This is a genomic window from Streptomyces sp. NPDC000151 (genome assembly GCF_040301705.1).
Classification (GTDB): Bacteria; Actinomycetota; Actinomycetes; order Streptomycetales; family Streptomycetaceae; genus Streptomyces.
On sequence record NZ_JBEPFC010000002.1, the window covers coordinates 115343 to 172650 of the forward strand.

Consider the following 57308-nt stretch of genomic DNA (forward strand, 5'->3'; position numbering starts at 1 on the left):
TGGAGGCCGAACTTCCCTCCCTGCAGCCCGCGGTGCTTCGTTCGCGCTTCCACTTCCGCGAGACCGGCCCCGTCCCCGAACTGGTCGCGACCCTGGACAAGATCGCCAAGCGTGGTTCGCAAGGAGTACTCCTCAAGGCCCCCGACCTGCCGGAGGTCGGGGCCGCCGTCGGCCGCCTGGTCGCGGCCGGCATCCCCGTCGTCACCCTGGTGAGCGACCTGCCCAGCAGCGCGCGCATGGCCTACGTCGGCATCGACAACCGCGCCGCCGGTACCACCGCCGCGTATCTCATCGGCCAGTGGCTCGGCGACCGCCCCGGCAACGTGCTCACCACCGTCAGCCGCGGCTTCTTCCGCGGCGAGGAGGAGCGCGAGATGGGCTTCCGCAGTGCCGTACGCAACACCCAGGCGCACCGCACCCTCGTCGAGGTCACCGACAGCGACGGCCTGGACGCGACCCAGTACGACCTCGTACTCGGCGCGCTCGACCGGGACCCGGCCATCAACGCGGTCTACTCCATGGGCGGCGGCAACGCCGCAACCGTGGCGGCCTTCGCCGACCTCGGGCGGGAGTGCGCGGTGTTCATCGCCCACGACCTCGACCAGGACAACACCCGCCTGCTGCGCGGGCGCCGCATCTCCGCCGTCCTCCACCACGACCTGCGCCAGGACATGCGCCGCGCCTGCCAGACCATCATGCGCGCCCACAAGGCACTGTCCGACGCAGGGCCCGCGCTGCCCTCGGCGATCCAGGTGGTCACGCCGTACAACATGCCGCCCGGAGGTCCGGTCACGTGACAGCAGCGGCCCCGGTCGGGTGTTCCATCGTTAGTCGAACTGGCCGACCTGGTAGTCGCCGGCGGGCTGCTGGGTGATGACGTTCCCGCGGTTGAAGGCGTTGATGAGGGCGATGGTGCACACCAGGTCGGCGAGTTGGTCCTCGTCGTAGTACTTGGCGGCGTTCGCCCATACTTCGTCCGGGACGCCACCGGCCGCGTCGGCGATGCGGGTGGCCTGCTCCGTCAGCTCCAGGGCGGCGCGCTCGGCATCGGTGAATACCGTGGCCTCCCGCCAGGCCGCGACCAGGTTGAGGCGCACCGCGGTCTCCCCGGCCGCGGCGGCGTCCTTGGTGTGCATGTCGATGCAGCCGGCGCAGCCGTTGATCTGGCTGGCGCGGAGCTTCACCAGTTCCTGCGTCGCGAACGGCAGCGTCGATTCCGCGAGCGCCTTGCCGGCAGCGATGATGTGCTTCATGACCTTGGCCGCGACCGGGCTGGCCATGAGATTCAACCGAGCGTTCATGGTGCACTCCTGTGTCGTTGTTGCTGGACACCCCCTTGGACGGAACAGCTCGGCGAGATGTGACATGGGCGAATGTGACGCGCGTCTCCTTGAGGGGGCGGCCCTGCGCCCGGGGGAGGACGCCAGAGTTCCGCGTACGAAATCTGTTCAGTGGAATTCCCGGGAAATTGAGCTGTGTTCAGAATTCCGCTTGAAGCGGTGTCGACGTGCGTCGAAGTGCGTCGGAGTGCGTCGAAGTGTGTCGAGGGAGGCTGGCAACCGGGGGTCCTGGGGCGCCGGCGGCCCCTTCCGCGGCGGCCTCGCCGCACCATCGGCCGGTCGGCAGGCCGCGCCCGCCGCGCCGTCGCCCAGCGGGCACCCCGAACCCCCGCGACACCACCGCTACCAGGCCATATGCCTCGCTAAACGGGATAGTGGCATTAAGGCGGGCCCGGAAACTATGAAACGGCTTGAGAGAGCCTTGAGTCGCTCAGTAGTCCAAGAGGGTGGCAGCGCGACGCAATGGTTGAATTTTCTTGTAAATCGCGACCGCTGGAGACACTGCAGGTCGAAACCGTTGCCCTGATACGCGAGCAGCCCTCGCGGCAGCGGCAGGATATGCGGAGAAAGTTTTGCAGTTCTTTACCGAACCGGTGGGCCGGGGGTCGGGCTTACAGTGCGGTGATTGACAAACCGCGCGTACCGAAATTTACTCGATCCGGCGCCTGCCGGCTGACCATGGCAAGACCTTTGCGCGCCACGAGGATTCATGTACGTACGAATGGGGGAGACGGCATGGACATCGAAGTGCTGGGCGTGTTGAAGGTCAGAGAGAACGGGGTCTCGGTCACGCCGACCGCGCCGAAGGCCCGTCAGGTGCTGGCCATGCTCGCACTCCGCGCCGACCACCTGGTCCCTGTCAGCGAGTTGATCGGGGAGCTCTGGGGCGAGCAAGCGCCGCGCAGCGCCCGCACCACCCTCCAGACCTACATACTCCAGCTGCGCGAGAGGATTTCGGCGGCGATCGAGGACGACCCGGAGGGGTCCGCGCCGCGCACTGCCAAGGACGTGCTGGTCACCTCGCCCGGCGGCTACCTCCTGAACACTTCGGGCGGCCGCAGCGACGTCCGCGAGTTCGAGCGGCTGGCCGGCATGGGCTACCGGTCCATCGATGCCGGCGACTACGTGGGCGCCGCGCGACGGCTGCGCGAAGCGCTCGCACTGTGGACCAACTCCGCCCTCGCCGACGTGCAGGCGGGTGGGTTGCTCGAACGGGAGATCAAGCGGCTGGAGGAGACGCGGCTCTGCGCTCTCGACCAGCGCATCGAAGCCGACCTTCGCCTCGGACGCCACCGCGAACTCCTCGGCGAGCTCACCGCGTTGGCGAGCCGCTACCGCACTCATGAGACCCTGCACGGCCAGCTCATGCTGGCCTTTCACCGGTCGGGCAGGCGCAGCGAGGCGCTCGACGTGTACCAGCGGCTGCGCAACACCCTGGTACGGGAACTCGGTCTCGAGCCGTCCCCGAGACTGCGCCGGGTGCAGCAGTCGATCCTAATGGCCGGACCGGAGCCCGCCCTGGACACGGTGGCCCCGGCGAGAGGCGAACGTCTCAGCCGCGTCGGCTAGGGCTTGACTGCCGTCGCGCCGCGCGGTCCTGGGTGCGTAACAACTGAACGAACCTGCGGTGAAGAGTGAAGAGGACGGTGACCCGGTAATGGGTCGCCGTCCTTCTTCGTTGAGGAATTGAGTTTTTCTGCTTCGGTGAGGGCTGGTCAGCCGGTCTGCGCGGACCCGCATCCAGGAACGCCGCTGGGAAGCAAGTGGAGAGGTGCTTGACGCGTGCTCAAGGAAATCGGGCCGGGCGCGCTGGGCCGCTACGGTTTCCGAAGTCATACCGCTTCTCCGGAGAAGGAATTCGACGAGAAATCAACAGCAAAAAGAGGGGACCAGTACATGAGGATACGAATTCTGGGCCCGCTGAGGGCCGAGCTCGACGGTGTTTCCATCGTGCCGACGGCGGGAAAGCCGCGTCAGATCCTGTCACTGCTCGCAGTGTGTCCCAGCCGCGTGCTGCCGGTGTCCACGCTGATGGAAGAAATCTGGGACGCCGACCCTCCGTGCAGCGCGGTCACCACATTGCAGACCTACATACTGCAGCTGAGGCGCAGGCTGGGCGCCGCCATGGGGCCCGATGCCCCGCGCACCGCGAAGGACGTGCTCGCGACCTCGCACGGCGGATACGTGCTGCAGATACCGCCGGAGAGTACGGACGTGCACGAGTACGAGCGGCTGGCGTCGGCGGGCTTCGCGGCATTCGAGGCCGGCGACAACGAGCGCGCGGCGGAAACGCTGCGCCGGGCGCTGGATCTGTGGCAGGGGAAGGCGCTGGTCGATGTGCGCGTCGGCCCTGTGCTGGCGATCGAGGCGGTGCGTCTGGAGGAGAGCAGGCTGGTCACCCTGGAACGACGCATCGATGCCGATCTGCGGCTGGGGCGGCACACCGAACTGATCGCGGAACTGCGGGAGTTGATAGCTCGGCAGCCGCAGCACGAAGGGCTGCATTCACAGGCGATGGTGGCGCTGTACCGCTCGGGTCGGCAGGCCGCTGCCCTCGACGTGTACCGCAGGCTGCGCATGAGGCTGATAGAGGAACTGGGCGTCGAACCGTCGCCGCCGCTGCAGCGTCTGCATCAGGCGATGCTCACCGTGGACCCCGCCCTGGACATGGCCGCCGGCCCCCGACGCAGCTCGACCTTCGATTTCTACGCCGCCTGAGCACGCCCGTCCGCCCGTCCGCCCGACCGCCCGTCGGTCCGTCCACCTGTCCGCCCGTCCGCCCGACCGCTTCGAGCCTGCCTCTAGGACCATCGGCGAGCCTGGTGAGGCCCAGGAATTGCCATAGGCCGAGGAGTGGCAGAGATGGCGGACACCGCACCACCGGTACGGCTGTACTGCTTCGCCCACGCGGGGGCCGGCGGTTCCGCCTTCCGGGGCTGGGCGCGCGGCGTGGGACCAGGCGTCGAGCCGGTCCCCGTCCTCCTGCCGGGTCGCGAGGGCAGGCGCCGTGAACCACGGCTGACGGATCCCGACGCACTGGTGGCCGACCTGCTGGACCGGGTCCGCGCCGAGCCCGGCCGGCCGTTCGTCCTGTACGGGCACAGCCTGGGCGCGCTGGTGGTCCACTGCCTCGCGCGGGCCCTGCAGGAGAGGGGGATGCGACTCCCCGCGCTCGTCGCTGTCGGCGCCTGCCCACCGCCCGACGCGGCCAACGAGCTCCCCGACGCCTGCGAAAGCTACGACGAGGATCTGATGGACCGGCTCCGGAAGCTGGGGCTGCTGCCGGACGGAACGGAACACAACGCGTACTGGCGCCGGGCGGTGATGCCCGTGCTCCGGGACGATCTGCGCCTGGCACGTGCCCTGCGGGCCGCCGCCTGCGGAACCGCGGCAGTACAGGGACCACTGCGGGTGCCGCTGCTCGCGGTCTCCGCGGGCGGTGACCTGCTGGCGCCGCCGGGGGTGGTCGCGGGCTGGAGCCGGTGGAGCGCGGTATCCGTGACGACCCGCACCGTAGCCGGTGACCACTTCTTCGTACGGGGCGGGGTGCTGCCGCGTCTGCTGGGCCGTGCCTGCCGCGTGGTGCAGCGGCTGGACGCAGCGGCGACAACCCTTTGACGTCCACCGACCCCACCGACCCGACCGATGCACTCGGTCCGAAAGCACCGGCACCAGAGAAGACCTGAATGTGCCGGCACGAGGAGAGAGGCAATACCACCATGCAGCAGTTCGACATCACCGCTCTGATCACCTTGTTGCGTGACAGCGCGGACGACGGCGAAACCAACGATCCGGACGGTGACATGCTGGACGTACCGTTCGCCGAACTCGGCTACGACTCACTGGCGTTGCTCCAGGTCACCGGAATCATCGAGCGCGACGCCGGCATCACGCTCGATGACGAGGCGCTGGGCGAGGCGGAGACCCCGCGCCAGTACCTCGAGGCCGTCAACCGCGTACTGTCCGCGCGCACTGTGGCCTGAACTCGGGCATCCCCGCGAGGATGCCGATAGCGGCAGGGGCCCTTACGGCCCCTGCCGCTTTGCAATTCTTTCCGTACTTCGCGATGGCGTTCATGGCTTCATGACGTCCATGACGTCCATGACGTTCCAACCGCGTTCCACCGTGTCACGAGCGGCATGTCCGAAGGTCGTCACAGGTGGTCGGAGAGCCACAGGGCCGGGAGAAGGGGGTGAACCGTCGTGGACGACCGGACCACCGCGCTGCACCGAGCCGCTCTCCTCGACGCGCTGCTCGGTGACCCGTACGACCCGGTGAACGCACACGGTTTCCGCGCGTTCCTCGCGGCCGACAGGGAGCGCCGCCCGCCGGAGGCCGCTGAGCTGCTGCTCGCGGCGGCGGGGCTGGCGGCCGAATTCGTCCCCGCCCGGTGCGGTGGCGCGCTGACCCGCGCCGATTCGCTGGTCCGGGTGTTGCGTCCCGTCTTCCGACGCGATGTCTCCCTCGGCTTCGGGTGCGGCCTCACGTCGCTGTTCGCCGCCTCCGCGGTGTGGGCCGCCGGCACCGACGTGCAACGGCGCTCCACCGCCCGGCTTCTGCTGGGCGGCGGGCGGCTCACCGTCGCGCACCCCGGGCTCGCGCCGGCCGGGGGAGTGCTGCGCGACGCGTTCACCGTGCGGGGGCCGGCCGACGGGGGGCTGTCCCTCGGCGGCCGCAGGCACGTCATCATCGATGCAGCGCGGGCGGACGTCTATGTCGTCCATGCCCGCACCACCGGCGCCCCCGAGGCGCGCGACCACTCCGTGTTCCTCCTCGACCCGGCGCGGCTCCCGGACGACCGGCTGCACCGGCTGCCGCGGGTCGCGACAGCGGGGATGCGCGCCGCGGTCTTCTCCGGGCTGCGGTTCGCCGACTGCCCGGTACCCGAGGGCGCGTTGGTGGGCTGCATCGGCGAGGGGGCCACCCTGGCCCTGCGTACGAATCACGTCAACCGGTGCGTCGTCGCCGGAGCCGTGATCGCGGCTGTCGACCCGGTACTGCGCTGCGCTGTACGAGCCGCCACCGAAGGGCGCGCCGGACGGCCCGCCCGGCGTTGGCACCGCCCGCTCGCAGGGGTCTTCAGTGACCTGCTCGCTTGCGACGCCATGGTGACGGTGTGTCTGCGGGCGGCGAGCGTGTTGCCCGACCGGGCTCACGTCCCGACCGTGGCAGCCGCCTATGTGGTCCCCCTCCTGCTCCAGGACGCTCTGGAGGAACTCTGTGCCGTCCTCCGCCCGGACGGCCGGCGGGACGGCGGCCTCGTCCACAAAATCCTCGCCAAGCTGGTGCGGGACCTGCCGGCCGTCGGCATCGGACGTGCCGGAGCCGCCTCCTGCCAGGCGGTGATCGTTCCGCAGCTGAGCACGCTGGCGACCGGATCCTGGCTGGTGGAGGAGGAACCACCACCCGATGTGTTCCGCGGCCGGGCGGACCTGCCACCGTTGGACCACCGGCTGCTGACCTTCGCGGGAGGCAAGGACTTCCTGGCCGCGTCCCTCGTCGGCGCCGCCGACCGGCTCTCCCGCGTCCGGTCGGCCGGCGGCCGGAACGCCCTGCTCGGGCGACTGGCCGAAGCGTTCCTCGGTGAACTGCGCCTCCTGCGCGAGCAGTGTGCCGCCCTGTCCGATGTCGCCTTGTCGGGCCCGGCTGCGGGTGCGTTGAGCGACCGGTACGGGCTGGTCGCCACAGCGGCCGCCGTCCTCGGGGTCTGGGAGGGCCAGGAAGGGGACGACCCGTTTCTCGCCGACCCCGGCTGGGCGGTGGTCGCACTGTCCCGGCTCGGACGGCGGCTGGGCCGCACGGTGCCGGACGTGCCGGACGACTGCGTCACCGAGGTACTCGACGAACTGCTGCGGCGCCACCGGGCCGGCCGCGGCCTCGACCTCGACGGCATGGAACTCGCGCTGTGACGCACCCCGGGAGGGACGCCACCCTGATGACGGAAGCGCCGCGCCTCGCGGCCCCCGTGCACGTGCGCGGGCCGGACGGCCCATGGCACGAGGTCCGCGAAAGCCTTCAGCGACGCGGTAACGCGGTCGTCCACACCAACTCGGGGGAGTGGCCGACCGCGGTCACGGCCGAGCCCCGGCTGCGCCACCTGCTCGGCCGTGACTGGCAGCACTACCGGCGTACCGCCGATCCCGCCGCGCGTCATCGGTTCGCCGCCGCCCGGCTCGTCCTCAAGTACACGGCGGCGGCCGCGCTGGGCACCAAAGCCGCGGAACTCGACCTCGCGTACAAGATCGGTGGGCGTCCGTACCTGCGGGGCCTGCGCGGCGTCGACGTGGGCCTCACCCACACCGGTGACCTCATCGCGGTGGGCATCAGCCGCGTCGGAAGGATCGGCATCGACGCGGAACCACTGTCGCGCGCGCTCTTCTACGACGTGTTGCTCGACCGCGTGTGCACGCCCGCCGAACAGGCCGTACTGCAGTACCTCGACGGGCCCGAGCGGACGGCCGCCATGTTGCGCCTGTGGACCCTGAAGGAGGCGTACACCAAGGCACTTGGACAGGGACTGCGTTTGCGGTTCGGCGAATTCGACCTCGCGCCCGGCATCCGGGGAGACGTGCCGGCGGGCCATGACGGAGGGCTGCTCGCGCCGGACGGCACGCCGGCCTGCCGCGGTGCGTGGGCCTTCGGCACCTACCGGGTCCTGGGCCGGTGGCTGCTCAGCGTGGCCGCTCACGGCCACGGTTCCGTATCGGGAATTCCGGCCCGCGGCATCGTGGACGAGCGGTCCATGACGTTGGTGACCCGGCTGCTGTCCGAAGAAGCCGCACCGCCGCGCGGCCGCATCGGCCCCGCTCAACGAGGGAGCGCATGACCAGCGGCCGTTCCGCGGCGGCTTCGATGACCGTGGTCGCGGCGGGGCCGGTCCTCGAACTCCACGGCGCCCTGGACCCGGCCGTGCTGGAGAGGGCCCTCGCCTGCGTCGTCGCACGCCATCCGGAACTGCACGCCTGGTGCATCGGCACCAACGGGGCCGCACATGTCGATGAGGGCGGCGTGCTCCACGCTCACCTGGAACGACACGGCACCGCCCACCACACCGTGCGCCTCGCCGGGTACCGGGGCCGGTGGCCCGCACAGCCGATCCGGGACCTCCCCGTGGGGATGCTCGCCGATCTGCTGACCACGGCGGCCGGTTCCGTGGCGCTGAGTCCTGGCCAACGCGATCTTCTGCGTTCCGCACACGGCGGGCCGTCCCGTGCGCACCACAGTGTCCTGCTCCGGCTGTCCCACCGCGTCGAGGAGGATGTACTGCGACGCGCACTGCGTGCCGTCATCGCCGCCCACCCGATGCTGACCGCGCGCACTCCGCCGAATCCCGAGGGCCGGCTGCCGCTGACCACCGGCATGTATGACGGGACCGGCTGCGAGGACCCGCTGCGGACGATCGAGTGCACCGATCGCCCGGCAGTCGAGCAGGCGGTCGCCGCGACCCGCCGCGGCCTCGCCCCGCACACCGGCGTACTGCTGCGGGCTCTGCACGTCAGGGGCCGCGGCGAAGGGGCTCCGGCCGACGGCGACCGGCTGTTCATCGCCGTGCACGACCTCGCCGCCGACCTGGCGTCCTGGCGGATCCTGCTGGAGGACCTGGACGCGGCGCTGACCGCGCTCGGAGCCGGCACGCTGCCCCGCCCGGAGAGCGACGCGGGCCGGTTCGAGGAGTGGGCCGACCGGATGCGCGAGCTGACCGCTGCCGGCGGGGGTGTGACCCGCGGCCGCGCGGGCGTCGATGACCGGTCCGCCGTTGCGCGGCCGGCCGCCTCCGGGGCGCAGCGGCCACCAATGTGCCGCAGCGACTTCGTACTGCCGACGGAAGCGACCAGGGCGCTCACCGAGGTCCTTCCGGCCCGCTACGGGCTCTTGGCCGCCGAACTGCTCGCGGGGGCGTTCGGCCAGGCCCTGGCCCGCTGGGACCAGACCCACGACGTCACCTTCGACCTGCGCACCGACGGGCGCGACGGCCTCCCCGGGTATGCGCGCGCTATCGGGCCGTACTCCCGCATACGGTCCGTACGGTTCGACAGCGACCGGCACTTGTCGCCCGGCCACTATCTTGCCGCCGTCGCACCCGCGCTCACGCCCGACACCGACCCGTGCGGCTCCATCGGCGCCACCCCACTCCCGCTCGGCGCACCGCGCCCGACATCGGCCTGCTTCACTCACCACCCGCCGGAACAACTGCTCCCGTACTGCGAGAACTTCGTGCTCGATGACCCCGCGCCGAACCGGCGGCCCCAGCCTGCCCACAGTGCTTCCGTCTACGGGATCGAAGTCTCCAGCCATGTCGAACGCGACAGACTTCGCGTCCGGACCGAGTGGTACTCCCGTACCGCTGACGGCGGCGACGAGACCGCAATCGACGCCCTGAGCGGCCTCCTGCGCACCGTACTGGAGGCATTGGCGGACGCCGGGAAGGACGGGGCGCCCATGCCTGCCGCCGGACCGGCCATCGCCGCCACGCCCCGCCAGCGTGAACTGCTCGCCGCGTGCCTGGACCGTCCCGGTGCGGGGCATCACATCGAGCAGCTTCATTGGGCCTGGCAGGGACCGCTGGACAGCGAGCGGTTCATCGCTGCATGGCAATCCGTGTTCGACAACGAGGCGCTTTTGCGCGCAGCCTTCGACCGCAGCCACTCCCGTGTCGTGTTGCACGGCAGGGCCACTGCCCAGGTCGTACGTCTGTCGCGCACCGACGTCAGCTGGGCCCGGTTGCTGGAACGCGACCGCAGCCGCGGGATCGACCCGCACCGTCCCGGAGCGTTGCGGATCACCCTGTTCGACGACCATGCGGGCAACGGCGGAGCGGTGGACACGACGCTCGTCCTGCTCACCTACCACCACGCGCTCGTCGACAGCTGGAGCGTCCGACTTCTGCTGCGCGAGTTCTACCGCGCATACCTGCGGGACGGCCGCGCGGGCGGCGGTGAGCGCCGCCCCGACCTGCGCGACTACGCGCGCTGGCTCAGTGAACAGGACCTCGGCCCGGCGCGCGAGTTCTGGTCAGGAGTGGTCTGGCGGCCCGGTACGGCACTGCACCCGGCACGTGCCGGGGCACCCACCGGTCTCACCGGTTTCGGACGTACCTCACACCGTCTGCCCCGGCCCGACGCGGTACGGCTCGGTCATTGGGCCGCCTCCTGGGGCGGCACCCAGTTCACCGCGCTGCAGGCCGCCTGGGCCCTGCTGCTGTACCGTGCCGCCGGCGCCACGGGTCCGGCCACGGTGAGCTTCGGAGTCTCGGTCGGCGGCCGTGGTATTTCTCTGGAGGGCGCCGAGCAACTGCCCGGGCCGCTGCGGAACATCCTGCCGATGACCGTCGGTGTCGATCCCACGGCCGGCGTGGGCCAACTGCTGACGGCCCTGCGGGACAGGGCCCTCGACATCTCCGCGTACGAATGGGTGAGCACGGAGCACATACGTCATTGGACCGGCTGCCCGGCCGCCGACGGTCTCTTCGGCACGGCCCTCGTCTTCGATTCGCCCCAGCGCCCGCCGGACGGTCTCCTGGCGGAACTCGCCGACCACGGCATCCGGGTCGGGCCGCCCCGCAGCACCGGCGTCACCAGCACGCCGGCGATCGCACTCATCACCTCCTTCGACCACCTCGGAGACCTGGTGGTGACGGCCGTCTACGACCGCAGCCGCTTCGACGACACCGAGGCGGCGAAGGCCCTCGCCCAGAGCATGCGGTTACTGCGGGAGTTCACGGACCGCACCGACGGCACCGGGTCCATCGCCGCGGCGCTGGAGGCGCTGCGTGACACCGACGTTCCCCGGATGGCGGCGCGGGGTGTGCGGCGCGACCACGGCGTGCTCACCGAGTTGCGCGAGGGCCGGGGGCCCGACGCCGGGACCGTGTGTCTCGTCCCGCCGCCGGGCGCGGAACACACCTGCTACAGCGCGGTACTGGCGAGCCACACCGGGCCCGAGCGGCTGCTCGCCCTGCGCTCTGGTACCGAAGCGCCCGACGCGGCGGCGGAGGCACTGCGCACCGTACTGCTCCCGGGCCGCCGTCTCCTGCTGGCCGGCTGGTCGGGCAGCGGACACCCCGCGCACGAGATCGCCCGGCGCGTCACCGGTGGGGGAGCGGCCGGTCCACTCGTGGTGACGTACGGCGGAGGCCCGGCCGACGCGGAGGGCCTGGCACGCACGCTCATGCGCCTGGCCCTCGAGCGGGTCTCCAAGTGCTCTTGAGCCCCATGGCCGACCGTTGACCGAGTGCGACATCGCGTACCACAAGTATGAGGAGGCCGGTCCATGCCCATATGGACGACCAGGTCCTCGGTAAGGGGCAGGCCCGTGGGCTTCGGCTCCAGATCCGTCACTTTCCTGCGGTGCATCGGCCGGATGCTGGCCACGGCCGGTGCCATGTGGTCCCCCGTTCACCTGCCCGATGACCCGGAAGAGGACTGGACGCTGTCCCCGCCTCCGCCGGGCCATCCGGAGCGGCTCCGCCCGGACGTGCCGCTCGACGCGGTGGAACGGGACCTGGCACGCCGGATGTCGAACCCGAAGGAGAGCGCGTGATCATTGAGACCGAGGGCTTCGTACAGGACCGATTGGCCGAACTCGCCGAGCTGAAGGAAAGTGCCGCTCGGGGCCCCGACGAGCAGGCCACCGAGCGGCAGCACGCCAAGGGCAAGCTGACGGCCCGCGAGCGCATCGAACTGCTGCTGGACGAGGGGTCGTTCCACGAGATCGAGGCCCTGCGCAGGCACCGCGCGACCGGCTTCGGCCTGGAGGACAAGCGCCCCCACACCGACGGTGTGATCACCGGATGGGGCACCGTCCACGGCAGTACCGTCTTCGTCTACGCCCACGACTTCCGGATCTTCGGTGGTGCGCTCGGCGAGGCCCACGCCCAGAAGATCCACAAGGTGATGGACCTGGCGCTGGCCGCCGGAGCGCCCCTGGTCTCCCTCAACGACGGTGCCGGCGCCCGTATCCAGGAGGGTGTCACCGCGCTCGCCGGATACGGCGGCATCTTCCAGCGCAACACCCGCGCCTCCGGCGTGATCCCGCAGATCTCCGTGATGCTCGGTCCCTGCGCGGGCGGCGCCGCCTACTCGCCCGCCCTCACCGACTTCGTGTTCATGGTCCGCGAGACCTCGCAGATGTTCATCACCGGACCGGATGTCGTCAGGGCCGTCACCGGCGAGGAGATCACCCAGAACGGCCTGGGCGGGGCCGACGTCCACGCGTCCGTCTCCGGCGTCGCGGCCTTCGCCTACGACGATGAGGCCGGCTGCCTGGAGGACGTGCGCTTTCTGCTCACCCTGCTGCCGCCCAACAACCGCGAGACGGCGCCCCGCGCGCCCTCGGCCGACCCGGCCGACCGGCTCACCGAGGCGCTGCGGGACATCGTCCCCGCCAACGCCCACCAGGCGTACGACATGCGCGCGGTCATCGAGGAGATCGTCGACGACGGCGAGTACTTCGAGATCCAGCCGGACTGGGCGCACAACATCGTCTGCGCGCTGGTCCGCCTCGACGGTCATGTCACGGGCGTCGTCGCCAACCAGCCCGCCGCCTTCGCCGGCGTCCTCGACATCCACGCGAGCGAAAAGGCCGCACGCTTCGTGCAGTTCTGCGACGCCTTCTCCATCCCCCTGGTGACCCTCGTCGACGTACCCGGGTTTCTGCCGGGCGTGGACCAGGAGCACGGCGGCATCATCCGGCACGGCGCCAAGCTGCTGTACGCGTACTGCAACGCGACCGTCCCGCGGGTCCAGCTGATCCTGCGCAAGGCATACGGCGGTGCGTACATCGTCATGGACTCGCGCTCCATCGGTGCGGACATCTCGCTCGCCTGGCCGACCAACGAGATCGCGGTCATGGGTGCCGAGGGAGCCGCCAACGTGATCTTCCGTCGGGAGATCGCCGCGGCCGACGACCCTGACGCCGTACGGGCACAGAAGGTCAAGGAGTACCGGACCGAGCTGATGCACCCCTACTACGCCGCAGAGCGCGGCCTGGTGGACGAGGTGATCGACCCCGCCGAGACGCGCTCCGCGCTCATCGGCGCGCTCGACATGCTGCGGTCGAAGCACGCGGACATCCCGTCGCGCAAGCACGGCAACCCGCCGGTATGACGGGGGAGAAGGGAAACGGTGATCCCCTCTGGCGGATCACCGGAGGCAGCCCCGGCGTGGAGGAGACCGCCGCACTCACGGTGGTACTGACGGCCCTGCTGGCCGCGCGGGCCGCCGCTGCGGCGGTCACCGGGGAGCGGCGCGCGGCCGCCGGCTGGCACCGCCCGCACCGCAATCCGCACCGGCCCGCCGGGACGTGGCGCAGTGGCTGACTCCTGCCGCCCGCTGTGTGCTGCAGAGCCGTTCGAGTACCACTCCAGCACGCGGTGACACCGTATCGACGGCACACGACGCAACCCGAGACCCACGGCAGGAGCATCGACATGAACGACGCGAGGCTGGTCGGCACCTGGACCACCGAGCTGGAGGACGACGGCAAGTCCGTGTTCGGACTGGCGTCCTTCACGGGTGACGGCGGCGTCACCTGCTACCAGGCCAACGCCAAGAACATCGGTCTGGGCAACTGGGAGGCCACCGGCAAGGACTCCTTCCAGTACAACTTCCACATCATCGCCGTCAGCCCGGAGGGCGAGCACGTCGGCGAGGCCCATGTCTTCGTCAGCGGCGAGTTCGTCTCCGAGGACCGCTGGGAGGGCACCGGGGGCGCCAACTTCTACTCGCCCACGGGTGCGCTGCTGCGCGGCCACGAGGGCTCCAAGGTCGCCGCGCGCAAGTTCGGCATCGACAAGTAGGCCCAACGGCGCACCGCCTCGTACCCCGGACCGAGACGTTACGGAGGAAAACCCCATGCTGCGGGACCGACTCAAGGGCGAACTCGTTCTCCCGTCCGATCCGGGTTACCAGCTCGCCAAGCAGTTGCAGAACACCGAATACGACAGCGTCACGCCGCAGGGCATCGCCTACTGCGAGTCGCCGGAGGACGTCGTCGCCTGTGTGCGCCACGCCCAGGAGACCGGCGTTCCGGCACACGTCCGCGGCGGCGGTCACAGTTACAACGGCTGGTCCACCGGTGCGGGCCTGGTCATCGATGTGTCCCGGATGAACCACGCCGTCGCGGACGGACCCACCGTGCGCATCGGCGGCGGCGTCCAGTCCCTCGATGCGCTCGACGCCCTGGCGCCGCAGGGCCGTCAGATCATCAGCGGCACCTTTCCCACCGTCGGCCAGGGCGGCTTCCTGACCGGCGGTGGGCTGGGCTGGCAGACCCGCAAGTTCGGCGTCGGCTGCGACCGGATCGTCTCCGCGCAGGTCGCCCTCGCCGACGGCCGGCTCGTCCGGGCATCCGCGAACGAGCACGCGGACCTGTACTGGGCACTGCGCGGCGGTGGCGGCGGAAACTTCGGCATCGTCACCGAGTTCGAGCTGCGCCCCGTCGACGCCCCGCAGCTGACCGGCTTCGAGACCCTGTGGTCGTACGAGGACGCGGCCGACGTGCTGGTCGCCTGGCAGGCCTGGGCCGTGGAGGGCTCCGACGACCTCGGCACCTCCCTGGTGGTGCTGCCCGGCATGTTCGGGCCGGGCGGCAGGCCGGTCGTCAAGATCTGGGGCGTGCACCACGGGATGCCCGAGGACCTGGAGCGTGCCCTCGACGAGCTCACCGAGCGTGCCCGCACCAAGCCGCTGCACCGCGAGGTCGGTGCACCGGGCGTGTACGCGGACGTGATGCACGAGGCGTTGTGCGGCTCCAAGACCGTCCAGCAGTGCCATCGCGTCGGCACCCACCCCGACGCGATCGGCCACCGCCACCCGTACACCCGCCAGGCCTACCGGCTCACCGGACGCGCGGCCGACCACGACGAGGCCAACGCCCTGCTGCAGGCGTGGAACCCGGACCTGGACGGTGAGCGCTACCTGCTGTGCATGGCGCTGGGCGGCGCCGCCAACCGCGTCGACCGCACCAGCACCGCATACGTGCACCGCGACGCACACTTCCTGACCGGCTTTCAGATCGCCACTCGTGACGAGGAAGAGGCCGCTCGGGGCCCGGCCCGGTACGACGAGTGGGCCGACCGGTGCGGCGCGGCCCTCGCCCCGCTGGCGACCGGCTCGTACCTCAACTTCCCCGACTCGCGCATACCGGAGAACTGGGAGAGCGAGACGTACGCGGAGAACGCCCCCCGCCTGCGTGACATCAAGCGCGCCTACGACCCCGACGGCTTCTTCCGGCACGCGCAGAGCATCACGCCCTGAGAGCCGGGTTCGGGCCCGGGGGCCGTGCGGTGCCCCCGGGCTCGAGTCCCGCTCCACGCCCGTACCACCGCCACCGAGAACCATGACCGTATGGAAATCCGCAGCCTTGACGGCGACGATCCGACCACGGTCCCCCTTCTCCTCCCGGGCTTCCAGGAGACGATGAGCCTCGAACTGCCCGGCGACCCCCCGGTTTCGGCGGCGCTGCTGGCCCGGCTGCTGCAGCGGCGGCACGGCGCCGACCGGATCATCCTGGCCGCCTTCGACGGCGACCGGCCCGTCGGCTGCACCAAGCTCGGCCTCGACCTCGGCGACCCGACGGGGCCGGGGCACGGGTCGCTGTGGGTCTTCCCCTCCTTCCGCCGCCGTGGCGCCGGCACCGCCTTGGTGGACGCCGCCCGCGCCGAACTGCGCGTCCGCGGCCGAAGCCACCTCGTCATCGACGCCCCCGACACACCCGCCGCCGCGGCCTTCGTCTCCGTCTGCGGCGCGGAACTCCGGGGCACCAACCTGCGCAACCGTCTCTTCCTGCGCGGCCCGGCCGGCGCGGGGCTCGACGACCTCGCCGCCCGCGCGGTCGCCGGCCACCGCCTGGTGCAGTGGACCGACCGCTGTCCGGACGAGCTCGTCGACTCCTACGCCCGCGCCTGGGGCACCCTGGACGCCCCCGTCAACGGACAGGCGCGGGTCCGTACCCCCACCGCCGAGGACGTCCGCGCGCGCGAGGCCGAGGGCGAGCGGGCCGGACACCGGCAGTATGCGAGCGCCGCTGTCGACGCCGAGACCGGCGAGGTCGCCGGGTACGCCACCCTCTTCGTCCGGGACAGCCCGATGGCCGATGCGGGGGAGACCCTCGTGCTCGGCAATCGGCGGCGCCGGGGCCTGGGCACCTGGCTCAAGGCGAACCTGCTGGTCCGGGCCGCCGGTGAGAACGAGAACCTGGCCCTGGTGCAGGCATGGAACGACGTCCGCAACGACGCCGTCGTCGCGCTCAACCGCCGGCTCGGCTTCCAGGCGGACAGCGCCTGGTCGACGTATGCCGTCAAGGCATGACCGTCCGAGCAGGCTTCGAGTCCAGGTCCACCGGCCACTGCCACGATCGGCCCGACAGCTCAGCGCGAGAGGGGTTCTTGGTGACTGACAACGGCAGACGTGTACTGATCATCGGTGGCAGCCTGGTCGGCCTGTCCACGGCGGTGTTCCTCGCCCATCACCACGTGCCCTGCACCGTGGTCGAGCGGCACCCCAGTACCTCCATCCACCCCCGCGCGGTCGGGTACTACCCGCGCACCGCCGAGCTCCTGCGCACCGTCGGAGTGGAGGAGGCCGCGAAGGCGGCCGCGGCCGGGTTCGAGAAACACAGGACCCGGGCCGGCGTGGTGTCGCTCGCCGGCGAGGTCCTCTTCAGCAAGGAGGAGCTGGCGGGCGGCGACGAGCTCGCGGACCTCACCCCGTCCGAGCTGCTCCTGCTGCCCCAGGACCGGCTGGAGCCCCTCCTGCGCGCACGCGCCGAGGAGCTCGGCGCCGACCTGCGGTTCAGTACCGAGTTGGTCTCCTTCACCCAGGACGACGACGGCGTCACCGCGGTCGTCAAGGACGAGCACGGCGTCGAGAGCACCCTGCGCGCCGACTACCTGGTGGCCGCCGACGGGCCGCGGAGCACCGTACGGGAGTCCCTCGGCCTCGCGCGTGCCGGCCGCGGGGTCCTTTCCCAGCACGTCAGCATCGCGTTCGGCGCCGACTTCGGCGCGGCCCTCGGGGACCGCCGCTACAGCGTCGTACACGTCAAGAACGACACGGTCACCGGCATCCTCGTGCACGATGACACCCTCACCGAGGGCACCCTGATCGTCGGCTACGACCCCGAGAAGGGGGAGAGCCTCGACGACTTCACCGACGCCCGGTGCAGCGCACTCGTCTCCGCCGCGATCGGGTCGGACGCGGTCGAGGTCACCATCCGCTCCCGCTTTCCCTGGGACATGGCCGAGCTGGTCACCGAGAAATTCGTCCAGGGCCGGGTGCTGATCGCAGGCGACGCCGCCCATCAGATCCCGCCCACCGGCGGTTACGGCGCCAACACCGGCATCGCCGACGCGTGCAACCTGGCCTGGAAGCTGGCCCTCGTCCTCAAGGGCGTCGCGGGCACCGCCCTGCTCGACACCTACGAGGAGGAGCGCCGGCCGGTCGGGGTCCACACGGCCCGTCAGGGCTCGCTCCAGCTCGCCGTGCGCTCGGGCACCGCGACGCGGGAACAGAAGGCCGCCACCGATGACGCGATGAAGGTGACGATGGGTCAGGCATACGGTTCCGGCGCCTTCGTCCATGACGCCGGCGCGGAGCCGTTGCCCCTGACCAACGACCCACGCGCGCTGCGTGGCGAGCCCGGCACTCGTGCCCCGTACGTGATGCTGGAGCGGGACGGCGCGCCGGTGGCCACGCTGGACCTGTTCGGTGCGGGCTTCGTCCTGCTGGCTGCGCGGGACAAAGACTCCTGGGGGAAGGCGGCCGCGGCGGCCGGCTCCGCGCTCGGTGTGGACATCGCCTTCCACCGCATCGCGCCGACCGTCGAGGACGGAGGGCTGGTCGACCGGCAGGGCCGCTGGGGCGAGGCCTACGGCGTGCGCGCCGAGGGGGCCGTCCTGGTCCGTCCGGACGGCATCGTCGCCTGGCGTGCCCCGGCCTCCGTCCCCGCCGCCGAACAAGGCGCGGCGCTCGAATCGGTACTGCGCCGGATACTGGGACGCTGAGCGGTCATCCCGACGGGGACTGCCCCTCTCCTCACCAACTCATCGACAACAAGCATGTCTTGCATCGACCTCTCTCCGGAAGGACTGCAATGCCGGACACCCAGGACTTTGATTTCGATGTCCTCATCGTCGGCGGAGGTCCGGTGGGCATGCTGCTCGCCTCCGAACTCCGCCTCGGCCGCGTCACCACGGCCGTACTGGAACGCCTCCCCGAACGCACCCCGCACTCCAAGGCGTTCGGCCTGCACGCGCGTTCGCTGGAGTCGCTGGACCGCCGCGGCCTCGTCGAGGGCTTCCGTGACGGCGCCCGTTCGTGGAACAACGGCCACTTCGCCGGCCTCGACGTCTGGGTCGACTTCGCGCTGCTCGACAGCGCCCACAACTATGCGCTGCTCTCCGAGCAGACCCGCACCGAGCGGCTGCTGGAGGAGCGCGCTTTGGAGCTCGGTGCCGACATCCGCCGCGGCCACGAGGTGACCGCCGTCCGCCGGCACGAGAACGGTGCGGAGGTCGACGTCACCGGGCCCGACGGCACGTACACACTGCGCGCCCAGTACGTCGTCGGCAGCGACGGCGGCCGCAGCCTGGTGCGCAGGTCCTCGGGCATCGGATTCCCGGGCACTGGCGGCCGCGTCACCGCGCGCTTGGCCGACGTCGTCCTCGCCGACCGGGAGAAGGCGCCGATGGGCATGGAGCGCACGGAGCGCGGCCTGCTCTTCTGCGTACCGCTGGACGAGAAGTACCACCGCGTCGCCACCTTCGACTTCGAGCAGGGCAAGGAGGCGGGCTCCGAGCTGACGCTGGAGGAGTTCACCGAGAGCCTGCGCGAGATCTGGGGCGATGACCTCGGGGCGAGCGAGCCGCGCTGGCTGTCCTGGTTCACCGACTCCGCCTGCCAGGCCGAGCGCTACCGCGAGGGCCGCGTCTTCCTGGCCGGCGACGCCGCGCACACCCACTTCCCCGTGGGCGGGCAGGGCGTCAACCTCGGACTGCAGGACGCCTTCAACCTCGGCTGGAAGCTCGCCGCCGCGGTCAACGGCTGGGCTCCCGAGGGGCTGCTCGACACGTACGACGGAGAGCGACAGGAGCCGGCTCGCCAGGTCCTGTCCAACACCCGGGCCCAGATCGCGCTGATGAACCCCGACCCGTACGTCACCCCACTGCGCGAGCTCTTCCAGGACCTGATGGTCAAGGACCCGGTCAACCGCCATGTCGCCGAGATGCTCAGCGGCGTCCGGGTCCGCTACGACCTCGCGGGGGCTCCGCACCGCCTGCTCGGCGACTTCGCGCGTGATCTGAGGCTGGAGACCGAGGAGGGCGGCGAGACCCTTCCGAAGTTCCTGCACGAAGGCCGGTTCGTGCTGCTCGACCTGGCCGGCGGCCCGGCGGTCGCCGAGGTCTTCGAGGAGTGGGCCGCAGGGCAGGAAGGGGCCGACCGGGTCAGGCGCGTCGTGGCCACGTGCGAAGAGGAGCCGGACCTGGCAGGTGTCCTCGTCCGGCCCGACGGCTATGTCGCCTGGGCCGCTGACAGGACCACCCCCGCCGACGAGATCGCCGAGGGCCTGCGCGCTGCCCTGGCCGCCTGGGCCGGTACCACCGGGCCCACCCGGCACGTCGCCGAGTAACCGGGCCACTCCTGGGCGAGCCGCGCCCGCCTGATCGTGGCGCGTGGTCGAAGGACCGCCTCCCGCACGGCGAACTGCCGTGGGAGAGGCGGTCCTTCGCCTTGTAACGCTGCAGGCCGCTTCGAGCGGTACTCCACGCGAACCGGCCATCGTCGGAGGAAGACCTGTGTCCCTGAGCTCGCCAGGAGGCTTGCGTGACAACGACCGATGTCCGTACGACGGCCGCTGCGGTTGATCCCGGTCCGCTGATCAAGCTGACCATCGCGGACTGTGCGGCCAAGGTGCTGCACAGCGCCGTGACGCTCGGTGTCTTCGGTGTCCTCGCCGAGGGGCCGGCCGACGCGGACCACGTCGCCGCCGCGACCGGCCTGCACCCGCGCATGGCCGCCGACTTCCTGGACGCGCTGGCGGGCCTCGGCCTGCTGGAGCGCACCGAGGACCGCTACGGCAACGCCCCGCTGGCCCAGGCGTACCTGGTGCCCGGCGCCTCCACCTACCTGGGCGGGTTCGTGGAGCTGACCAACGAGACCCTCTACAGCACGTGGGGCCGGCTCACCGAGGCGCTGACCACCGGTGCCCCGCAGTACCTCGACCCCGACAAGGGCGGCTTCGTCGGGGACAAGCACAAGGACCCGGAGAAGATGAAGCGCTTCTTCGCCGGCCTCGACGCGTACAGCGACCGGATGGGCATCGAGCTGGCCGGCCGGATCGACTGGAGCCGGCACTCCTCCGTCCTCGACCTCGGCGGCGCGCGCGGCAACCTCGCCTCCGTACTGGTCACGGAACACCCGCATCTGCAGGGCGGCGTGTTCGACCTCGAGCGCACCCGTCCGCTGTTCACCGAGCACACCGGCCGGCTGGGCCTCGGCGGCCGGATCCAGTTCACCGGCGGCGACTTCTTCACGGACGACATCCCGAAGGCCGACGTCATCGTGCTCGGCCACATCCTGCACGGCTTCGACACCGACCGGCGCCGGGAGCTGCTCCGCCGCGTCCACGACTCCGTCAACCCCGGCGGGCAGGTCCTCGTCTACGACCGGATGATCGACGACGAGCGCCGCGACGCCGAGCGCCTGCTGTCCAGCCTCCACATGCGTCTGGTCAGCCCCGACGGTTCCGAGTACCGCGTCGCGGACCTCCGTACCTGGCTGAGTGCGGCCGGCTTCACCGACGGCGCCGCGCAGCCGCTGCTCGGCACCCACACGCTGGTGACCGCGGACCGATGACCGCCCGGGCGTGAGCCGCCCACCCCGACCACCCAAGGAATCACCATGAGCCAGCAGCAGGTGCCCGTACTCATCGTCGGCGGCGGCCTCGCGGGCCTGTCCGCTGCCGTGTTCCTCGCCCACCACGGAGTGCGGGCGACATTGGTGGAGCGCCACCCCGGTACCTCCACGCATCCCAAGGCCCGGGCCATCAACCCGCGCACGATGGAGCTCTACCGTGCCGTGGGCATGGCGGAGCGGGTCAAGGCCGGACGTTCGCCGATCTCCGGCAACACCGATCTGGTGCACGTCGAGACCCTCGCCGGCAAGGAGCGGGTCCGGATGCCCAACGCCTCCATCGAGGACATCAGCCGGATCAGCCCCGCCCAGTGGACCCTGATCGACCAGAACCAACTGGAGCCCATCCTGCGCGAGCGGGCCGAGGAGGTCGGCGTCGACCTGCGCTTCCACACCCGGCTCGACGCGGCCACCCAGGACGCGGACGGTGTGACCGCCACCCTCACCGACCTCGGCACCGGCGTGCGCTCCGAGCTGCGCGCCGGGTACGTGGTCGCGGCGGACGGCAGCCGCAGCCCGGTCCGCGAACTCCTCGGCATCGGCGCCCACGGCCGCGGCACCCTCACCAACCTGGTGAGTTTCTTCTTCGACGCCGATCTGGAGGAGGCACTGCGCGGCCGCCGGATCATCGCCGCGTACGTCAACAATTCCGAGGTGCGCGGCACGATCATCCCGATCGACAACGACCGCAAGTGGGTCATCAACGTCTCCTTCTTCCCCGACAAGGGACAGAGCGCCGACGACTTCACCCCGGAGCGCTGTGCCGAACTGGTGCGGGCGGCGGTCGGCGTCCCCGGCCTGCCGCTGACGATCGAGTCCGTCGACATGCCCGCCTGGGACATCTCGGCGCGGGTCGCCGACACCTTCACCGCGGGGCGTTTCCTCATCGCCGGGGACGCCGCGCACGTCATGCCGCCCACCGGCGCCTTCGGTGCCAGCACCGGCATCCAGGACGCCTACAACCTGGCCTGGAAACTGGGCCTGGTGCTGGCCGGCAAGGCCGGCGCCGCCCTGCTCGACTCCTACGACGCTGAGCGCCGTCCGGTGGCCGAGGAGACGGTGCGTCAGGCGATGCTGCGGTTCGCCGTCCGCGAGGGCAAGCAGTTCCAGGACGTCGCCGCCGACCTGGTCGACGAGACCACCATGACCTTCGGGTACGCCTATCCGGCGGGCGCCTTCGCCGCCGAGGACCCGGCGCTGTGGACGGTCACCGAGGACCCGGACAAGCCCAGTGGCCGGCCCGGCACCCGTGCCCCGCACGTGGTCGTCGAGGGGGAGCACGGCCCGTTCTCCACCGTCGACCTCTTTCCCGTCGGCTTCACCCTGCTGACCGCCGGACCCGCCGCCCCGTGGGCCGCCGCCGCTGCGGCCGCACGCGACCTCGGCGTGGTGCTGAGGGTCCACGGCATCGGAGAGGGCGGCGACTACGCCGACACCAAGGGCGTCTTCACCCGGCAGTACGGCATCTCCGACGGCGGCGCGGTCCTGGTCCGCCCCGACGGCTTCGTCGCCTGGCGCTCGCCGAACGGCCCCGAAGGCGACATCGGGCAGACCATGACCGGCCTGCTGCGGCAGATCCTCGCCCTGGACTGAGCCCTGGACTGAGCCCTGGACCGACCGGCACCGCAGCCCGGCGGAACGACTCGGCGCGCTTCCCGTCATCGGGAGGCGCGCCGAGTCGTTGCGGACGGGGAAGAGCGGGCGGCCCGGGCGGCCGGCCGGGGTCAGACGGTACGTGACAGCACGGGGTCAGACCGTACGTGCCAGCAGGCGGTGGACGACCGCCGACAGCTCGGCCGGCGCGTCCGCGGGCCGGTGGGTCGCGCGCCAGGCCAGGAATCCGTCCGGGCGGACCAGCGCGGCGCCGGATGCGGTGATCCCGTACTTCTTGAGGAATTTCTCGACCGCGTCGGGCGGCTCCTGGCCGCCCACCTCGTGGAAGGCGATGCCGATGCCGGTGAGCCGGGAGACGTCGGCTGCCGCGCGCTCCCACTGGCCGCTGTCCGGTCCGGCCAGCAGCCACCAGCCGCCCGTCAGCAGGTCGTGCAGCGGGGTGTCCGTGCCGTCGACGCGCACATCGATGTGCGGGGCCCGGGTGCCCGGCCGGCCGGAGGGCTGGGTGGGGTCCTCCACCGGGGCGCCGTCGTCCGCGCCCGGCTCGGCCGCCACCGCGCCCGAGCGGTAGACATGGCCGAAGAGCACGGTGGTCTCCGGACGGTGCCGGGCCGCGACCTCCTCGTCCAGGCCACTGCGCTGCAGATACCGGATCACGCCCTGCTCGACGGTGAACTCGGCGACCGGGGCACGCTCCTGCTCGTACGTGTCCAGCAGCTCGGCCCCGGCCTGCCCGCGCAGCACCAGCGCCAGCTTCCACGCCAGGTTGTGCGCGTCCTGTACGCCCATGTTGCCGCCGAAGCCACCGGTGGGCGGCATGACATGGGCCGCGTCACCGGCCAGCAGCACCCGGCCGGAGCGGAACCGGTCCGCGACCCGCGCGGCGATCTCCCAGCTGGTGCTCGTCTCCACCGCGACGTCCAGGTCCGGCACGCCGACCGCGGCCCGCACCATCTCGACGCAGTCCTCCTCGGAGTACTCGGCGTGGGTCTCCTGCGGCGGCAGGCTCGGCGCCAGCACCCAGCGGTCGGCGTTGTCGAGCCGGCCGAGCACGCCCTTGACCTTGTCGTTGCTGACGAAGCAGAGGAAGAACTCGCGGTCGGCGACGTACTCGTCGAGCGCGGCGTGGAAGATGACGTTCATCTGGCGGCCGAAGACGCCCTGCCCGTGCATGCCGATGCCCAGCCCGTCGCGGACCGGGCTGCGGGACCCGTCAGCGGCGATCAGGTACTGGGCACGGACGGTGGTCTCCGTGTCGTGCCGCACATCCCGCAGGACCGCGGTCACCCCGTCGGCGTCCTGCTCGTAGCCGACCAGCTCGGTGCCGAAACGGATGTCCGCCCCCAGCTCCTCGGCCTTCGCGCGCAGCACCGGCTCGAAGCGGTCCTGGCCGATCAGCGTCCAGCCGGTGCTGCTGACCTCGTCCGGGTCGTGCCGGAACGGCCCGTCGAACCGGCCGAGTTCGGCGCCCGCGAGCGACTCCACCTGCATGATGTCGCCGTACTGCGCGTGCGGGTTCTCCTGCGCGCGCACCGCCCGCTCCAGGCCCAGCGCGCGCATCAACTCCATCGTGCGGGGGCTGGCCGCCTGCGCCCGCGGGTGCGCCGAGATGTGCGGGTGCCGTTCGACGAGCACCGGCCGGATGCCCTGCTGGGCGAGGAACAGCGCCTGGGCCAGGCCCACCATGCTGCCGCCCACAATCAACACGTCGGTTCGCTCCGCCACCGGATGTGCTCCCTCGTCTCGTTGCCGTTCCGTCTCGATACGGCGATGGACACTCCCGGCCAGCCAACACGGACCGGCTAGAGGGCCGCTCGGGCTCCGAACGGGCGCCCGTTGCGCGGCGGGGCCGCGGGGCCGGCCTGTCCAGACCGCTTCGAGCGGCACGCGAGGGACGGCTGGAATCTTCGGAGCGCATCGGACGAGCAATGCTGGACGGGAGGCCCCGGGCCGTGGTGGAAACCCTGAGTGTGCTGGTGCTGTTGGGCACCGGGATGGTGGCGGGCGTGCTGTTCGCCGTGGCGATCAGCGTGATGCCGGCGCTGATCGCGATGACCCCCGACCGCTATGTCGACACCCACAAGCTGCTCGGCAAGCGGTACGACCGGATCATGCCGTTCATCGTGAGCGGCTCCGTCGTCGTCGACGCCGCCTTCGCCGTGCGCGCCGGGGAAACCGGGCCGCGGGTCCTGTTCATCGCCGGCGCGCTGGCCATGGTGGGCGTCGCGGTGGTCTCGCAGACCCGCAACGTACCCATCAACACCCGGGTCAAGAAGACCCGGCCGGAGGACATCGGTCCCGGGTGGGACGACCCCCGCGCCCAGTGGCGCGACTGGCACCTGCTGCGTACCTGCTTCGCCGTCGCGGGCTGCGCCCTCACCGCCGCCGCCGTGGTCCTGTCATGACCGCCGGGGACGAGCGGACCGCCGTGACACGCCCGCGCATCGCCCGGGCCCTGCCCGGCGACGAGGACCGGGCCGCCGCCAACGCGCGCATGACCGCGCTCCTCACCCGGCCCGACCCCGGCCCGGTCGCGGCGCACCTCGCGCTGCTGCACTTCACCGGACGGCGCAGCGGCCGCGGCTACACCGTCCCCGCGGGCGTCCACCGCATCGGCGACGCCCTGTACATAGCCTCCGGCAGCGCTTGGCGCCACAACTTCAGCGGCGGCGCCGACGGTGAACTCACCTGGCGCGGCAAACGCACCGCCGCCCGCTTCGAGCTGGTCACCGACCCGGAGCCGACCGCCAGGGGATACCTGGAGCTGTACGAGCGTTACGGCGCGGAGGCCGCCCGGCGTCGCCTCGGCATCACCGTCGACGACAGCCGGTCCGCGCCCACCCTGGAAGACTTCCGCGCCGCCGTCACCGGCATCCCGCTCGCCCTCGTCACCGTCACGCTCGCCGATGACACCGGGGACACCGGCGGCACCGGCGAACTCGCCAAGAATGAGAGGACCGCCCGATGAGTGCAATCGCCGGCTGGGTCGACTTCGACCGGGACCTGGCCCCGCAGACCGGCGTCGTCGAGGCCATGGCGGACACCCTCGCCCACCGCGGCCCCGACGGCCGGGGCAGCTGGCTCGAAGGCCATGCCGCGCTCGCCCACAGGCGCCTGGCCCTCCTCGACGTGACGGAGACCGGCCGACAGCCCGTCGCCCACACCACCGAAGGCGGCACCACCGTCGCGGTCCTCACCCTCGACGGAGCCCTCACCAACCACTCCGCGCTGCGCACCGAACTGGCCGCGAAAGGCCACCGGTTCACCGGCGGCGGGGACGGCGAGACCGCCCTGCACGCCTACCTGGAGTGGGGCGCCGACTTCCTCACCCACCTCGAAGGCCTCTTCGCCCTCGCCCTGTGGGACGTCCGCAGCCAGGAACTCCTGCTGGCCCGCGACCGCCTGGGCGTCAAGCCGCTCAGTTACTACCCGACCCCCACCGGCGTGATCTTCGGCTCGGAGCCCAAGGCGATCCTCGCCCACCCCGATGTGGCCCCGGTCGTGGACGCCGATGGCCTGCGCGAGCTGTTCGCGCACAGCCGCAAGCCCGGCACGGCCGTCTACCGCGGCATGCGCGAGGTCGTCCCCGGCCATGTGCTGGTCGTACGCCGCGCCGGAAGCCGGGAGAAGCGCTACTGGTCGCTGCCCGCCCGGCCGCACACCGACAGCCTCGACGACACCGTCGCCACCGTCCGCCGGCTGCTCGGCGACGCCGTCACCTCCCACCTGGGCGCCGACGTGCCCGTGGGCGCCATGCTCTCCGGAGGCATCGACTCCAGCGCCCTGACGGCCCTCGCCCAACAGTCACTGGGCGGCCGAGGCGGCCCGCTGCGCAGCTTCTCGGTGAACTTCGCGGGGTACACCGAGAACTTCGAGCCGCACCCCACGATGCGGGCCACCCCCGACGCGCCCTTCGCGACGCTCGCGGCCGCGCACATCGGCTCGCAACACACCGAGATCCTCCTCGACATGGCCGCCCTCACCGACCCCGAGGTGCACGCCGCCGCCCTGCGCGTCCAGGACGCTCCGTCCCCGCTCGGCGACATGGACGTCTCCCTCATGCAGTTCTTCGCCCGGCTGCGCGAAGCGGGCTTCACCGCCGTGCTCTCCGGCGAGACCGCCGACGAGGTCTTCAACGGCTACTTCTGGGCGTACGACCCGCAGCACAGCAACTCCCAGACCTTCCCGTGGGTTTCCTTCGAACGCGGCCACGACGCCGCGGCGGGCGGCCTGGGCACCTCCATGGTCGACCGGCAGCTGCGCAAGGAACTCGACTTCATGGGCTACGCCGACCAGCACTACCGCGACGCGCTCGCCGAGGTGCCGCAGGTCGGCACCGAGTCCCCCGCCGAGCGCCGGGCCCGTGAGGTCACCTACCTGGCCCTCACCCGATGGGCACCCACCCACCTCGACCGTGCCGACCGCATGAGCATGGCCCACGGAGTGCAGTTGCGGCCGCCGTTCTGCGACCGCGCACTCGTCGAGTACGTCTACAACGTGCCGGCCGCCATGAAGCGGGTGGACGGCGTCGAGAAGAGCCTGCTGCGCTCCGCTGTCGCCGACCTGCTGCCCGAGGCCGTGCTGCACCGCAAGAAGAGCGCGTACCCGGCCACGCAGGAAGCGGCCTACGGCGACTTCGTGCGCCGCAGGTTCGCCGAGCTGGCCACCGACCGGAACGCCGCGGTGTCGGGGCTGCTCGACGCCTCGGCCACCGCCGCGGCACTGAACGCGGGCAACTCGCCCCAGGGCGCGTTCGCCTGGGTCGAGCGGGCCGGCATGGAGATGGTGCTGCAGCTGGAGACCTGGATGACCGAGTACCGGATCGACCTGCGCCTGTGAGCGCACAGGCCGACGGTCCAGACGGTCCAGACCTCTTCAAGAAAGCTTCGAGAGCCCTCCACGAGGGTGGGACAACGACCGAAGAAGCCAGGAGGGCACCGTGCACCGCACACTGATCGTGGCGCGTATGAACCTCGCTGACGCCGAAGGCGTCGCCGGGGTCTTCGCGGACTCGGACAGCACCGGCCTGCCAGAGATGGTGGGCGTCTCCAGGCGGACCCTGTTCGCCTTCCACAACCTGTACTTCCACCTCGTCGAGGCGGAGCAGGACATCGGCCCGAACCTCTACAAGGCGCGCAGCCACCCGCTGTACAACGACATCAACACCCGCCTGCAGGAGTTCATCTCGCCGTACGACCCGGACTGGCGCGAACCGCGCGACGCGATGGCCGTACCGTTCTACTCCTGGTCGCCGCAGGACGGACCGGCCATCACCCCGCCGTCCGCGCCGAGCCTGGGCGGCGGTGCCCGATGACCGCCGCGGCGAGCCCCACCAAGGTCAACTCGGCGGATGTCGCCGCCAACCGCAAGCGCGGCGGCGACATCCGGATCACCCTCAGCCCGCGCACCGTCGGCTGCACCTCCGGCTTCGGCGGGACGCTGTGCCTGAGCCCGGAGGAGTACGTCACCGAGCATCTGCACCCGTACTCCGAGGAGTTCCTGCACGTCGTCTCCGGCGACCTGGAGATCACCCTCGACGGTGAGCCGGTACGCCTCGGCCCGGGCGACTCCCTGCTCGTCCCGATCGGCGTCCGCCACCGGCTGGTCAACTCCGGCCAGGAGCCGGCGCGGGTGGTCTTCCATCTGTCACCGCTGGCACCGCGCCCGGAGCTCGGCCACGTCGACACCGAGGCCCCGCTCGTCGAGGGCGGCGCCAACCCGGACGTCGGAGCGGCCCGATGAGCCGTCGCGCCGTCATCACCGGGGTCGGCGCCGTCGCCCCCGGCGGCATCGGCCGCGACGCCTACTGGGACCTGCTTTCGGCCGGCCGTACGGCCACCCGGGGGATCAGCCTCTTCGACGCGTCGAACTTCCGCTCGCGGGTCGCCGCGGAGTGTGACTTCGACCCGGTGGCCGCCGGCCTGAGTCCGCAGGAAGTCCGCCGGATGGACCGGGCCGCCCAGTTCGCGGTCGTCGCCGCCCGGGAAGCCATCGCGGACAGCGGCATCGACATCGCGGCCGGCGACCCGGGCCGTATCGGCGTCAGCATCGGCAGCGCCGTCGGCTGCACCACCGGCCTGGAGGACGAGTACAAGGTCCTGTCGGAGGGCGGTAAGCACTGGCTCGTCGATCACACCTACGGTGTGCCGCACCTGTACGGCTACATGGTCCCCAGCACGCTGGCGGCCGAAGTCGCCTGGCAGGCAGGGGCGGAGGGCCCGGTCGCGCTGATCTCCACCGGCTGCACCTCCGGTCTCGACGCGGTCGCCCACGGGGTCCAGCTCATCGAAGAGGGCACCGCCGACATCGTCATCGCGGGTGCCACCGACGCCCCGCTGTCGCCCATCACCTCCGCCTGTTTCGACGCCATCAAGGCCACGACGCCCCACACCGACGGCGACCCCGCCGCCTCCCGGCCCTTCGACGCCCGGCGCGACGGCTTCGTGCTCGGTGAGGGCTCGGCGGTCATGGTGATCGAGGACGCCGAAGCGGCCCGGCGCCGCGGCGCCACCGCCTACGCCGAGGTGGCCGGCTTCGCGAGCCGTTCCAACGCCTACCACATGACCGGGCTCAAGCCCGACGGCCGGGAGATGGCCGAGGCCATCGGCATCGCCCTGGACCGGGCCCGGCTCGACCCGCAGGACATCGACTACATCAACGCGCACGGCTCGGGCACCAAGCAGAACGACCGGCACGAGACGGCCGCGTTCAAGCGAAGCCTGGGGCAGCGCGCCTACGACGTGCCGGTCAGCTCCATCAAGTCGATGATCGGCCACTCGCTGGGTGCGATCGGCTCGCTGGAGGTGGTGGCCTGCGCGCTGGCCCTGCGCCATCAGGTGGTGCCTCCGACGGCGAATCTGGCGGTCCCCGACCCGGAGTGCGACCTGGACTACGTGCCGGTCACCGCGCGCGAGCACCGCATGGACCACGTGCTCAGTGTCGGCAGCGGGTTCGGCGGCTTCCAGAGCGCCATGGTCCTCGGCCGCCCCGGCGCCGTGAGCGCAAGGGAGGCGGCATGAGTGCCCTGGGCATACCCGACGGGCGACGGCGTCCCGCGGTCGTCACCGGCCTCGGCGTGGTCGCCCCCACCGGCATCGGGGTCCGCGACCACTGGAACTCCGTGCTGGCCGGCAAGAGCGCGCTGGGCCGCATCACACGCTTCGACCCGTCCACGTACCCGGTCCGGGTGGCCGGCGAGGTGCCCGACTTCGAGGCCCGGGAGCAGATTCCCAGGTCCCTGGTCAGCCGCACCGACCGGTACACCCACTTCGCCCTGGCCGCGGCCCAGGCGGCGCTCGCCGACGCGGGCGCCGACCCGGCACGGCTGCCCGAGTACGAGATGGCCGTGGTCACCGCGAGCTCCTCCGGCGGCACCGAGTTCGGCCAGCACGAGATGGAGCAGCTGTACCAACAGGGCCCGGCGTGGGTGGGCGCCTACCAGTCGATCGCCTGGTTCTACGCGGCGACCACGGGCCAGGTCTCCATCCGCCACGGTATGCGCGGTCCCTGCGGGGTCATCTGCGCCGAGCAGGCCGGCGGCCTGGACGCGCTGGGCCAGTCCCGGCGGCTGCTGGACAGCGGCTCCCGGCTGGTGCTGGCCGGCGGCACGGACGCCTCGCTGTGCCCGTACGGCCTCACCGCCCAGCTGTCCACCGGCGCGCTGTCCACCGAGGAGGACCCGACCCGCGCCTACCTCCCCTTCGACGAGGCCGCCGGTGGCTATGCGCCGGGCGAGGGCGGGGCCATGCTCGCCGTGGAGACGGAGGCGGGCGCCCGCGAGCGGGGCGCCCGGCACTACGGCCGCATCCTCGGCTACGCGGCCGGGTTCGACCCGCCCGCCGGCTCCGCGCGTCCGCCCGTGCTCACCTCGGTGATCCGCCGGGCCCTCGCGGACGCCGGGCTCGGTGCGGGCGCCGTGGACGTCGTCTTCGCCGACGCCGCCGGTGTCCCGCACCACGACGCGGCCGAGGCCGCCGCGATCAACGCGGTGTTCGGCGCCGGCCGGGTACCGGTGACCGCGCCCAAGACCCTCACCGGCCGGCTCTACGCGGGCGGCGCCGCCCTGGACGTGGCGACCGCCCTGCTCAGCCTGAGCTCCGGCGTGGTCCCGCACACCGCGGGCGTCTACCACCCCGCCGGGTCTCTGGGCATCGACCTGGTCGTCGACCGCCCACGGCACACCGCGCCCCGGACCGCCGTGGTCCTGGCCCGCGGACACGGCGGCTTCGCCGCCGCGCTGGTCGTGGGCGCCGGGGACCGCACCGACCACCTCACCTGACCCCGCCGAGTGAAAGGCAGCACGTCATGCGCGAACGCACCGCCGCACCGCTCCCGGAGGGACGAGTCTGATGGCAGGCCACACCTCCAACTCCGTCGTCATCGACGCCCCGCTGGACCTCGTCTGGGAGCGCACGAACGATGTGGCGTCCTGGACCGAGCTGTTCAGCGAGTACTCCGTCGCCGAAGTCCTGGAGCAGGACGGCCCGACCGTCACCTTCCGCCTCGCCCTGCACCCGGACGAGAACGGCAAGGTGTGGAGCTGGGTCTCCCGGCGCACCACCGACGTGGCGACCCGTACCGTCCGCGCCCACCGCGTGGAGACCGGACCGTTCGAGTACATGAACATCCGCTGGGAGTACACCCAGCAGGCCGACGGCGTCCGGATGCGGTGGACCCAGGACTTCCACATGAAGGACGGGGCTCCGCTCGACGACGAGGGCATGACGGACCGCATCAACCGCAACACCGCGGTCCAGCTGAACCTGATCAAGGAAAAGCTCGAGGCCGCCGCGCGCGCCGCCCTCGCCGACCGACTCCGCTGACGCACCCCAGGAAGGAAACACCATGGAACTCGCCCTGCACGGAAAGAAGTTGCTCGTCACCGGAGGCACCCGCGGCATCGGCCGCGCCATCGTGCTGGCCGCGGCACGCGCGGGCGCCGACGTGCTCACCTGCTACCGCCAGGAGAGCGAATACGTGGAGAGCCTGCGCCGTGAGCTCAAGGAGACCGGCGGACAGCACCACGTCATCCGCGCCGACGTCGGCGAGATCGCCCAGGTGGACCGGCTCGTCGAGGAGGCCGGGAAGCGATTCGGGCGGCTCGACGGCGTCGTCAACAACGCCGGCACGATCACCCACATCCCCTTCGCCGACCTGCCGGCCGAGGAGTGGTCGCGGGTCATCGACACCAACCTCACCGCTTCGTACCGGGTCATCCAGCAGGCCCTGCCCCTGCTCGGCCCGGGTGGCTCGATCGTCAACATCGGCTCCCGCGGCGCCGCCGCCGGCATCCCGCTGCGCGCCCACTACACCGCCGCGAAGTCCGCGATGATCGGCCTGACCCGCTCGCTGTCCAAGGAGCTCGGCGGCAAGGGCATCCGCGTCAATGTCGTCGCGCCCGGCGTCATCGAGACGGAGGCGTTCGCCGACATGCCGGCGGAGCGCGCCGAGGGACTGCGTGCCACCTACTCCCAGAAGACGGCGCTCGCCCGCCTGGGCACCGTCGAGGAGCTGGCCGCACCGGTCCTCTTCCTGCTCAGCGACCTCTCCGCGTACATCACCGGCGAGACGCTCAACGTCGACGGGGGAATCTGAGGTGTCTGGGCCCGTATTCCGAGTCATGCTGCGCATGCAGATCAAGCCCGGTATGGGCGCCGAATTCGAGCGGGTGTGGAAAGAAGTCGGGGAATCCGTCACCAGTCACCCGGCCAACATCGGGCAATGGCTTTCCCGCAGTGTCGAACAGGGCGAGGAGGAGGTCTATTACATCGTGAGCGACTGGCTCGACGAGCCCCGGTTCCGCGCCTTCGAGACCAGCGACCGCCACCTTCAGCACCGCACCAAGCTCCACCCGTACCGCAGCGGGGGCTCCATGACGACCATGCACGTCGTCGCGAGCCTCGCGGGCGCGGCCGCGTGAGCGCCCCCGCCGCCCCGGCGGTGCAGGTGGTGCTCCATCACCTCACCGACCGGGGGCCCGCCATCATGGCCGCGTACCACGAGGCCAGCCGTCGCATGGCCGGGACCCCGGGCCTGCTGGGCAATGAGCTGATGCACCAGGTGGGCCGGCCCGACAGCTACGCCGTGGTCAGCCACTGGGACAGCTGGGAGTCCTTCGAAACATGGGAGGCCGGCCCGGAGCACAAGGACCAGACGGCTCCGCTGCGCGAGTTCCGGGACACCGCTCGCGAGCGTCCCTTCGAGATCTACAAGGTGCTCGCGAGCTACTGAGCGCCGCCCACGCGAAACCGCGGCGAATCCGGGATTGGAATTCCGCTTGAAGCGCGGTCGAAGCAGCCTCGACCGGGGTGGGAACTCCCTTACTCCTATGGCTGAATGAGACCCGGGAAAAGCAAGCATCCGCGAACTGAACGCACGAATCCGCCGTCATTCGAGGGAGCCCCACGTGGCCAGTGCCGCGCCGACGAGCACAGTGCTAGAGCTGTTCGACTCCGATTTCATCCGCAACCCGCACCCCACGCTCGCGTCCTTGCGCGAGGAGTCGCCCGCACGCCTGGTGGCCACTCCCAACGGCCTCAAGACGTGGCTGGTGACCCGCTACGAGGACGCCAAGGCGCTGCTGACCGACCCGCGGGTGAGCAAGGACATGCGCGTCGGCTACGGCCTGGTCCCGCACAACTTCGTGGACCCGGAGAAGCAGGCGCACTTTCAGGCGCAGCGGGGAACCCGCAAGCAGTTCGCGACCGAGCTGAGCACCACCATGCTGGACAGCGATCCGCCGGACCACACGCGCCTGCGCAAGCTCGTCGCCAAGGCGTTCACCATGCGCCAGGTCGAGGCGCTGCGGCCGCGGATCACCGAGCTGGTCACCGAGCTGCTGGACGCCCTGGAGGGCCGGGACGAGGCGGACCTGATGGCCGCCCTCAGCTTCCCCGTCCCCTTCACCGTGATCTGCTGGCTGCTGGGCGTGCCCCCGGAGGACCGCGACAGGTTCCGCCGCTGGTCCAACCTGCTCACCTCCGGCCAGGGCACCGAAGAAGCGCTCGACGCCAGCCAGGACATGGTCGCCTACTTGCGCGCCCTCATCGCCGCCAAGCGCGAGAACCCGGCCGACGACATGCTGACCGCGCTCATCGAGGCGACCGACGAGGGCGAGCAGCTCGACGAGGTCGAACTGATCTCGATGGCCTTCCTGCTGCTCGTCGCCGGCCACGAGACCACCGTCAACCTGCTCAACACCGGCACCTTGGCGCTGCTGACCAACCCCGACCAGCGTGCCCTGCTGGACGCCGATCCGGGCCTGTGGGACAGCGCGATCGACGAGTTCCTGCGCGTCGACGCGCCGCTGGCCAACGCCACCTGGCGCTTCACCCTGGAGCCGATCCAGCTGGGCCAAGTACTGATCCCCAAGGGCGAGTTCCTCACGATCTCGCTGAGCGCCGCGGGCCGCGACCCGAAGCGCTACGACGACCCCGACCGCGTCGACATCACGCGGAAGAACTCCGGGCACCTGGCGTTCGGCCACGGCATCCACCACTGCATCGGCGCGCCCCTGGCCCGGCTCGAAGGCCGCATCGTGCTCAGCGAGCTGTTCCGCCGATTCCCCGGACTGAGCCTCGCGACGCCCGAGGGCGAGCTGTCCTGGCGGCCCAGCTTCAACCTGCGCGGACTGGCCTCCCTGCCGGTCCGCCTGCGCTGACCCGCGTGGTCCGCGCCCGCCCCGTTCCGTACGCCTGCCGTATGAGGAGACTCCCGTGAACCGTCCGTCCTGGGCACCGCCCGAGGTCGACATCGAAAAGCCGAGCATCGCCCGGGTCTACGACTACTGGGTCGGCGGCACCCACAACTTCCCGGCCGATGTCGCGGTCGCCAAGTCCATCGCGGACAAGAACCCGCTGCTGCCGCGTACCCTGCGCTCCAACCGCGCGTTCCTGCGCCGTGCCGTCGAGGAGCTGACAAAGCTCGGCATCGACCAGTTCCTCGATATCGGCTCCGGCATCCCGACCGAGGGCAACGTGCACGAGACGGCCCTTGAGAACAACCCCGCCAGTCGCGTGCTGTACGTGGACATCGACCCGGTCGCGGTGGCCCACGGCAAGGCCATCCTGGCGGGCAACGCGCAGGCCGCCTCCCTGCTGGGCGACCTGCGCGAGCCCGCCGGCATCTTCGCCGCGCGGGAGACCGAGGACCTGATCGACTTCTCGCGCCCCGTCGCGCTCATCCTCGCCGCGGTACTGCACTTCATCAGCGACGCGGACGACCCGAAGGCGATGCTGCGCGAATTCACCGACAAGCTCGCGCCGGGCAGCTACGTCGTCATCTCGCACGCCGGCATGGAGAAGAAGCCGGCCGCCGAGGACGTGCCCGCCTCCGCGGCGCAGACCTACCAGGAGAACGTCAGCGAGGTGTACTGGCGGGACATCGACGAGGTCAACGCGCTGTTCGAGGGCCTTGAACTCATTGACCCGGGCGTGGTGCCGGTTCCGTTGTGGCGCATCGGCCCGGAGGGCGACCCCGAGGGCTTCGGCGCCGAGGCGCACGCGCTGGCCGGCGTGGCGAAGAAGGTCTGAGCTGCCGGACGTCCGCAGCGACCGAACCGACAATCCGCTGGAATGGAGTGACTGATGGAGACCGATCTCCGTAACAAGGCAGTGCTGGTGACGGGGGCATCCTCGGGCATCGGACGGGCCACGGCCATCGCCTACGGGGCGGACGGCGCCCGAGTGGCGATCACCTACCACAGCAACCGGGAAGGCGCGGAGGAGACGGCCCGGCTCGCCCGCGAGGCGGGTGCTGCCGAGACCCTGACGGTGCGTTATGACCTGGACGACGAGACCGTCATCCGGGACGCGGTCAGGACCGTCGCCGACGCCTGGGGCGGAATCGACGTCCTGGTCAGCAACGCCGTGGTGTGGTCCGAGGGCATCCCGCGCCCCGGCCGGGCGATGCCCGACTTCGAGGACGCCGACCCGAAGCTGTGGCAGGAAGTGCTGCGCACCACCGTCGACGCGACCTTCCACACGATCGCCGCCGCGTTGCCGGCCATGCGCGGCCGCGAGTGGGGCCGCATCGTCATGATCTCCTCGGGCCTCGCGGACTACGGGATGCGCGGAGGCGCGGCCTACGGTGCGGCCAAGGCCGGTCTGCTGGGCATCGCCCGGAGCCTCACCTGGGAGCTCGCCCCGGAGAACATCCTGGTCAATGTGGTCGCTCCCGGTCAGACCATGACCGAGAACGTCCGCCGGATCGCCCCGGCCGCGGCGCTGGAGGCCAAGGCGAAGACCCTCCCGTCGGGCCGCCTCTCGGTGCCCGAGGACGTGGCCAACACGGTCGTCTTCCTCGGCTCCCGTGCCAACGGCAACATCAACGGCCAGACCATCCGGGTCACCGGCGGCGCGTGACGCCCGCCGGCAGGTCCGCAGAAGCGAAGAGACTCCGATGACCGAAGAAGCACCGAAGTTCACCTTTCCCTTCCACCGGGACCACCCGACCCGCTGTCCGGCCGACTTCGCCGCGCTGCGCGAGGAGCGTGTGGCCCGGCTGACGATGCCCAGCGGTTCGCCCGGCTACATGGTCGGCCGTTACGAGGACGTACGCCGCGTCCTGCTCGACCCGCGGTGCAGCGCCGATCTGCACCGCCCCGGCGTGCCGTTGATGACCAACTGGCCGCCGCTGGAAAGCCTCAACTTCACGGATCCGCCGCAGCACACCCGGCTGCGCCGGCTCGTCGCCAAGGCGTTCACGCCCGAACTGGTGGAGAGCTTCCGTCCCCGCATCCACCGGCTGACGAACGAACTGCTCGACGCCATGGAGCGGGGCGGCGACTCGGCCGACATCGTCGAGGCGTACGCGCATCCGCTGCCGATCAACATGATCTGCGACCTGCTGGGCGTGCCGCGAGGCGACCGGTCCCGGTTCCGCAAGTGGTCCGAGGCGTTCCTCGTACTGGAGAACAATCCGGCCCACGAGATCCGGGCCGCCGCCGAGGAACTGCGCGAGTACCTCGGCTCGCTCGTCGCGGACAAGCGGCGCGCTCCGGGCGACGACGTGCTCAGCGCGCTCGTCGCGGCACGTGACGTGGACGACCAGCTCAGTGAGGGGGAGCTGGTGTCCACGGCCACCCAACTGCTCATGGCCGGCCACGAGACGACGTTCCTGCAGATCGGACTGTGCGTCGCGACGCTGCTGCTGCACCCCGAGCAGCTGGCCGAGCTGCGCGAGCATCCGGAGCTCATGCCCAACGCGGTCGAGGAGCTCATGCGGTACCAGGGTCCCGGCGACGGCGCCGCCTACCGGATCCTGCTGGAGGACATGACCTTCGGGGACACCACCATTCCCGCGGGCAGTGGAGTCCTCGCCGCGATCAGCGCCGCCAACCGGGACGAAGAGCGCTTCCCGGACGCCGGACGCCTCGACATCCACCGCGCGGACACCCGCCACCTCACCCTCGGACACGGCATCCACCACTGCCTGGGCGCCGCGCTGGTGCGCATGGAAATGCAGATCGCTCTGACCAACCTGTTCGACCGGTTCCCCACGCTGAAGCTCGCGTGCACCGAGGACGAACTCGAGTGGATGCCCGGGCGGTTGCTCAGCGGCTTCCGTACTGTCCCCGTCACGTGGTGACGACCGAACCCCGATTCCGTGGAGGAACCATGCGCGTCGTCCGTTACTACGAGCACGGCGACCCGGGCGTGCTGCGCCTTGAGGAGGCCCCCGTACCGGAGCCCGGTCGCGGCGAGGTGCTGATCCGCGCCGAGGCGATCGGCGTCAACTACGCCGACGTCCAGAAGCGCCAGGGGCTGCCGATCGGCGGCCCCGCCACCCTGCCCGCCGCACCCGCCGGTGACGTCGCCGGTGTCGTCGAGGCGGTCGGACCGGGCGTGACCCACGTGGCCGTGGGGGACCGCGTCGTCGCGCCGGTCCGCCACGGGGCCTACGCGGAATACGCGACCGCGTACGCGGCCACGGTGTTCCCGATACCCAAGAGCATCGACGCCGCGCAGGCCACCGCGCTACCGAGTCCGGGGGAGACCGCCTACCACGTCCTCACGACGGTCGGGCAGCTCAGGCCCGGCGAGACCGTACTGATCAACGCCGCCTCCGGCGGCATCGGCCACCTGCTGGTGCAGCTCGCCCGCGCCCGCGGTGCGGGCCGCATCATCGGCACGGTCGGTTCGCCCGCCAAGCTCGACTTCATCCGCTCCATCGGCGCCGATGTCGCGGTCTGCTACGGGCACGAGGACTGGGTGGACGAGGTCCGGGCGGCAACCGGCGACAAGGGCGCCGACCTCGTGCTGGAGACGGTCGGCAACGAGGTACTGAAGCACAGCATCCACCTGGCCGCCCGCTTCGGCCGCATCGTGTGTTACGGCGGCGCGTCGGGCGAGCGCCCGCCGGCCATCTCGCCCTGGGACTTCGTCGACATGAAGTCGCTGCACGGCTTCAACCTCTATGCGCTGTTCCAGGACCGGCCCGAGGCGGTCGCCGCCGGGCGCAAGGAACTCCTCGAGTACGTCGAGTCCGGGCAGGTCACGCCGGTCGTGCACAGCCGGATACCGCTGGCGGAAGCGGCCGGGGCACACCAGCTGATGGAGGCGCGCCTGCACACCGGAAAGCTCGTACTGGTCCCCTGAACCCGGGGTCGGCGAGCTCCGCCGACCTCGGCCGCGGTTGCCCCGCACACGGACCTTCCGCTACGGTACTGGGCATCTGTAATCGGCAGAGAGGGAGTGGCGAGTAGCGAAGACGAACCACGAAGAACCGTGATCAGCACATGTGCTGGCGTCTGATCAACGGTTGAGAGGGCCGGAAAGGCCGGAGTCGGACGAGATCCGACCACCCCATCTCCGCTGCTGAAGTCGAGCAGCGTTCTTCAACGATTTCGTTTTGCGCACTCTCATTCCGAGCGGTGCCCGTGTATCGCGGCGCCACTCCTCGATTACAAGGATTCCTCATGGCTTCCTCTTCAGCCGAGCCTGCCACCGGCACCCCTGCCGCACCGGCTCCGTCGGTCAAGACCAACGCGGTCGTCCTCACCCTCATGGTGGCGGTCTTCCTCTCCCTGCTCGACTCCCAGATCGTCGCCACCGCACTGCCCCGCGTCGTCAGTGACCTGGGCGGACTCGACCAGTTCGGCTGGGTCACCACGGGCTATCTCATCGGCGGCAGCGCCGCCGTCCCGGTCTACGGCAAGCTCGGCGACCTGTTCGGACGCAAGCGCGTCTTCATGAGCTCCATCGTCGTCTTCCTCGTCGGATCGATGCTCTGCGGCGTCGCCCAGACGATGGGTCAGCTCATCACCTTCCGCGTCCTCCAAGGCGTGGGCAGCGGTGGCCTGTTCATCTGCGTCCTCGCCCTCATCGGCGAGATGTTCTCCCCGCGTGAGGGCGCGCGGTACTACGGCTGGTTCTCCATCACCTTCGGTGCCGCCTCGCTCGCCGGCCCCACCCTCGGCGGTGTACTGACCGATCTCGCCAGCTGGCGCTGGGTGTTCTTCGTCAACCTGCCCGTCGGCATCCTGGTCCTGGCCGTCATCTCCTCGTTGCTGCGCCTGCCCGCCCAGCCCAAGAAGGCCGCCCACATCGATTACGCCGGGGTCCTCCTCCTCGTCGTCGCGATCGTCGCCCTGAACCTCCTCACCGGCTGGGCCGGCGTCACGTACTCCTGGAACTCGCCGGTCATCCTCGGCCTCGCCGTCGGATCCGTCCTCGCGGTGACGCTGTTCATCCTGTCGCAGCGCCGCGCGGTGGACCCCGTGGTCCCGCTTCGGCTCTTCGCCAACCAGACCTTCAGCCTTGTCGTCGTCCTCGGCTTCATCGCCGGTTTCGTCGGCCTGGGCCTGATCAACTACCTGGTCCTGTGGCTCCAGACCGTCCTCGGCCTCGACGTGGAGAAGTCCGGCTACATCCTCACCGCGATGATGCTCGGCGTCGTGGTGACCTCCTGGGTCAGTGCCAAGATCATCGGACACACGGGCTCCTACCGCTGGTTCCCGGTGGTCAGCATGGCCGTGTTCGCCGTCGCCGCCGTGCTGTTCTCCACGGCCGGCCCGGAGACGAGCGTCGCCCTCGCGATCGCGTACGTCCTGCTCTTCGGGGTCGCCGGAGGCCTCAACTCCCAGGCGCTGAGCCTCGCCGCCCGCAACACCGCGAACATGCAGGACATCGGCGCCGTACAGGGCACCGCCACCCTCATGCGGCAACTGGGTACCGGACTCGGTGTCTCATTCTTCGCCGCGTTGATGAACGCGCGTCTCGGCGCCGGGCTCCAGGAGCGCTTCAGTGGCGCATCCGGCGTCCACCTCGACAAGGACGGCTCGCTGGCGCCCGAGGTCCTCGGCCGCCTCTCCGCCGCCGTCCGCCTCGAAGTCGCCGAAATCTACGCGGACTCGCTCCGTGCCATCTTCTACGCGGTGATCCCGATCGTCCTCGTCGGACTGGTGACCGCGCTCTTCCTCAAGGACGTCAAGCTCTCCGGCGGGCACGGCCACGACAGCGCCGAGCCCGAGCAGTCCGGTGACGCGGCCGTGAGCGACTCCTCCGCCGCCCGCGACGAGTCCTGATCCAACTCCCCTTCACCAAGCACGTTTTCCGCACGGCGTCCGCCGTGCTGCCCATCCATCCCAAGGAGATCCACGCAATGATTCTGGTAACCGGCGCCACCGGCAATGTCGGCAGCGAACTCGTCGCCCAACTCGCCGCTGACGGCGTGCCCGTGCGGGCCATGACCCGTTCGCCCGAGAAGGCCGACTTCCCCGTCGGTGTGGAGGTGGTCGGCGGCGACTTCGACAAGCCCGAGACGCTGCCCGCCGCCCTGGCCGGCGTCGACCGCGTCTTCGTCGTCCCGCCGGGCTACGGCCCCGAGGGCCCGGTCCAGGAGCGCACCCTCGTCGCCGCCGCCCGCGAGGCCGGCGTCACGCACCTGGTCAAGCTCTCCACCAGCGGCGTCGGCTTCGGCGCCACCGACCCGTTGACCTCGGGCCACCGCCAGGGCGAGCAGGTCGTCCAGGAGTCCGGGCTGGAGTGGACCCTCCTGCGCCCCGGCACCTTCATGGTCTACCTCTACGGATACGCCGACACCATCGCCAAGAAGCGGACCATGTACGTCACCGAGGGCGACCCGGTCTCCGCCATGATCCACCCGCGGGACATCGCCTCGGTCGCCGCCAAGGTCCTCACCACCTCGGGTCACGAGGGCCAGGCGTACACCCTCACCGGCGGCGAAGCCCTCAGCCCGCAGCGCCAGGGTGAGATCGTCGGCGCCGCCCTCGGCCAGGAGGTCGCGGTCGTCGAGCGCACCAAGGCGGAGACCCAGGCCGAGTTCGACCGCCTGGGCTGGGGCGGCCCCCGCCTGGAGGCCCTGCTGGAGCTCAAGCGCCAGTCGGCCGCGTGGGACTGGAAGATCTCCGACTCCGTCGAGAAGATCACCGGAACCGCGCCGCTGACCCTGCGCGACTGGGTCGAGGAGAACATCCACATCTTCGGCTGAGCCGACCCGCACACCGCATGGGGCCGGCGTCGGGGGCCTCCTCGGCGGGTCCAGTTGAACACCAGGTCCGTTCGAGAGGGCCTGTTCATGCTGAGACACACAGCGCAAGGTCCGTCGACGCAGTGGGGAGTACGACACATGAGCCGCAGCCCGCTCCACACCCGGCTCGGCCGGACGGGGCTGGAGATCAGCAAGCTCGCCTTCGGCACCGTCAACTTCGGTGGCCGAGTGGACGAACCCGGCGCGCACCGGCTGCTCGACCACGCGGTCGCGCGGGGCATCACCTTCCTCGACACCGCCAACACCTATGGCTGGCGCGTCCACAAGGGCCACGCCGAGGAGGTCATCGGCAGCTGGCTGACCGGCCGCCCCGCCCGGCGCGACGAGGTCGTCCTCGCGACCAAGGTGGGCGACCCCATGGGCGAGGGGCCCAACCAGCAGGGCCTGTCCACACGGCACATCATCTCCGCCTGTGAGGCGTCCCTGAGGCGACTCGGCACCGACTGGATCGACCTGTACCAGATCCACCACCTGGACCGGAGCGTCCGCTGGGACGAGATCTGGCAGGCCATGGAGATCCTCGTGGCCCAGGGCAAGGTCCGCTACGTCGGCTCCTCGAACTTCGCCGGCTGGGACATCGCCTGCGCGCAAGAGGCCGCACGGCAGCGCCACTTCCTCGGCCTCGCCGCCGAGCAGTGTGTGTACAACCTCGTGACCCGGCACGCCGAGCTGGAGGTGATTCCCGCGGCGCGGAGCTACGGACTCGGCGTCCTCGTCTGGTCACCGCTGCACGGCGGCCTGCTCAGCGGCGTACTGCGCAAGCTGCGGGAGAACACCGCGGTCAAATCGGGCCAGGGACGCGCGAGCGAGGCCCTGGAACGCCACCGCGCCACGATCGAGGCGTACGAGAAGCTCTGCGCCGACCTCGGGCGGGACCCCGCGGAGGTCGGCATGGCCTGGGTCCTGTCGCGCCCCGGTGTGACCGGGCTCGTCATCGGTCCCCGCACCGAAGCCCACCTGGACGGAGCCCAGGCCGCCCTGGACTCGCCACTGCCCCAGGACGTACTGGACCGGCTCGACGCTCTCTTCCCCCCGGTCGGCCGCGGCGGACCCGCACCCGACGCCTGGCTTTCCTGACTCACCGACGAAAGGACCGGCCTTCTCATGGCCAAGGACGGATTCACCGACCCGAGCATCGTTCCCCACGAGTCGGACCAGGAACGCGACGCGCGCGAGCGGCTGACGAAGCTCCTCGTCGAAAGCCCCATCCCGCCGGAATACCTGATCGACAACCTGCCCGTCTATCTGCGCCGCCACCAGCTCGCCGACCTGCTCTCCATGGACGCGCTGTACCGCATGCTGCCCGAAGTCCCGGGCACCATCATGGAGTTCGGCGTGCTGCACGGCCGCCACCTGGCCACCCTCACGGCCCTGCGCAGCATCTACGAGCCGTACAACTCGCTGCGCCGCATCGTCGGCTTCGACACCTTCACCGGCTTCCCCGAAGACATCAAGGACGTCGACAAGGTCAGCACCAGCGCCGTCGCGGGCCGGTTCGCGACGCCGGAGGGTGAGGTCGACCACCTGCGCGAGGTCCTCGCGGCCCACGAGGCGTCCGAGCCGTTCGGACACACCCAACGGTCCTTCGTCGTCCAGGGCGACGTCCGCGAGACCGTTCCGCGGTACCTGGAGGACAACCCGGAGACGGTCATCGCCCTGGCCTACTTCGACCTGGACCTCTACCAGCCGACCAAGGAACTCCTCGAAGCGATCCGGCCGCACCTGACCAAGGGCAGCATCCTCGCGTTCGACGAGCTGGCCCACCCCAAGTGGCCGGGCGAGACCACGGCCCTGCGCGAGGTCTTCGGCCTCGACCACGCCCCGCTCCGGCAGCTGCCGGGCCGCGAGCCGCCGGTCATCTACATGAAGTGGGGCGAGTGAGCGGACGACGGAAGAGGACGAGCCGATGCCGACCACAGCAACGCTCAGCGCACGTGAGGACGTAGGGCTGCCGGCGCGGCTGGCCCGGTCCGCCGCCACCGGCGACGCCGGATCCCGGATGTCCGTCGACGCCTTCACGGGCTGGCTCGGGTACCGCTCCATGGTGAACCGGTTCCGGGTGGAGCGGATCCCGTTCGCGGAGATGGACGCCTGGTCGTTCGACCCGGAGACGGGAAACCTGCGCCATGACACGGGCCGGTTCTTCAGCGTCGAAGGTCTGCACGTCACCGTGGGGGAGGGGCCCTTCCCCGAGTGGCAGCAGCCGATCATCAATCAGCCCGAGATCGGCATCCTCGGCATCCTCGCCAAGGAGTTCGACGGCGTCCTGCACTTCCTGATGCAGGCGAAGATGGAGCCCGGTAACACCAATCTGCTCCAGCTGTCGCCGACGGTGCAGGCCACCCGCAGTAACTACACCAAGGCCCACAGGGGCGCCGACGTGAAGTACCTGGAGTACTTCACCGGCGCGGCCGATGCGACCGTACTGGTCGACGTGCTGCAGTCCGAGCACGGTGCCTGGTTCTACCGGAAGTTCAACCGCAACGTGGTCGTCGAGACGACCCAGGACGTCGTGGTCGACGACGACTTCTGCTGGCTGACGCTCGGTCAGCTCGGCGAACTGCTGCGGCGTGACGATGTGGTGAACATGGATTCGCGCACCGTGCTCGCCTGCCTCCCCGTCCCCTTCGAGGAGACAGGTGCCCTGCACTCCGATGCCGCGCTGCTGTCGTGGTACGCGGCGGAGCGGTCTCGCCATTCCGTCGACGTACGCAGGATTCCGCTGGCCGGGGTGGCCGGCTGGCGGCGCGGCACGGACTCCATCGACCACGAGCTCGATTGGTACTTCCGTGTGGTCGCCGTGCGGGTGCAGGCGTCCAACCGCGAAGTCGGCGCGTGGACACAGCCCCTGTTCGAACCCCGGGACTCCGGGGTCATCGCGTTCGTCACCCGGAGGTTCGGCGGCGTCCCGCACCTCCTCGCGCATGCCCGGGTGGAGGCCGGTTTCATCGACTCGATCGAGCTCGCGCCGACGGTCCAGTACACGCCGCGGCACTACGCGCACCTCACCGGGGACGCCCGGCCCCCCTTCCTCGACTCGGTGCTCGCGGCCGGCCCCGACCGGATCCGCTACGAGGCCGTGCACTCGGAGGAAGGCGGCCGCTTCCGCAACGCGCAGGCACGCTATCTGATCGTCGAGGCCGACGAGACCGAGGCGCCCGACGAGCCGCCGCCGGGCTACCGGTGGCTCACGGCCGGACAGCTGAACACATTGCTGCGGTACGGCCGTTACGTGAACGTGCAGGCCCGCACGCTCATGGCCGTACTCAATTCACACGCCGTCGAGTGGTGAGGACCCAGGGGATCCCCGTATGACGACCCGACAGACCCAACACACCCAACAGGCCCGACAGACAGGTAGGACAGCAGCCGCCGCGACCGCCCGGGAACTCGCCGTCGAGGGCGCCTTCGAGTTCACCCCCCAGGTGTTCCCCGACGACCGTGGCCTGTTCGTGGCCACGTATCAGCGACCGTTGTTCAGCGACGCGACCGGGCACCCCTTCCCCGTCTTCCAGGCCAGCCAGAGCCACTCCCGCAGGGGGGTGGTCCGGGGCGTGCACTTCACCACGACCCCGCCGGGCACGGCCAAGCACGTCTACTGCGCGCGGGGCCGGGCGCTCGACCTCGTCGTCGACCTCCGGGTCGGATCGCCGACCTTCGGCCGGTGGGACGCGGTCCTCCTCGACCAGGAGCACTTCCGGTCGACGTATCTGCCCGTCGGCGTGGGCCATGCGTTTGTCGCGCTGGAGGACGACACCGCGATGGTGTACCTGATGTCCGGGCCGTTCGTAACGGAGAACGAGCACGCCGTTTCCCCGCTGGACCCGGCACTCGGACTGCCCGTCACGGTGGAGGGCGTCGAGCCGGTCCTGTCCGAGCGCGACACCGTGGCCCCCACCCTGGCCGAGGCGCGCGACCTGGGCATCCTGCCGGACTACCGGACCAGCCTCGCGCTCGAGGCGGCGTTGTGACGGCCGCCGCCACCCGGCCGCTGGTTGTCGTCCTGGGCGCGTCCGGCTATCTGGGCACCGCCCTCACCCGCGAGCTGGCCGCGCGGGACATCCGGCTGCGGCTGGTCTCCCGGCGCCCGGCGGCCGTACCGGACGACGCCCGGGCCGCGGTGGAGCCGGTGACGGCCGACCTGACCGACCCGGCGCAGCTGGCCGCGGCCGTCGAGGGCGCGGACACCATCGTGCACCTCGTCGCGAAGATCGCCAGTACGACGTCGTGGCGTGCGGCGGGTGCCGACCCGCTCATCGAGCGGGTCAACGTCGGCCTGGTGCACGACCTCATCGACGTGTTGCGGAACAACGCGGTGCCGGGCCGGCGCCCCGCTGTGCTGTTCGCCGGATCGGTGGCGTCGGTCGGCGTCCCCGGCAAGGTCCGCATCGACGGTTCGGAGCCGGACGCACCCCAGAGCGCCTACCCCCGGCAGAAGCTCCGGGCCGAGCTTGCGCTGAAGGCCGCCCACGACGAGGGCGTGCTCCGGGCCGTCTCCCTGCGGATGCCGACCATCTTCGGCCCGGGCCCGCGGGAGACGGCGGCCGATCGCGGGGTGGTGGTCACCATGATCCGGCGGGCCCTGGAGGGCCGGCGGCTGGAGCTGTGGGACCGGACCGTGCGCCGGGAGATGATCCACGTGACGGATGTCGCCCGGGCCTTCGTCGCCGCGCTCGACCACGTCGACGCGCTCGGCGGACACCACTGGCTCATCGGCACCGGGCACAGCGAGCCGCTCGGCGACATGTTCACCGCGATCGCCGCGGCCGTGGCGGACCACACAGGGGCGGCCCGCGTGCCGGTCGTCGAGGTCCCGCCGCCGGCCGAGGCCGAGGCCACCGACCTGCAGGGCATGGAGGTGGACGCCTCCGCCTTCACCCGCGTCACCGGCTGGCGGCCGGTGACGGACCGAGCCGTCGCGCTCCCCACCCTGGTCGCCGAGGTGGCCGCCCGCACACCGAGAGGTTGATCATGCGAGTACTCCTGGCCTGCGTCGGCATCAAGACGCACTTCTACAAGGTGGTCAGCACGGCCTGGGCGCTGCAGAACGCGGGGCACGAGGTGCTGGTCGCCGGCCACCCGGTGCTGGTCGACGACATCGTCCAGGCCGGCCTGCCCGCCGTCGCGGTCGGCACCGACCACGCCATGTTCGCCCCCTCCCCGTCCGGCGTGACCTCGTACAGCCGGGAGTGGGACTTCACGTTCTCCACCCCGGAGACGCTGACCTGGGAATACCTCCACGAGCTGCACGCATCGCTGGTCGACCGGTTCCACACCACACTGAACAACGACACCTTCGTGGACGGGATGGTGCGCTTCGCCCGCACCTGGCAGCCCGAGCTGGTGCTGTGGGAACTGGGCACCTACGCCGGTGCCATCGCCGCGCGGGCCGTCGGCGCGGCACACGGCCGTATCGTCTGGGGCCAGGACGTGACGATGCGGGCCAGGGAGGAGTTCCTCGCGCTCAACCGCGCACGCCCGGCGGACCGGCGGAGCGACCCGCTCGCCGACTGGCTGGGCGGTGTCGCCGCCCGCTTCGGCGACACCTTCGACGAGGAGCTCGTCACCGGTCAGTGGACGGTGGACCTGCTGCCCGAGAGCGCACGGCTGAAGTCCGGCCTCAAGACGATCCCCAGCCGTTACGTGCCGTACAACGGCCCCTCGGTCGTACCGGAGTGGGTGTACGAGCCCCCGAAGCGCCCCAGGGTCTGTCTCACCCTCGGTGTGGCCGGGCGGGAGCGCGGCCTGGACTACGTCTCCCAGGCCGACCTGCTCGACGCCGTGGCCGACCTCGACATCGAAATCGTCGCCACGATGGACAGCCTCCAGCGCGAGAACCTGCGAGCGGTGCCGGACAACGCCCGCCTCGTCGACTTCATCCCCCTGCAGGCCCTCCTGCCGAGCTGCTCGGCCATCGTCCACCACGGCGGATCGGGCACCTGGGGCACGGCCATGGTGTGCGGCGTACCCCAGGTCGTGATCGCCGCCACCTGGGACACCCCGGTCAAGGGCCAACACCTGGAGCGCGTCGGTGCCGGGCTCTGCATTCCGGCGGCGGAACTGAAGCCGGACCGGCTGCGCGAAATGCTCGTCCGGGTACTGGCGGAGCCTTCCTTCCGTGCGGCGGCGGAGCGCCTCCGCCAGGAAGCCCTGGCCGAGCCCTCCCCGAACGAGACGGTGCCGATCCTGGAGCGGCTGACCGCTCAGTACCGCACTCGGTAACACCGTGAGCTTCTCCCACCCGCTTGCCGGCGTTGCGCCGCAGACCCACGGAGCGAACACGTGAAGGCACTCGTCCTGTCCGGGGGGTCGGGGACTCGGCTCAGGCCGATCACCCACACCTCGGCGAAGCAAATGGTCCCCGTGGCCAACAAGCCCGTCCTCTTCTACGGCCTCGAAGCGATCGCGGACGCCGGGATCGAAGAGGTCGGCATCATCGTCGGCGAGACCGCCCAGGAGATCCGGGAAGCGGTGGGCGACGGCTCGAAGATGGGGCTCCGCGTCACCTACCTCCCGCAGGAGGAGCCACTGGGGCTCGCCCACGCGGTGCTGATCGCGCGGGACTTCCTCGGCGACGACGACTTCGTGATGTACCTCGGCGACAACTTCATCCTCGGCGGCATCACCGGGCTCGTCGACACGTTCCGCGAGGAACGCCCCGACGCGCAGATCCTCCTGACCCAGGTACCCGACCCCCGGGCCTTCGGGGTGGCCGAACTCGACGCGACCGGCCGGGTGATCGGCCTTGAGGAGAAGCCGACCCATCCCAAGAGCGACCTCGCCCTGGTCGGCGTCTATCTCTTCACCCCCGCGGTCCACGAGGCGGTCCGGGCGATCGAGCCGTCCTGGCGTGACGAGCTGGAGATCACCCACGCCATCGAATGGCTGATCAAGCAGGGCAAGGACATCCGTTCCACGACGATCTCCGGCTACTGGAAGGACACCGGCGGAGTCGAGGACATGCTGGAGGCCAACCGGACCATTCTGGAGACCCTGGTCACCCGGATCGACGGCGATCTGGACGACACCAGCGAAATCATCGGACGCGTCGAGATCGCCGAAGGCGCCGTGATCCGCGCGTCACGCATCGTCGGACCCGCGATCATCGGAGTCGGTACCACGATCTCCCACTCCTACGTCGGCCCCTTCACCTCGATCGCCGACAACTGCCGGGTGGAGGACAGCGAGATCGAGTTCTCGATCGTGCTCGGCGACTCCTCCATCACCGGCGTCCGTCGGCTGGAGTCCTCCCTCGTGGGACGGAACGTACAGGTCACTCCCGCGCCCCGGACCCGTGCGGCGCACCGGCTCATCCTCGGCGACAACAGCAAGGTGCAGATTTCCTCATGACCCACAGGATCCTGATCACCGGAGGAGCCGGCTTCATCGGCTCGCACTACGTCCGTACGCTGCTCGGTACCAACGGCCCCGGCGACGTCGCCGTCACCGTCCTCGACAAGCTCACCTACGCGGGCAACCGGGCCAACCTCGACGCGGTGCGCGACAACGCCGCGTTCGCCTTCCAGCACGGTGACATCTGCGACGCCGCTCTGGTGGACCAACTGGCAGCGGAACACGACCAGATCGTCCACTTCGCGGCCGAGACCCACGTGGACCGTTCGATCACCGGCGCCGACCCCTTCGTGCGAACGAACGTAGTGGGTACCCAAGTCCTCCTCGACGCGGCCGCGCGGCACGGCATCGGCACCTTCGTCCACATCTCCACGGACGAGGTGTACGGCTCCGTGGACCACGCCTGCCTCGAAACGGAGCCGCTGCGCCCGACGTCCCCGTACTCGGCCTCCAAGGCCGCGAGCGACCTGCTCGTCCTGGCCTACCACCACACCCACGGCCTGGACACGCGGATCCTGCGCTGCACCAACAACTTCGGGCACCACCAGTTCCCGGAAAAAGTCATTCCGCTCTTCGTCACCAACCTCCTCCAAGGCCGCAAGGTGCCGCTGTACGGCGACGGCCTGAACGTCCGGGAGTGGCTGCACATCGACGACCACGTACGAGGCATCGAACTCGTACGGCTCCGGGGCAGGCCCGGCGAGATCTACAACATCGGCGGCGGTACGGAGCTGACGAACCGTGAGCTGACCCGGCGGCTGCTCGCCGCCTGCGGCGTCGGCTGGGAGATGGTCGACCCCGTCCCCGACCGCAAGGGACACGACAGGCGCTACTCCGTCGACTTCACCAAGATCCGCACGGAGCTCGGATACCGGCCGGAGCGGAGCTTCGACGCGGCCCTGGCCGAGACCGTCGCCTGGTACCGCGAGAACCGGGCCTGGTGGGAGCCGCTGCGCGCCCATGACCTGGCCGCCGCCTGACCCGGCCGCGCCGCCCACGCAGGTCGGCGGCGCGCCGGGCCCAGGGACGCGACGCGGGTTCCGCACGTTGCTCGGTGTCGACCTCTGGGAGCGGTTCAGCTTCTTCGGGATGAGCGCGATCCTGGTCCTGTACCTCACCGCGAGCCCTGCCGACGGCGGCATGGGCATGGCCCCCCGGACGGCCACCGCGCTGTTCGCCACGTACATGTCCCTGACCTTCATGGCCCAGCTGCCCGGCGGCTGGCTGGCCGACCGGGTGCTCGGTGCCCGTCGAGCCGTGCTCTGCGGCGGTGCTCTCATCGCGGCGGGGCACGCCGTCCTGTCCCTCACCCCCGCCCCCACGCTCTACGCCGGGCTCGCCCTCATCGTCATGGGCACGGGCCTGGCCAAGCCGTCCCTGGCCGCGATGGTGGCCGCCGTGAGCGGCGGCGAGCGGCGCGAAGAGGCGTTCCGCCGCTTCTACATGTGCATTCAGGTCTCCGCGCTGCTCGCCCCCCTCGTCACCGGACTGCTCGCCGAGAAGGTCGCCTGGCACCTCGGCTTCGCCGCTGCCGCGTTCGGCATGGCGGCGGGCCTGGCGCAGTTCGGCATCGGCCTCCGCGCCTTCGAAGGGGTCGGCCGTGCCCCGACGCGCCCGCTCTCGCCCGACGAGGTCCGCACCGCGGCCCGTCGAGCGGCCGTGGTCCTGGCGGTCGCGGCCGCCGCGGTCACCGCGGTCGCCCTCGGCGTGCTGCCGCTGACCGCGGTGCTGGCACTGCTGGGCCTGGCCACCCTCGCCACGCCCTTCCTCTATCTGCGCGCGCTGCGCCGCCGGCTGCCCGTCGACGGCGAACCGCTCGCCGCGTTCACGGCCGTGATGGCGGCCTCCGCCGCCTTCTGGATGATTTTCGCCCAGAGCGGCTCGGCGCTCGCCCTCTTCGCGGAGCGCCACACGGACCGCACCGTCCTCGGCTTCGACGTGCCGGCGAGCTGGCTCCAGTCGGTGCACCCACTGTTCGTACTGCTGCTGGCCGCGTTCGTGTCGCGGTGGCGCGCCGCCGTGGTCACGAAGGTCGCGGGCGCGTTGGGTGTCGCGGGTCTGAGCTTCGTCGTCATGGCCGTGGCCGCCCTGCGCGCTCAGGACGGCCCGGTCTCCACGGCGTGGCTGATCGCGGTCTATCTGCTGTACTCCTTCGGTGAGATCGTCCTCGCCCCGGCCGGCCTCGCCCTCGCCGCGGCGGTCGCCCCGGCTGGTTTCACGAGCCGGTTCCTCGGCCTCAACGGCCTGTTCGCCGCGGTCGGCGTCGTCCTGGGCGGCCAGCTCTACCGGCTGACCGCGGTGCTCCCGCTGCCCGTTTACTTCCTGCTGATGGGCAGCGCGGTGCTCGCGGTCGGCGCCGCTGTGGCCGCCGCGGCGCACCGCCTGCGCCCGCACCTGCCGATCTGATCGGCAGCCGGTTGCGCGCGGGCGCGGAAGGGCGAGGGGTGCTGCTCCTCTCAGGTCAGTTCGAACCCGTGGTAGTGCGCCACCGCCACCCCGTCACCGATCTGTTTGTAGGTGCCGACACCGCCGGCGAACGGCATGAACACCCGCTGTTTCCCTGGGATGTTGGCGCCCATGTACCACGATGCGGCCCGCGGCATCACGGTGAGGGCCGCGATGTCGTTGGTGGTGTTCACCCAGTTGTCCTCGGCGTCGGGCGCCGGCTCCATGCGGTGCAGGCCGTGCTCACGGAGGTACTCCAGTGCCCGGGTGATCCAGTCGACGTGGTACTCGATCGAGGTCATCATGTTGGACAGCACCGACGGGCTCTGCGGGCCGGTGACCATGAACAGGTTCGGGAAGCCGGCCGACATCACGCCCAGATACGTCCGCGGACCGTGCGCCCACTTCTCCCGCAGGGTTCGGCCCGCGCCGCGGATGTTCATGGCGCTCAGCGCGCCGGTCATTGCGTCGAAGCCCGTGGCCAGGATGATCACATCGAACTCGTGCCGGGTCTCGCCCGCGACGATCCCGCGCCGGTCGATGCGGCGGATCGGCTGCTCGTTGATGTCGATCAGCGACACGTTGTCCTGGTTGTAGACCTCGAAGTAGCCGGTATCGACGCACATCCGCTTGCTGGCGATCGGGTACGTACGCGGCGACAGTTTCTCCGCCAGCCGCGGATCCTTGACCTTTTCCCGGATCCGGCCGCGTACGTACTCGGCGGCGACCTCATTGGCCTTCATGTCCTTGAGGATGTCCTGGTAGGCGCTGGAGAAGCACAGGCCGCCGTCGGCCCAGCGCGTGTCGAACTCGCGCCGGACCTCCTCGGGCTCGGTCTCCACCAGGGACCGCGTGCCGCTGCGGCACTGGAATCCGGTGCGCGACAGCCGGCTGTACTCCCGGATCTCGCGGTAGCGCGTCCTGGCGTCGGCCAGCCGCTCGTCGTTCGGGCCGTTGTGCGCCGGTACGGCGAAGCTCGGCGTGCGCTGGAAGACCGTGAGCTCGCCGACGACCGGCGCGATCGCGGTGATCGTCTGCAGCCCGGAGGAACCGGTGCCGATCACGGCGACGCGTTTGCCGGCCAGGTCGACGCCCTCGTGCGGCCAGCGGGACGTCCAGTACACCTCTCCCGCGAAGTCCGCCAGCCCTTCGAACCGCGGCCGGGACGGTACCGAGAGGCATCCGGTCGCCGCGATCACGTACCGCGCGGTGCGCGCCGTGCCGTCGTCGGTCGTCACCGTCCACCGACGCGCGTCATCGTCCCAGTCCAGCTTCTCGACACGGGAGTTGAAGACGATGTCCTTGCGCAGGTCGTACCGCTGCGCGACATGCTGCGCATAGGAGAGCAGTTCCGGTTGCGCGGCGTACCGCTCGCTCCAGTTCCACTCCTGCTCCAGCTCCGGATCGAAGGAGTACGAGTACTCGACCGACTCGATGTCGCAGCGCGCCCCTGGATAGCGGTTCCAGTACCAGGTGCCGCCGACATCGTCGCCGGCCTCGATGACGCGTGCGTCGAAGCCGAGCCCGCGCAGCCGGTGCAACTGGTACATGCCCGCGAACCCGGCACCGATGATGATCACCTCATGACCGGAAGCGGGGCCAGGAATGGGACCGGGCATGGGACCCGGCGCGGGGTCAGGTGTGTGGTCAGGCATGGAGCACGCCTCCCTTGTCGTACGAGGCGACGAAGTCGTTGATGTGCTCGGCGACGAGCCGCATCCCCTCGTCGTACCCCGGCAGCAGCTTCGCCATCTGGAAGTACGCGTGCATCTGGCCCTTGGCCTCTTCGAGCGTGACCGCGACCCCGGCGGCCTCCAGGGCCTTTGCGTACGCGACGCCTTCGTCGTGCAACGGGTCGTACTCGGCCACGTAGACCAGGGCCGGGGGCAGCCCCGCGTGGCTGTCGGCGCGCAGCGGGGACGCGTCAGGGTTCTTGCGGGCTTCCTCGTCCGCGAGGTAGTGCCCCCAGAACCAGATCATGGTGTCCCGGCTGAGCAGCAGTTGGTTCTCGGGCGCGAGGCAGGAGGGCGTGTTGAGGTCGCAGTCGGTCACGGGATAGATCAGGACCTGGTAGTCGATCTTCGGCCCCGCCTTGTCGCGCGCCCACAGCGTCAGCACCGCGCTGATGTTTCCGCCGGCACTGTCGCCGGCGACGATCAGCGGGACACCCTCGGGCGCCAGCTCCGCGGCATGGTCGGCCACCCAGACCAGACCGGCATAGCTGTCTTCGATCGCGGCCGGGAAGGGATGCTCCGGAGCCTTGCGGTAATTGACGAGCACCACGGTCGAGCGCGTGGTGTTCGCCAGTTGGCGGCCCAGGTGGTCGTACTGCAGGTCGATGTCACCGAGCACCCAGCCTCCGCCGTGGAAGTACACGATGATCGCCTTCGGTTCGCCGTCGGGCTTGAGTATGCGGGCTCTGAACTGGCCGCCCTTTCCGTCCAGTTTGAGGTTCCGTACCGATCCGACCTCCGGGCCCGGTCCACTCAGGCCGGCGAGGATCGGCCCGCTCATCCGGGCGATGGCCGGTGTCGACTCATGGGTCGCCGGGCCTTCGGCCTCGGCCAACCGGGCGAGCAGCGCCTGTGATGCGGGGTCCAGAGGCATGCGGCCTTCTCCTCGTTCTCGGTTCCCGTCGTCTTGTGATGCCGGTGGCGATCCATCCCTTGGTGATCCCTTGGCGATCCCCTGGTGCTCCAAGGACTCCAAGGACTCCAAGGTCTTCAACGTCGTCTTCAAGGTAAGGACGGATTCCGCTGACCGGCAGGGCACGGGAGGCCACACCTCGGCCGTTGTGGCCACCGAAGCGGTGCCGGTCGATTGACGCCGGATCGCCCGTTGGCGAAACTGGCCACATGACTCCCGGCGGACCCGCGGCCGGCGGACCCGCGAGTCACGCGTCACCCCAGGTGATCGCGACCATGAGGGATCCGTGGGACCACCCGCGCACGATGGTCGGCGTCGCGATCCTGTGTGAGTGGGCCGCTCGGCAAGGAGTCGACGTCGGCACCCTGCTGCGGGGCTCCCGCATCACCCCGCGCAGCCTGGCCGACCCCGGCGAACTGCTGGAGGCACAGCAGGAGATCGCGGTGATCCGCAACCTGCTCGCCGCCTTCGACAACCGTCCGGGCCTGGGCATCGAGCTCGGGCGGCTCTACCACCTGACGGCGTACGGCTACTTCGGATATCTGCTCGCGGCGTGCTCGTCGGTGCGGGAGACGATCCGGTACGGCCTGCGGTACGCGCTTCTCACCTTCGCCTTTTCGACGATGACGGCCCACCTCGGGGAGCCGGGACAGTACGTCCTCGCCATGGAGGCCGACGACGTGCCCGAGGACATCCGGCGCTTCGTCGTGGAGCGGGACGTCGCCGCCACCGTGCAGATCCAGCGCGAAGTCTTCCCGGGCGCGAACCAGGTCCCCCTGCGTGAGGTCAGGCTGCCGTTCGAGGTCGACGAGGCCCGGCGGCCACCGGTGTACCGGGACCATTTCCGGGTTCCGGTGCGCTTCGGCCACCCCCGTGCCGAGCTTGTCTTCGATGTCCGGTACCTCGATCAAGTGCCGCCGATGGCGAACGCGCACACCGCGCTGGTCATGATCGAGCAGTGTGAGCGGGTCCGGACCGAGCGTCTGCACTGCACCGGCGTCGCGGCCCGGGTCCGCGCCCACCTGCTCGGCCAGGACTCGCTCGACATCGGTCTTGAGGGCGTCGCCGAGCGGTTGCACTACGCACCGCGGACCCTGCGACGACGCCTGGCGAACGAGGGCACGACCTTCCGGGCGATCCTCGACGAGGTGCGGCGCGGCGTCGCCGAGAACCTGCTGCGCGACCCCTCGATCCCGCGGTACGAGATCGCCCAGCTGCTCGGCTACCAGGACTGGTCGAGCTTCCTGCGGGCGCGCCGCCGGTGGCAGCGCGGGGCGGGCGCCCGTACTTCGGAAAAGTAGGTCGCGGCCTCCGGAATCATCACTGGCTATTCACCAATCCTTCACAATGTGTATAAGCTCCTGTCGCTCCATCAGACCGTGAACATGGGGGATTCCCTTGCGCAAGCGCCCTGTCATAGCCACCGCCGTCGCCGCCGGCGCGCTGGCCGTCCTCGCCGCCACCCCGGCCCAGGCCGCCGAGTACCACTCGGCGCTGAAGGTCCGCGGAGTCCAGTACGACGCCCCCGGCCGGGACTCCAACAGCTGCTCCTCCGGCAACACCGACGAGGAGTATCTGACGATCAAGAACTACTCGTCCTCGGCGACGATCAACCTCAAGGGCTATGTCGTCAAGGACGCCGCCGGCAATCGCTTCAAGTTCACCGCCGGCCACTATCTTCAGCCCGGCGACTACGTGAAGCTCCGCGGCGGCTACGGCACCGACTCCGACGCGCGCAACGTGGTCTACCGCGACAACTGCAACTTCCTGTGGAACAACGACCGCGACACGATCTATCTGTACAAGCCCTCCGGCAGTCGCTCGGACGTCCACGCCTACACCAAGAGCGGCTCCGACCGCGACGGCAACGGCTACATCCAGTACCACAGCTGAGCCGGAAATCCTGATACGCGGGCCCCGTCTCCCCGGTGAGGCGGGGCCCGGCCCGCGGCCGTCAGAGGCGGTCGGTGCGGAACGGGATGGTGACGCGGTGGCTGACCTCGTCCCCGTGCACGGGGTGGCCGGTGGGGCTCAGTACTGAGTACGACTCGATCCGCGCCCGGTAGAGCCGGTTGGGGGCGGGGTCCCGGAACCGCGCGGGCGGTTGGTACCGCTTCGCGCGTGCCGCCGGGTCCGGGTAGCGGCGGGTGTAGTAGACCTCGCAGCCCTCGGCCAGCGCGTCGCCGTGCAGCATCTCGGCCCGACCGCGTGCGTAGAGGCCCTGGCCACCCCCGTCGGCCGGATCGGAGTCGAAGACGACGAGCGAGACCTCCGGGTTCTGCTCGATGTTCAGGGAGTGCACGGAGTCCACTGCGGAGAACCAGTAGAAGGCGTCCTGGTCGTCCCAGGCGTGGGCCAGCGGAGTCACCATCGGGACCCCGGCGGCCGAAGCGGTGCCCAGCGCCATGTAGCGCGTGGTGCGCAGGATCTCGCCTGCGGTCTCGCAGAGTTCTTCGATCGAGACGGACACGGTGCCCTCCAGTGGGATGCGCGGCTGGTGGCGCAGATCGGGGCGGGGCGCGCTCAGTGTAAAGAGGCCCGGCAGTGCCGCCAAGGGTTCCTCGGCGCAGGTCAGCCGGCAGGCTCGGGGACGGCCAGGATGGCTGAGACCGCGTGGGCCGCCGGCGGGCCGTAGGCCGTGGCGACGCGGGACAGCAGGGTGTGCGGAGTGACCGTGTACTGCTGGGGGCCGATGGTCTCCAGGGCCGCCGTCGCCAGCGCGCAGCCCAGCCGGGCCGCGTCCACCACGTGCGCTCCCCGGGCCGTCGCGGCGAGGAAGCCCGCGCGGAAGGCGTCGCCACCGCCGGTCGGGTCGGCGGGGGAGGCGGTCGCGACGGCCGGAATCGCGGTGCGGTCGCCGGCCGCCGACTCGATGACGACGCCGTCCCCGCCGCGGGTGGTGATCCAGGTACCGACGCGCGCGAGGATCTCCTCGCGGCGCCAGCCGGTGGTCTCGGTGAGCAAGGCGGCCTCGTAGGCGTTGGTGAACAGCCAGCGGGCGCCGGTGACGAGATCGCGGGCCTGGTCCGGGCCGAGGCGGGCGAGCTGCTGCGAGGGGTCGGCGGCGAACGGCAGCCCCAGCTCGCGGCACTGGGCGGTGTGGCGCGCCATGGCCGCGGGATCGCCGGCGGAGATCACGACCAGTCCCGGCCGGTCGGGCGAGGCGGCGAGCGGGGCGAGGTCGAGGAGCGCGGACTCGGCCATGGCGCCCGCGTAGAACGAGGCGATCTGGTTCTGGTCGAGGTCGGTGGTGCACATGAAGCGCGCGGTACGGAGGCGTTCGGAGACCCGCACGTGCCGGGTGTCCACGCCGTGCGCCTCCAGCCGGTCGCGGTACGGCGCGAAATCGGCCCCGACCGCGCCGAGCAGCAGGGGGCGCAGCCCGAGCGAACCCAGGCCGAAGGCGATGTTGGCCGCGGTGCCGCCGCGCCGCACTTCGAGGTCGTCGACGAGGAAGGACAGCGACACATGGGCCAGCTGGTCGGGCAGC

The 57308-nt window shown here is 70.8% G+C and carries 54 protein-coding genes (2 of these 54 running past the window's edge); 48 read left to right on the forward strand and 6 right to left on the reverse strand.

Annotated elements, in window-relative coordinates:
• A protein-coding gene (locus ABT381_RS01475) for a LacI family DNA-binding transcriptional regulator (protein ID WP_351586370.1) crosses the window boundary here: on the forward strand, positions 1-797 show its 3' portion. 238 nt of this gene lie to the left of the window's left edge; the window shows 797 of its 1035 coding nt (coding positions 239-1035); its start codon lies beyond the left edge, outside the window; the stop codon is at positions 795-797.
• A 30-nt stretch (positions 798-827) separates the two neighbouring features.
• Here ABT381_RS01475 and ABT381_RS01480 read toward each other — a convergent pair whose 3' ends face one another.
• Entirely contained in the window at positions 828-1301 is a 474-nt protein-coding gene (locus tag ABT381_RS01480) for a carboxymuconolactone decarboxylase family protein (protein WP_351586372.1), read from the reverse strand.
• Positions 1302-2075: 774 nt separating this feature from the next.
• On the opposite strand from ABT381_RS01480, the gene ABT381_RS01485 reads away from it, so the two are divergent.
• From ABT381_RS01485 to ABT381_RS01565, 17 genes are all read left to right on the forward strand, one after another.
• The gene (locus ABT381_RS01485; RefSeq protein WP_351586374.1) at positions 2076-2909 is read left to right on the forward strand and encodes an AfsR/SARP family transcriptional regulator; all 834 of its coding nucleotides are present in this window, start codon (positions 2076-2078) and stop codon (positions 2907-2909) included.
• A 327-nt stretch (positions 2910-3236) separates the two neighbouring features.
• On the forward strand, positions 3237-4058 hold the full coding sequence (locus ABT381_RS01490; protein ID WP_351586484.1) for an AfsR/SARP family transcriptional regulator: 822 nt from the start codon (positions 3237-3239) through the stop codon (positions 4056-4058).
• A gap of 144 nt (positions 4059-4202) precedes the next feature.
• Positions 4203-4958, forward strand: a complete 756-nt coding sequence (locus ABT381_RS01495) for a thioesterase II family protein (protein ID WP_351586376.1) — start codon at positions 4203-4205, stop codon at positions 4956-4958.
• A gap of 101 nt (positions 4959-5059) precedes the next feature.
• Entirely contained in the window at positions 5060-5323 is a 264-nt protein-coding gene (locus tag ABT381_RS01500) for an acyl carrier protein (RefSeq protein ID WP_351586378.1), read from the forward strand.
• 219 nt (positions 5324-5542) lie between these two features.
• Entirely contained in the window at positions 5543-7249 is a 1707-nt protein-coding gene (locus ABT381_RS01505) for an acyl-CoA dehydrogenase family protein (protein ID WP_351586380.1), read from the forward strand.
• The gene (locus ABT381_RS01510; protein ID WP_351586382.1) at positions 7246-8166 is read left to right on the forward strand and encodes a 4'-phosphopantetheinyl transferase family protein; all 921 of its coding nucleotides are present in this window, start codon (positions 7246-7248) and stop codon (positions 8164-8166) included. The genes ABT381_RS01505 and ABT381_RS01510 overlap by 4 nt, the downstream gene beginning before the upstream one ends.
• Positions 8163-11546 (forward strand): condensation domain-containing protein, encoded by a 3384-nt coding sequence (locus ABT381_RS01515; protein WP_351586384.1) that lies wholly within the window; start codon positions 8163-8165, stop codon positions 11544-11546. The genes ABT381_RS01510 and ABT381_RS01515 overlap by 4 nt, the downstream gene beginning before the upstream one ends.
• Positions 11547-11609: 63 nt before the next feature.
• Entirely contained in the window at positions 11610-11879 is a 270-nt protein-coding gene (locus tag ABT381_RS01520; protein ID WP_351586385.1) for a DUF6059 family protein, read from the forward strand.
• On the forward strand, positions 11876-13444 hold the full coding sequence (locus tag ABT381_RS01525) for an acyl-CoA carboxylase subunit beta (RefSeq protein ID WP_351586386.1): 1569 nt from the start codon (positions 11876-11878) through the stop codon (positions 13442-13444). The genes ABT381_RS01520 and ABT381_RS01525 overlap by 4 nt, the downstream gene beginning before the upstream one ends.
• Positions 13441-13656: an acyl-CoA carboxylase epsilon subunit gene (locus ABT381_RS01530; RefSeq protein WP_351586388.1), complete on the forward strand. Its 216-nt coding sequence runs from the start codon at positions 13441-13443 to the stop codon at positions 13654-13656. The genes ABT381_RS01525 and ABT381_RS01530 overlap by 4 nt, the downstream gene beginning before the upstream one ends.
• 111 nt (positions 13657-13767) lie before the next feature.
• Positions 13768-14136 (forward strand): hypothetical protein, encoded by a 369-nt coding sequence (locus ABT381_RS01535; protein WP_351586389.1) that lies wholly within the window; start codon positions 13768-13770, stop codon positions 14134-14136.
• A 55-nt stretch (positions 14137-14191) separates the two neighbouring features.
• Positions 14192-15595 carry an FAD-binding oxidoreductase gene (locus ABT381_RS01540; protein ID WP_351586391.1) on the forward strand — a complete coding sequence of 468 codons (1404 nt, stop codon included), beginning with the start codon at positions 14192-14194 and terminating at the stop codon, positions 15593-15595.
• Positions 15596-15685: 90 nt separating this feature from the next.
• A complete protein-coding gene (locus ABT381_RS01545) occupies positions 15686-16648 on the forward strand; it encodes a GNAT family N-acetyltransferase (protein ID WP_351586393.1) in 963 nt (320 codons plus the stop codon).
• An 80-nt stretch (positions 16649-16728) separates the two neighbouring features.
• Positions 16729-18342 (forward strand): FAD-dependent oxidoreductase, encoded by a 1614-nt coding sequence (locus ABT381_RS01550; protein WP_351586395.1) that lies wholly within the window; start codon positions 16729-16731, stop codon positions 18340-18342.
• 89 nt (positions 18343-18431) lie between these two features.
• Complete coding sequence (locus tag ABT381_RS01555) at positions 18432-19967, forward strand: FAD-dependent monooxygenase (protein WP_351586396.1); 1536 nt, start codon at positions 18432-18434, stop codon at positions 19965-19967.
• A gap of 194 nt (positions 19968-20161) precedes the next feature.
• On the forward strand, positions 20162-21193 hold the full coding sequence (locus tag ABT381_RS01560; RefSeq protein WP_351586398.1) for a methyltransferase: 1032 nt from the start codon (positions 20162-20164) through the stop codon (positions 21191-21193).
• A 45-nt stretch (positions 21194-21238) separates the two neighbouring features.
• Positions 21239-22843, forward strand: a complete 1605-nt coding sequence (locus ABT381_RS01565; protein WP_351586400.1) for an FAD-dependent oxidoreductase — start codon at positions 21239-21241, stop codon at positions 22841-22843.
• Between the two features lie 156 nt (positions 22844-22999).
• Here ABT381_RS01565 and ABT381_RS01570 read toward each other — a convergent pair whose 3' ends face one another.
• Positions 23000-24589, reverse strand: a complete 1590-nt coding sequence (locus ABT381_RS01570; protein WP_351586402.1) for an FAD-dependent monooxygenase — start codon at positions 24587-24589, stop codon at positions 23000-23002.
• A 227-nt stretch (positions 24590-24816) separates the two neighbouring features.
• Here ABT381_RS01570 and ABT381_RS01575 point away from each other — a divergent pair, with 227 nt between their 5' ends.
• The 27 genes from ABT381_RS01575 to ABT381_RS01705 all read left to right on the forward strand — a co-directional run bounded on the left by ABT381_RS01575 (position 24817) and on the right by ABT381_RS01705 (position 51133).
• Positions 24817-25269, forward strand: coding sequence for an anthrone oxygenase family protein (locus ABT381_RS01575; protein WP_351586404.1), 453 nt, complete (start codon positions 24817-24819; stop codon positions 25267-25269).
• Positions 25266-25832, forward strand: coding sequence for a PNPOx family protein (locus tag ABT381_RS01580; RefSeq protein ID WP_351586406.1), 567 nt, complete (start codon positions 25266-25268; stop codon positions 25830-25832). Before ABT381_RS01575 ends, ABT381_RS01580 begins: the two co-directional genes overlap by 4 nt.
• Positions 25829-27703 carry an asparagine synthase (glutamine-hydrolyzing) gene (gene asnB / locus ABT381_RS01585; protein ID WP_351586408.1) on the forward strand — a complete coding sequence of 625 codons (1875 nt, stop codon included), beginning with the start codon at positions 25829-25831 and terminating at the stop codon, positions 27701-27703. Before ABT381_RS01580 ends, asnB begins: the two co-directional genes overlap by 4 nt.
• A 100-nt stretch (positions 27704-27803) precedes the next feature.
• Positions 27804-28178 carry a TcmI family type II polyketide cyclase gene (locus ABT381_RS01590; protein ID WP_351586410.1) on the forward strand — a complete coding sequence of 125 codons (375 nt, stop codon included), beginning with the start codon at positions 27804-27806 and terminating at the stop codon, positions 28176-28178.
• Positions 28175-28606: a cupin domain-containing protein gene (locus ABT381_RS01595; protein ID WP_351586412.1), complete on the forward strand. Its 432-nt coding sequence runs from the start codon at positions 28175-28177 to the stop codon at positions 28604-28606. The genes ABT381_RS01590 and ABT381_RS01595 overlap by 4 nt, the downstream gene beginning before the upstream one ends.
• Positions 28603-29883 carry a beta-ketoacyl-[acyl-carrier-protein] synthase family protein gene (locus tag ABT381_RS01600; RefSeq protein ID WP_351586414.1) on the forward strand — a complete coding sequence of 427 codons (1281 nt, stop codon included), beginning with the start codon at positions 28603-28605 and terminating at the stop codon, positions 29881-29883. The genes ABT381_RS01595 and ABT381_RS01600 overlap by 4 nt, the downstream gene beginning before the upstream one ends.
• Positions 29880-31142 carry a ketosynthase chain-length factor gene (locus ABT381_RS01605; RefSeq protein ID WP_351586416.1) on the forward strand — a complete coding sequence of 421 codons (1263 nt, stop codon included), beginning with the start codon at positions 29880-29882 and terminating at the stop codon, positions 31140-31142. Before ABT381_RS01600 ends, ABT381_RS01605 begins: the two co-directional genes overlap by 4 nt.
• A 70-nt stretch (positions 31143-31212) precedes the next feature.
• Positions 31213-31686 (forward strand): SRPBCC family protein, encoded by a 474-nt coding sequence (locus ABT381_RS01610; RefSeq protein WP_351586418.1) that lies wholly within the window; start codon positions 31213-31215, stop codon positions 31684-31686.
• 22 nt (positions 31687-31708) lie between these two features.
• Positions 31709-32458 carry an SDR family NAD(P)-dependent oxidoreductase gene (locus ABT381_RS01615; RefSeq protein WP_351586420.1) on the forward strand — a complete coding sequence of 250 codons (750 nt, stop codon included), beginning with the start codon at positions 31709-31711 and terminating at the stop codon, positions 32456-32458.
• A 25-nt stretch (positions 32459-32483) separates the two neighbouring features.
• On the forward strand, positions 32484-32783 hold the full coding sequence (locus tag ABT381_RS01620; protein ID WP_351586422.1) for an antibiotic biosynthesis monooxygenase family protein: 300 nt from the start codon (positions 32484-32486) through the stop codon (positions 32781-32783).
• Positions 32780-33094 carry an antibiotic biosynthesis monooxygenase family protein gene (locus tag ABT381_RS01625; protein WP_351586424.1) on the forward strand — a complete coding sequence of 105 codons (315 nt, stop codon included), beginning with the start codon at positions 32780-32782 and terminating at the stop codon, positions 33092-33094. The genes ABT381_RS01620 and ABT381_RS01625 overlap by 4 nt, the downstream gene beginning before the upstream one ends.
• A 175-nt stretch (positions 33095-33269) precedes the next feature.
• On the forward strand, positions 33270-34523 hold the full coding sequence (locus ABT381_RS01630) for a cytochrome P450 family protein (protein WP_351586426.1): 1254 nt from the start codon (positions 33270-33272) through the stop codon (positions 34521-34523).
• 55 nt (positions 34524-34578) lie between these two features.
• Entirely contained in the window at positions 34579-35394 is an 816-nt protein-coding gene (locus tag ABT381_RS01635) for an SAM-dependent methyltransferase (protein ID WP_351586428.1), read from the forward strand.
• 54 nt (positions 35395-35448) lie between these two features.
• Entirely contained in the window at positions 35449-36225 is a 777-nt protein-coding gene (locus ABT381_RS01640; RefSeq protein WP_351586430.1) for an SDR family NAD(P)-dependent oxidoreductase, read from the forward strand.
• 37 nt (positions 36226-36262) lie between these two features.
• The gene (locus ABT381_RS01645) at positions 36263-37450 is read left to right on the forward strand and encodes a cytochrome P450 (RefSeq protein ID WP_351586432.1); all 1188 of its coding nucleotides are present in this window, start codon (positions 36263-36265) and stop codon (positions 37448-37450) included.
• Positions 37451-37479: 29 nt separating this feature from the next.
• Positions 37480-38460, forward strand: a complete 981-nt coding sequence (locus tag ABT381_RS01650) for a quinone oxidoreductase family protein (RefSeq protein ID WP_351586434.1) — start codon at positions 37480-37482, stop codon at positions 38458-38460.
• Positions 38461-38780: 320 nt separating this feature from the next.
• A complete protein-coding gene (locus ABT381_RS01655) occupies positions 38781-40388 on the forward strand; it encodes an MDR family MFS transporter (RefSeq protein WP_351586436.1) in 1608 nt (535 codons plus the stop codon).
• Positions 40389-40465: 77 nt separating this feature from the next.
• Positions 40466-41314, forward strand: coding sequence for an SDR family oxidoreductase (locus ABT381_RS01660; RefSeq protein ID WP_351586438.1), 849 nt, complete (start codon positions 40466-40468; stop codon positions 41312-41314).
• Between the two features lie 138 nt (positions 41315-41452).
• Positions 41453-42451 carry an aldo/keto reductase gene (locus ABT381_RS01665; RefSeq protein WP_351586440.1) on the forward strand — a complete coding sequence of 333 codons (999 nt, stop codon included), beginning with the start codon at positions 41453-41455 and terminating at the stop codon, positions 42449-42451.
• A 27-nt stretch (positions 42452-42478) separates the two neighbouring features.
• Entirely contained in the window at positions 42479-43255 is a 777-nt protein-coding gene (locus ABT381_RS01670; protein ID WP_351586442.1) for a class I SAM-dependent methyltransferase, read from the forward strand.
• Positions 43256-43280: 25 nt separating this feature from the next.
• Positions 43281-44666: an NDP-hexose 2,3-dehydratase family protein gene (locus ABT381_RS01675; RefSeq protein ID WP_351586444.1), complete on the forward strand. Its 1386-nt coding sequence runs from the start codon at positions 43281-43283 to the stop codon at positions 44664-44666.
• 19 nt (positions 44667-44685) lie between these two features.
• Positions 44686-45345 (forward strand): dTDP-4-dehydrorhamnose 3,5-epimerase family protein, encoded by a 660-nt coding sequence (locus tag ABT381_RS01680; RefSeq protein ID WP_351586446.1) that lies wholly within the window; start codon positions 44686-44688, stop codon positions 45343-45345.
• Positions 45342-46343 (forward strand): NAD-dependent epimerase/dehydratase family protein, encoded by a 1002-nt coding sequence (locus tag ABT381_RS01685; protein ID WP_351586448.1) that lies wholly within the window; start codon positions 45342-45344, stop codon positions 46341-46343. Before ABT381_RS01680 ends, ABT381_RS01685 begins: the two co-directional genes overlap by 4 nt.
• A gap of 2 nt (positions 46344-46345) precedes the next feature.
• On the forward strand, positions 46346-47596 hold the full coding sequence (locus ABT381_RS01690) for an activator-dependent family glycosyltransferase (protein ID WP_351586450.1): 1251 nt from the start codon (positions 46346-46348) through the stop codon (positions 47594-47596).
• Positions 47597-47656: 60 nt separating this feature from the next.
• Complete coding sequence (locus ABT381_RS01695) at positions 47657-48724, forward strand: glucose-1-phosphate thymidylyltransferase (protein ID WP_351586452.1); 1068 nt, start codon at positions 47657-47659, stop codon at positions 48722-48724.
• The gene (gene rfbB, locus ABT381_RS01700) at positions 48721-49707 is read left to right on the forward strand and encodes a dTDP-glucose 4,6-dehydratase (protein WP_351586454.1); all 987 of its coding nucleotides are present in this window, start codon (positions 48721-48723) and stop codon (positions 49705-49707) included. The genes ABT381_RS01695 and rfbB overlap by 4 nt, the downstream gene beginning before the upstream one ends.
• Entirely contained in the window at positions 49688-51133 is a 1446-nt protein-coding gene (locus tag ABT381_RS01705) for a peptide MFS transporter (protein ID WP_351586456.1), read from the forward strand. Before rfbB ends, ABT381_RS01705 begins: the two co-directional genes overlap by 20 nt.
• Before the next feature lie 50 nt (positions 51134-51183).
• Here the strand turns inward: ABT381_RS01705 and ABT381_RS01710 are convergent, their stop codons facing one another.
• Positions 51184-52752 (reverse strand): flavin-containing monooxygenase, encoded by a 1569-nt coding sequence (locus ABT381_RS01710; RefSeq protein WP_351586458.1) that lies wholly within the window; start codon positions 52750-52752, stop codon positions 51184-51186.
• 67 nt (positions 52753-52819) lie between these two features.
• Positions 52820-53779, reverse strand: a complete 960-nt coding sequence (locus ABT381_RS01715) for an alpha/beta hydrolase (protein WP_351586460.1) — start codon at positions 53777-53779, stop codon at positions 52820-52822.
• 70 nt (positions 53780-53849) lie between these two features.
• On the opposite strand from ABT381_RS01715, the gene ABT381_RS01720 reads away from it, so the two are divergent.
• The 3 genes from ABT381_RS01720 to ABT381_RS01730 all read left to right on the forward strand — a co-directional run bounded on the left by ABT381_RS01720 (position 53850) and on the right by ABT381_RS01730 (position 55711).
• Positions 53850-53996, forward strand: coding sequence for a hypothetical protein (locus tag ABT381_RS01720; protein WP_351586462.1), 147 nt, complete (start codon positions 53850-53852; stop codon positions 53994-53996).
• A 97-nt stretch (positions 53997-54093) separates the two neighbouring features.
• Positions 54094-55119, forward strand: coding sequence for an AraC family transcriptional regulator (locus ABT381_RS01725; RefSeq protein ID WP_351586464.1), 1026 nt, complete (start codon positions 54094-54096; stop codon positions 55117-55119).
• A 97-nt stretch (positions 55120-55216) separates the two neighbouring features.
• Entirely contained in the window at positions 55217-55711 is a 495-nt protein-coding gene (locus ABT381_RS01730; protein WP_351586466.1) for a lamin tail domain-containing protein, read from the forward strand.
• 61 nt (positions 55712-55772) lie between these two features.
• On the opposite strand, the gene ABT381_RS01735 is transcribed toward ABT381_RS01730, so the two are convergent.
• Together ABT381_RS01735 and ABT381_RS01740 are read right to left on the reverse strand one after the other, a co-directional pair.
• Positions 55773-56288 (reverse strand): pyridoxamine 5'-phosphate oxidase family protein, encoded by a 516-nt coding sequence (locus ABT381_RS01735; RefSeq protein ID WP_351586468.1) that lies wholly within the window; start codon positions 56286-56288, stop codon positions 55773-55775.
• 101 nt (positions 56289-56389) lie between these two features.
• On the reverse strand, positions 56390-57308 hold the 3' portion of the coding sequence (locus ABT381_RS01740) for a carbohydrate kinase family protein (RefSeq protein ID WP_351586470.1). Its footprint extends 74 nt past the window's final position; 919 of the gene's 993 nt are visible here — the last part of the coding sequence; its start codon lies off the right edge, out of view; the stop codon is at positions 56390-56392.

What these genes read in the sequence shown, in the direction of transcription:
- ABT381_RS01480 (WP_351586372.1), bottom strand. Translation starts at nt 1,301, where the DNA reads ATGAACGCTCGGTTGAATCTCATGGCCAGCCCGGTCGCGGCCAAGGTC.
- ABT381_RS01485 (WP_351586374.1), top strand. Translation starts at nt 2,076, where the DNA reads ATGGACATCGAAGTGCTGGGCGTGTTGAAGGTCAGAGAGAACGGGGTC.
- ABT381_RS01490 (WP_351586484.1), top strand. Translation starts at nt 3,237, where the DNA reads ATGAGGATACGAATTCTGGGCCCGCTGAGGGCCGAGCTCGACGGTGTT.
- ABT381_RS01495 (WP_351586376.1), top strand. Translation starts at nt 4,203, where the DNA reads ATGGCGGACACCGCACCACCGGTACGGCTGTACTGCTTCGCCCACGCG.
- ABT381_RS01500 (WP_351586378.1), top strand. Translation starts at nt 5,060, where the DNA reads ATGCAGCAGTTCGACATCACCGCTCTGATCACCTTGTTGCGTGACAGC.
- ABT381_RS01515 (WP_351586384.1), top strand. Translation starts at nt 8,163, where the DNA reads ATGACCAGCGGCCGTTCCGCGGCGGCTTCGATGACCGTGGTCGCGGCG.
- ABT381_RS01520 (WP_351586385.1), top strand. Translation starts at nt 11,610, where the DNA reads ATGCCCATATGGACGACCAGGTCCTCGGTAAGGGGCAGGCCCGTGGGC.
- ABT381_RS01530 (WP_351586388.1), top strand. Translation starts at nt 13,441, where the DNA reads ATGACGGGGGAGAAGGGAAACGGTGATCCCCTCTGGCGGATCACCGGA.
- ABT381_RS01535 (WP_351586389.1), top strand. Translation starts at nt 13,768, where the DNA reads ATGAACGACGCGAGGCTGGTCGGCACCTGGACCACCGAGCTGGAGGAC.
- ABT381_RS01540 (WP_351586391.1), top strand. Translation starts at nt 14,192, where the DNA reads ATGCTGCGGGACCGACTCAAGGGCGAACTCGTTCTCCCGTCCGATCCG.
- ABT381_RS01545 (WP_351586393.1), top strand. Translation starts at nt 15,686, where the DNA reads ATGGAAATCCGCAGCCTTGACGGCGACGATCCGACCACGGTCCCCCTT.
- ABT381_RS01555 (WP_351586396.1), top strand. Translation starts at nt 18,432, where the DNA reads ATGCCGGACACCCAGGACTTTGATTTCGATGTCCTCATCGTCGGCGGA.
- ABT381_RS01565 (WP_351586400.1), top strand. Translation starts at nt 21,239, where the DNA reads ATGAGCCAGCAGCAGGTGCCCGTACTCATCGTCGGCGGCGGCCTCGCG.
- ABT381_RS01580 (WP_351586406.1), top strand. Translation starts at nt 25,266, where the DNA reads ATGACCGCCGGGGACGAGCGGACCGCCGTGACACGCCCGCGCATCGCC.
- asnB (WP_351586408.1), top strand. Translation starts at nt 25,829, where the DNA reads ATGAGTGCAATCGCCGGCTGGGTCGACTTCGACCGGGACCTGGCCCCG.
- ABT381_RS01595 (WP_351586412.1), top strand. Translation starts at nt 28,175, where the DNA reads ATGACCGCCGCGGCGAGCCCCACCAAGGTCAACTCGGCGGATGTCGCC.
- ABT381_RS01600 (WP_351586414.1), top strand. Translation starts at nt 28,603, where the DNA reads ATGAGCCGTCGCGCCGTCATCACCGGGGTCGGCGCCGTCGCCCCCGGC.
- ABT381_RS01605 (WP_351586416.1), top strand. Translation starts at nt 29,880, where the DNA reads ATGAGTGCCCTGGGCATACCCGACGGGCGACGGCGTCCCGCGGTCGTC.
- ABT381_RS01610 (WP_351586418.1), top strand. Translation starts at nt 31,213, where the DNA reads ATGGCAGGCCACACCTCCAACTCCGTCGTCATCGACGCCCCGCTGGAC.
- ABT381_RS01615 (WP_351586420.1), top strand. Translation starts at nt 31,709, where the DNA reads ATGGAACTCGCCCTGCACGGAAAGAAGTTGCTCGTCACCGGAGGCACC.
- ABT381_RS01620 (WP_351586422.1), top strand. Translation starts at nt 32,484, where the DNA reads ATGCTGCGCATGCAGATCAAGCCCGGTATGGGCGCCGAATTCGAGCGG.
- ABT381_RS01640 (WP_351586430.1), top strand. Translation starts at nt 35,449, where the DNA reads ATGGAGACCGATCTCCGTAACAAGGCAGTGCTGGTGACGGGGGCATCC.
- ABT381_RS01645 (WP_351586432.1), top strand. Translation starts at nt 36,263, where the DNA reads ATGACCGAAGAAGCACCGAAGTTCACCTTTCCCTTCCACCGGGACCAC.
- ABT381_RS01650 (WP_351586434.1), top strand. Translation starts at nt 37,480, where the DNA reads ATGCGCGTCGTCCGTTACTACGAGCACGGCGACCCGGGCGTGCTGCGC.
- ABT381_RS01655 (WP_351586436.1), top strand. Translation starts at nt 38,781, where the DNA reads ATGGCTTCCTCTTCAGCCGAGCCTGCCACCGGCACCCCTGCCGCACCG.
- ABT381_RS01660 (WP_351586438.1), top strand. Translation starts at nt 40,466, where the DNA reads ATGATTCTGGTAACCGGCGCCACCGGCAATGTCGGCAGCGAACTCGTC.
- ABT381_RS01665 (WP_351586440.1), top strand. Translation starts at nt 41,453, where the DNA reads ATGAGCCGCAGCCCGCTCCACACCCGGCTCGGCCGGACGGGGCTGGAG.
- ABT381_RS01670 (WP_351586442.1), top strand. Translation starts at nt 42,479, where the DNA reads ATGGCCAAGGACGGATTCACCGACCCGAGCATCGTTCCCCACGAGTCG.
- ABT381_RS01675 (WP_351586444.1), top strand. Translation starts at nt 43,281, where the DNA reads ATGCCGACCACAGCAACGCTCAGCGCACGTGAGGACGTAGGGCTGCCG.
- ABT381_RS01680 (WP_351586446.1), top strand. Translation starts at nt 44,686, where the DNA reads ATGACGACCCGACAGACCCAACACACCCAACAGGCCCGACAGACAGGT.
- ABT381_RS01690 (WP_351586450.1), top strand. Translation starts at nt 46,346, where the DNA reads ATGCGAGTACTCCTGGCCTGCGTCGGCATCAAGACGCACTTCTACAAG.
- rfbB (WP_351586454.1), top strand. Translation starts at nt 48,721, where the DNA reads ATGACCCACAGGATCCTGATCACCGGAGGAGCCGGCTTCATCGGCTCG.
- ABT381_RS01705 (WP_351586456.1), top strand. Translation starts at nt 49,688, where the DNA reads ATGACCTGGCCGCCGCCTGACCCGGCCGCGCCGCCCACGCAGGTCGGC.
- ABT381_RS01715 (WP_351586460.1), bottom strand. Translation starts at nt 53,779, where the DNA reads ATGCCTCTGGACCCCGCATCACAGGCGCTGCTCGCCCGGTTGGCCGAG.
- ABT381_RS01725 (WP_351586464.1), top strand. Translation starts at nt 54,094, where the DNA reads ATGAGGGATCCGTGGGACCACCCGCGCACGATGGTCGGCGTCGCGATC.